The 57,671-nt window shown below is 33.1% G+C and carries 51 protein-coding genes (1 of these 51 only partly in view); 21 read left to right on the top strand and 30 right to left on the bottom strand.

Annotation, left to right across the window (positions count from 1 at the left end; genetic code table 11):
- Window positions 1–126: 126 nt before the first annotated feature.
- The 3 genes from ACUUYC_RS17020 to ACUUYC_RS17010 all read left to right on the top strand — a co-directional run bounded on the left by ACUUYC_RS17020 (window position 127) and on the right by ACUUYC_RS17010 (window position 2,494).
- A complete protein-coding gene (locus tag ACUUYC_RS17020; protein WP_474267873.1) occupies window positions 127–702 on the top strand; it encodes a phage tail protein in 576 nt (191 codons plus the stop codon).
- A 51-nt stretch (window positions 703–753) separates the two neighbouring features.
- Entirely contained in the window at window positions 754–1,329 is a 576-nt protein-coding gene (locus ACUUYC_RS17015; RefSeq protein WP_474267872.1) for a phage tail protein, read from the top strand.
- 133 nt (window positions 1,330–1,462) lie between these two features.
- Window positions 1,463–2,494: a T9SS type A sorting domain-containing protein gene (locus ACUUYC_RS17010; protein WP_474267871.1), complete on the top strand. Its 1,032-nt coding sequence runs from the start codon at window positions 1,463–1,465 to the stop codon at window positions 2,492–2,494.
- Window positions 2,495–2,927: 433 nt separating this feature from the next.
- Here ACUUYC_RS17010 and ACUUYC_RS17005 read toward each other — a convergent pair whose 3' ends face one another.
- The 3 genes from ACUUYC_RS17005 to tilS all read right to left on the bottom strand — a co-directional run bounded on the left by ACUUYC_RS17005 (window position 2,928) and on the right by tilS (window position 8,613).
- Window positions 2,928–4,760, bottom strand: a complete 1,833-nt coding sequence (locus tag ACUUYC_RS17005; RefSeq protein ID WP_474267870.1) for a DUF885 domain-containing protein — start codon at window positions 4,758–4,760, stop codon at window positions 2,928–2,930.
- Window positions 4,761–4,775: 15 nt separating this feature from the next.
- Window positions 4,776–7,214: a protein-disulfide reductase DsbD family protein gene (locus ACUUYC_RS17000; protein WP_474267869.1), complete on the bottom strand. Its 2,439-nt coding sequence runs from the start codon at window positions 7,212–7,214 to the stop codon at window positions 4,776–4,778.
- An 88-nt stretch (window positions 7,215–7,302) separates the two neighbouring features.
- The gene (tilS, locus tag ACUUYC_RS16995; RefSeq protein WP_474267868.1) at window positions 7,303–8,613 is read right to left on the bottom strand and encodes a tRNA lysidine(34) synthetase TilS; all 1,311 of its coding nucleotides are present in this window, start codon (window positions 8,611–8,613) and stop codon (window positions 7,303–7,305) included.
- 279 nt (window positions 8,614–8,892) lie between these two features.
- On the opposite strand from tilS, the gene ACUUYC_RS16990 reads away from it, so the two are divergent.
- The 5 genes from ACUUYC_RS16990 to ACUUYC_RS16970 all read left to right on the top strand — a co-directional run bounded on the left by ACUUYC_RS16990 (window position 8,893) and on the right by ACUUYC_RS16970 (window position 12,487).
- Window positions 8,893–9,249 carry a hypothetical protein gene (locus ACUUYC_RS16990; protein WP_474267867.1) on the top strand — a complete coding sequence of 119 codons (357 nt, stop codon included), beginning with the start codon at window positions 8,893–8,895 and terminating at the stop codon, window positions 9,247–9,249.
- Window positions 9,249–9,788 (top strand): ASCH domain-containing protein, encoded by a 540-nt coding sequence (locus ACUUYC_RS16985; protein WP_474267866.1) that lies wholly within the window; start codon window positions 9,249–9,251, stop codon window positions 9,786–9,788. Before ACUUYC_RS16990 ends, ACUUYC_RS16985 begins: the two co-directional genes overlap by 1 nt.
- 19 nt (window positions 9,789–9,807) lie before the next feature.
- Complete coding sequence (locus ACUUYC_RS16980; protein WP_474267865.1) at window positions 9,808–10,467, top strand: hypothetical protein; 660 nt, start codon at window positions 9,808–9,810, stop codon at window positions 10,465–10,467.
- Between the two features lie 11 nt (window positions 10,468–10,478).
- Window positions 10,479–11,183: a hypothetical protein gene (locus ACUUYC_RS16975; RefSeq protein WP_474267864.1), complete on the top strand. Its 705-nt coding sequence runs from the start codon at window positions 10,479–10,481 to the stop codon at window positions 11,181–11,183.
- A gap of 167 nt (window positions 11,184–11,350) precedes the next feature.
- Window positions 11,351–12,487: a sterol desaturase family protein gene (locus tag ACUUYC_RS16970; RefSeq protein ID WP_474267863.1), complete on the top strand. Its 1,137-nt coding sequence runs from the start codon at window positions 11,351–11,353 to the stop codon at window positions 12,485–12,487.
- Window positions 12,488–12,505: 18 nt separating this feature from the next.
- Here the strand turns inward: ACUUYC_RS16970 and pabB are convergent, their stop codons facing one another.
- Window positions 12,506–13,816, bottom strand: a complete 1,311-nt coding sequence (gene pabB, locus ACUUYC_RS16965; protein WP_474267862.1) for an aminodeoxychorismate synthase component I — start codon at window positions 13,814–13,816, stop codon at window positions 12,506–12,508.
- 275 nt (window positions 13,817–14,091) lie between these two features.
- Here pabB and ACUUYC_RS16960 point away from each other — a divergent pair, with 275 nt between their 5' ends.
- From ACUUYC_RS16960 to ACUUYC_RS16950, 3 genes are all read left to right on the top strand, one after another.
- Entirely contained in the window at window positions 14,092–14,343 is a 252-nt protein-coding gene (locus ACUUYC_RS16960; protein WP_474267861.1) for a hypothetical protein, read from the top strand.
- A gap of 187 nt (window positions 14,344–14,530) precedes the next feature.
- Complete coding sequence (locus ACUUYC_RS16955; RefSeq protein WP_474267860.1) at window positions 14,531–14,911, top strand: response regulator; 381 nt, start codon at window positions 14,531–14,533, stop codon at window positions 14,909–14,911.
- 128 nt (window positions 14,912–15,039) lie between these two features.
- Window positions 15,040–15,660 (top strand): JAB domain-containing protein, encoded by a 621-nt coding sequence (locus tag ACUUYC_RS16950; protein ID WP_474267859.1) that lies wholly within the window; start codon window positions 15,040–15,042, stop codon window positions 15,658–15,660.
- 27 nt (window positions 15,661–15,687) lie between these two features.
- Here ACUUYC_RS16950 and ACUUYC_RS16945 read toward each other — a convergent pair whose 3' ends face one another.
- The 9 genes from ACUUYC_RS16945 to ACUUYC_RS16905 form a co-directional block, all read right to left on the bottom strand.
- The gene (locus ACUUYC_RS16945; protein WP_474267858.1) at window positions 15,688–18,357 is read right to left on the bottom strand and encodes a TnsA endonuclease N-terminal domain-containing protein; all 2,670 of its coding nucleotides are present in this window, start codon (window positions 18,355–18,357) and stop codon (window positions 15,688–15,690) included.
- A gap of 3 nt (window positions 18,358–18,360) precedes the next feature.
- Window positions 18,361–20,253 carry a site-specific DNA-methyltransferase gene (locus ACUUYC_RS16940; protein ID WP_474267857.1) on the bottom strand — a complete coding sequence of 631 codons (1,893 nt, stop codon included), beginning with the start codon at window positions 20,251–20,253 and terminating at the stop codon, window positions 18,361–18,363.
- A 1-nt stretch (window position 20,254) separates the two neighbouring features.
- Window positions 20,255–22,624, bottom strand: coding sequence for an AAA domain-containing protein (locus ACUUYC_RS16935; RefSeq protein WP_474267856.1), 2,370 nt, complete (start codon window positions 22,622–22,624; stop codon window positions 20,255–20,257).
- A 3-nt stretch (window positions 22,625–22,627) separates the two neighbouring features.
- Window positions 22,628–25,552: an ATP-dependent helicase gene (locus tag ACUUYC_RS16930; RefSeq protein ID WP_474267855.1), complete on the bottom strand. Its 2,925-nt coding sequence runs from the start codon at window positions 25,550–25,552 to the stop codon at window positions 22,628–22,630.
- Between the two features lie 242 nt (window positions 25,553–25,794).
- The gene (locus ACUUYC_RS16925; protein ID WP_474267854.1) at window positions 25,795–26,052 is read right to left on the bottom strand and encodes a hypothetical protein; all 258 of its coding nucleotides are present in this window, start codon (window positions 26,050–26,052) and stop codon (window positions 25,795–25,797) included.
- A 163-nt stretch (window positions 26,053–26,215) separates the two neighbouring features.
- On the bottom strand, window positions 26,216–26,476 hold the full coding sequence (locus tag ACUUYC_RS16920) for a hypothetical protein (protein ID WP_474267853.1): 261 nt from the start codon (window positions 26,474–26,476) through the stop codon (window positions 26,216–26,218).
- A gap of 180 nt (window positions 26,477–26,656) precedes the next feature.
- Window positions 26,657–26,917, bottom strand: a complete 261-nt coding sequence (locus tag ACUUYC_RS16915; protein WP_474267852.1) for a hypothetical protein — start codon at window positions 26,915–26,917, stop codon at window positions 26,657–26,659.
- A 428-nt stretch (window positions 26,918–27,345) separates the two neighbouring features.
- A complete protein-coding gene (locus ACUUYC_RS16910; RefSeq protein ID WP_474267851.1) occupies window positions 27,346–28,119 on the bottom strand; it encodes a DUF6261 family protein in 774 nt (257 codons plus the stop codon).
- 49 nt (window positions 28,120–28,168) lie between these two features.
- Window positions 28,169–28,435 (bottom strand): hypothetical protein, encoded by a 267-nt coding sequence (locus ACUUYC_RS16905; RefSeq protein ID WP_474267850.1) that lies wholly within the window; start codon window positions 28,433–28,435, stop codon window positions 28,169–28,171.
- Window positions 28,436–28,756: 321 nt separating this feature from the next.
- On the opposite strand from ACUUYC_RS16905, the gene ACUUYC_RS16900 reads away from it, so the two are divergent.
- From ACUUYC_RS16900 to ACUUYC_RS16885, 4 genes are all read left to right on the top strand, one after another.
- Window positions 28,757–30,253 (top strand): T9SS type A sorting domain-containing protein, encoded by a 1,497-nt coding sequence (locus tag ACUUYC_RS16900; RefSeq protein ID WP_474267849.1) that lies wholly within the window; start codon window positions 28,757–28,759, stop codon window positions 30,251–30,253.
- A gap of 356 nt (window positions 30,254–30,609) precedes the next feature.
- Window positions 30,610–31,248: a hypothetical protein gene (locus tag ACUUYC_RS16895; RefSeq protein ID WP_474267848.1), complete on the top strand. Its 639-nt coding sequence runs from the start codon at window positions 30,610–30,612 to the stop codon at window positions 31,246–31,248.
- Between the two features lie 26 nt (window positions 31,249–31,274).
- Complete coding sequence (locus ACUUYC_RS16890) at window positions 31,275–31,823, top strand: hypothetical protein (RefSeq protein WP_474267847.1); 549 nt, start codon at window positions 31,275–31,277, stop codon at window positions 31,821–31,823.
- Window positions 31,824–31,842: 19 nt separating this feature from the next.
- Entirely contained in the window at window positions 31,843–32,451 is a 609-nt protein-coding gene (locus ACUUYC_RS16885) for a hypothetical protein (protein ID WP_474267846.1), read from the top strand.
- Window positions 32,452–32,515: 64 nt separating this feature from the next.
- Here ACUUYC_RS16885 and ACUUYC_RS16880 read toward each other — a convergent pair whose 3' ends face one another.
- From ACUUYC_RS16880 to ACUUYC_RS16850, 7 genes are all read right to left on the bottom strand, one after another.
- Entirely contained in the window at window positions 32,516–33,886 is a 1,371-nt protein-coding gene (locus ACUUYC_RS16880) for a S41 family peptidase (RefSeq protein WP_474267844.1), read from the bottom strand.
- 218 nt (window positions 33,887–34,104) lie between these two features.
- Complete coding sequence (locus ACUUYC_RS16875; RefSeq protein WP_474267842.1) at window positions 34,105–36,375, bottom strand: aconitate hydratase; 2,271 nt, start codon at window positions 36,373–36,375, stop codon at window positions 34,105–34,107.
- A gap of 337 nt (window positions 36,376–36,712) precedes the next feature.
- Window positions 36,713–37,591, bottom strand: coding sequence for a DUF6438 domain-containing protein (locus ACUUYC_RS16870; protein WP_474267840.1), 879 nt, complete (start codon window positions 37,589–37,591; stop codon window positions 36,713–36,715).
- Between the two features lie 197 nt (window positions 37,592–37,788).
- The gene (locus tag ACUUYC_RS16865; protein WP_474267838.1) at window positions 37,789–38,742 is read right to left on the bottom strand and encodes an AAA family ATPase; all 954 of its coding nucleotides are present in this window, start codon (window positions 38,740–38,742) and stop codon (window positions 37,789–37,791) included.
- Between the two features lie 8 nt (window positions 38,743–38,750).
- The gene (locus tag ACUUYC_RS16860; RefSeq protein WP_474267836.1) at window positions 38,751–40,169 is read right to left on the bottom strand and encodes a peptidylprolyl isomerase; all 1,419 of its coding nucleotides are present in this window, start codon (window positions 40,167–40,169) and stop codon (window positions 38,751–38,753) included.
- Window position 40,170: 1 nt separating this feature from the next.
- Window positions 40,171–41,019 carry a peptidyl-prolyl cis-trans isomerase gene (locus ACUUYC_RS16855; RefSeq protein WP_474267834.1) on the bottom strand — a complete coding sequence of 283 codons (849 nt, stop codon included), beginning with the start codon at window positions 41,017–41,019 and terminating at the stop codon, window positions 40,171–40,173.
- A gap of 6 nt (window positions 41,020–41,025) precedes the next feature.
- Window positions 41,026–43,011: a peptidylprolyl isomerase gene (locus ACUUYC_RS16850; RefSeq protein WP_474267832.1), complete on the bottom strand. Its 1,986-nt coding sequence runs from the start codon at window positions 43,009–43,011 to the stop codon at window positions 41,026–41,028.
- A gap of 276 nt (window positions 43,012–43,287) precedes the next feature.
- On the opposite strand from ACUUYC_RS16850, the gene ACUUYC_RS16845 reads away from it, so the two are divergent.
- From ACUUYC_RS16845 to ACUUYC_RS16825, 5 genes are all read left to right on the top strand, one after another.
- The gene (locus ACUUYC_RS16845) at window positions 43,288–44,031 is read left to right on the top strand and encodes a T9SS type A sorting domain-containing protein (RefSeq protein ID WP_474267830.1); all 744 of its coding nucleotides are present in this window, start codon (window positions 43,288–43,290) and stop codon (window positions 44,029–44,031) included.
- Between the two features lie 109 nt (window positions 44,032–44,140).
- Entirely contained in the window at window positions 44,141–44,374 is a 234-nt protein-coding gene (locus ACUUYC_RS16840) for a hypothetical protein (protein WP_474267828.1), read from the top strand.
- A 94-nt stretch (window positions 44,375–44,468) separates the two neighbouring features.
- Window positions 44,469–44,993: an OmpH/Skp family outer membrane protein gene (locus ACUUYC_RS16835; protein WP_474267826.1), complete on the top strand. Its 525-nt coding sequence runs from the start codon at window positions 44,469–44,471 to the stop codon at window positions 44,991–44,993.
- Between the two features lie 181 nt (window positions 44,994–45,174).
- Window positions 45,175–45,375 (top strand): hypothetical protein, encoded by a 201-nt coding sequence (locus ACUUYC_RS16830; protein ID WP_474267824.1) that lies wholly within the window; start codon window positions 45,175–45,177, stop codon window positions 45,373–45,375.
- A 60-nt stretch (window positions 45,376–45,435) separates the two neighbouring features.
- A complete protein-coding gene (locus tag ACUUYC_RS16825) occupies window positions 45,436–45,624 on the top strand; it encodes a hypothetical protein (protein WP_474267822.1) in 189 nt (62 codons plus the stop codon).
- A gap of 74 nt (window positions 45,625–45,698) precedes the next feature.
- On the opposite strand, the gene guaB is transcribed toward ACUUYC_RS16825, so the two are convergent.
- From guaB to ACUUYC_RS16810, 3 genes are all read right to left on the bottom strand, one after another.
- A complete protein-coding gene (guaB, locus tag ACUUYC_RS16820; protein ID WP_474267820.1) occupies window positions 45,699–47,174 on the bottom strand; it encodes an IMP dehydrogenase in 1,476 nt (491 codons plus the stop codon).
- 197 nt (window positions 47,175–47,371) lie between these two features.
- Entirely contained in the window at window positions 47,372–48,235 is an 864-nt protein-coding gene (locus ACUUYC_RS16815; RefSeq protein WP_474267818.1) for a hydroxymethylglutaryl-CoA lyase, read from the bottom strand.
- 39 nt (window positions 48,236–48,274) lie between these two features.
- A complete protein-coding gene (locus ACUUYC_RS16810; RefSeq protein ID WP_474267816.1) occupies window positions 48,275–48,892 on the bottom strand; it encodes a LysE family translocator in 618 nt (205 codons plus the stop codon).
- Between the two features lie 114 nt (window positions 48,893–49,006).
- On the opposite strand from ACUUYC_RS16810, the gene ACUUYC_RS16805 reads away from it, so the two are divergent.
- Entirely contained in the window at window positions 49,007–49,930 is a 924-nt protein-coding gene (locus ACUUYC_RS16805) for a spondin domain-containing protein (RefSeq protein ID WP_474267814.1), read from the top strand.
- 91 nt (window positions 49,931–50,021) lie between these two features.
- Here ACUUYC_RS16805 and ACUUYC_RS16800 read toward each other — a convergent pair whose 3' ends face one another.
- From ACUUYC_RS16800 to ACUUYC_RS16770, 7 genes are all read right to left on the bottom strand, one after another.
- Window positions 50,022–50,651, bottom strand: a complete 630-nt coding sequence (locus ACUUYC_RS16800; RefSeq protein WP_474267811.1) for a hypothetical protein — start codon at window positions 50,649–50,651, stop codon at window positions 50,022–50,024.
- Window positions 50,652–50,664: 13 nt separating this feature from the next.
- Window positions 50,665–51,354, bottom strand: a complete 690-nt coding sequence (locus ACUUYC_RS16795; RefSeq protein WP_474267809.1) for a HupE/UreJ family protein — start codon at window positions 51,352–51,354, stop codon at window positions 50,665–50,667.
- A gap of 23 nt (window positions 51,355–51,377) precedes the next feature.
- Window positions 51,378–51,881, bottom strand: a complete 504-nt coding sequence (locus tag ACUUYC_RS16790; protein ID WP_474267807.1) for a hypothetical protein — start codon at window positions 51,879–51,881, stop codon at window positions 51,378–51,380.
- Between the two features lie 165 nt (window positions 51,882–52,046).
- Window positions 52,047–53,066 carry a quinone-dependent dihydroorotate dehydrogenase gene (locus tag ACUUYC_RS16785; RefSeq protein ID WP_474267805.1) on the bottom strand — a complete coding sequence of 340 codons (1,020 nt, stop codon included), beginning with the start codon at window positions 53,064–53,066 and terminating at the stop codon, window positions 52,047–52,049.
- A 49-nt stretch (window positions 53,067–53,115) separates the two neighbouring features.
- A complete protein-coding gene (locus ACUUYC_RS16780; protein ID WP_474267802.1) occupies window positions 53,116–53,802 on the bottom strand; it encodes an ion channel in 687 nt (228 codons plus the stop codon).
- Window position 53,803: 1 nt separating this feature from the next.
- The gene (locus tag ACUUYC_RS16775; protein ID WP_474267800.1) at window positions 53,804–56,920 is read right to left on the bottom strand and encodes an efflux RND transporter permease subunit; all 3,117 of its coding nucleotides are present in this window, start codon (window positions 56,918–56,920) and stop codon (window positions 53,804–53,806) included.
- A 20-nt stretch (window positions 56,921–56,940) separates the two neighbouring features.
- Window positions 56,941–57,671: the 3' portion of an efflux RND transporter periplasmic adaptor subunit gene (locus ACUUYC_RS16770; protein ID WP_474267798.1), read on the bottom strand. Its footprint extends 352 nt past the window's final position; the window shows 731 of its 1,083 coding nt (coding positions 353–1,083); the start codon falls outside the window, past its right edge; it ends in the stop codon at window positions 56,941–56,943.

Raw genomic sequence — 57,671 nt, 5'->3', positions numbered from 1 at the left:
TCTACCTGTTTTTAATTTTAAGTGATTAGACCATTACATAAATGAAGTAATACCTATATTTTTGGATTCATAGTATTTAATAAAAAATGCTATCTTTATTCTTTTAACCTTATAAACTATATTATTATGGATCCATTTATCGGAGAAATTGTTATGTTCGGAGGAAATTTTGCACCAAGAGGTTGGGCATTATGTAACGGACAATTATTAGCTATCTCGTCAAACTCGGCGTTATTTTCTATCTTAGGAACAACGTACGGAGGAGACGGAAGAACTTCGTTTGCTTTACCTGATTTAAGAGGAAGAGCTGCTATTCACCCAGGAACAGGCCCAGGATTGTCTACTATTAAGTTAGGACAAAGAGGTGGAGCTGAGTACCACACATTAAATGTTTTAGAGATGCCAAATCACTCACATAGTGGAGCTACTTTGAAAGGCTCTATTGGTACTAATGAGGAGGATGCTGATTCTGAAGATCCTACAGGACATACATTGGCACCAATACAAGTAAGTGCATCTAGTGCAGTTACGGTGAACGCATATAATTCTTCACCTGTTGATAGTTTAATGGCGCCTAACTCTGTTTCTATTACAGGAAATACATTAGCTACAGGAGGAAATCAATCTTTCTATATTAGAAACCCATTTGAGGGAATTAACTATATCATTGCCATGCTTGGAGTATATCCATCAAGAAGCTAAACAACTTTTTAGTTAAAAAATCGAATTAATTAACATTAAAAAAATATAATTATGAATCCATTTTTAGCGCAAATAGTAATGTTTGGCGGAAATTTTGCACCAAGAGGTTGGGCATTATGTGACGGACAATTACTGCCTATAAATCAAAATCAAGCACTATTTTCTCTTTTAGGTACTACTTATGGTGGTGACGGAAGAACGACTTTTGCTTTGCCTGATTTAAGAAGTAGAAGCCCTATCCATGCAGGTCGTGGACCAGGACTTTCTGACATTAAATTAGGTCAAAGAGGTGGTATCGAAACCAAAACATTGACACTACTTGAATTACCTAATCACTTTCACAATGCTGGTACTATGAAAGGTAGTATTGGTACTAATGAAGAAGATGCTGATTCTGAAGAACCAGCAGGAAGAGTATTTGCACCAATACAAGTAAGCGCATCTAGTGCTGTTACGGTGAATGCATACAATTCTTCACCTGTTGATAGTATAATGGCACCTAACTCTGTTTCTGTCTCGGGAAACACAGGTCCATCAGGTAATAATCAACCATTCAATATAAGAAATCCATTTTTAGGGATTAACTATATCATAGCTATGCAAGGAACTTTTCCTTCAAGAAGCTAATTAAAATTCATATTCCTCTCTAAAGTTTAATTTTTAGAGGGGAATTTTAACTTAACATTAATAATTCCCTAGTGGCTTGTAAGGGTCTTTTTTAATTTACTATCTTTACAGCCATAAACTAAATTCTTAAAGTATGAAAATAAAATTACTCTCTATATTGGTTGCGATACCAATGTTTTTAATTACTACTGCTTCATTTGGTCAAGCTACAACCTTGGGTGTAGGGGACATTGTTATAATACAAAATCAAGCAGATACACCTGATGATTTTGCATTTGTTGTTCTTGTAGATGTTAATGAAGGAACTGGAATCTTTTTCACAGATTGCGGAGCAAATGCTAGTGGTTTTGCATCTCCATGTAATGAAGGAGCTGTTAAATATACGGTCCCAACTGGAGGAATAGATGCTGGAGATGTTATAAGATTTTCCGTTAGTGGTACTGACTTTGCAAATTACAGCGACGCTAGAATTACAAGTGGTAGCGGTATGGCACTAGCTGCAGCTGGAGATCAAATTATTGCTTTCCAAGATAGCTCAAATGCAGCTGGAGGAACGGATGCAGGTAACAATGCAACATTTTTATTCATCAATCAAATTGCTTCTACAGCTTTTACTGGAAGTCCAACCGATTCTAATCAAAGTGCTTTGCCACCTGGATTGAATGATACAACTCCGCCAAGATCTGCTTTAGGCTTAGGTTCTGGTGCTGGTGTGCAGGATGAGTGGGATAATTCTATGTACGTAGGAACTTATGACTTTTCTGGGTTTAACACGCCAGCTGAAGCCATTACTGCTGCTAGGTTAGCATTGACTGATCCAGCAAATTATGTAGGTGTAAATTCTATTTTTGACACAGCTTATGCCAATGGTGTAACTGCTATTCCAACGGAATTAGATTTGACAACACTATCTACTAATGAGTTTTTAAGTAATTCATTTGCCGTACATCCAAATCCATCTAATGGAAATATTACAATTCGTAATTCAGGAATTGCATTACAAAATGTAACGATTACTGATATTAGTGGACGTACAATTTCTTCTAATAATATGAATGGTGTTACTAGCAATGTTGATTTAAGTTTAAAATTAACTACAGGAATCTATTTAATGAAGTTATCATCTAACGATGCTTCTACAACAAAGAAGTTAATTATCAAGTAATTCTTGATTTTTATATAAAATTTAAAAAGCGGATACACTTGTATCCGCTTTTTTTATGTCCTACTACTACTAATAGAATAAGATCGTTAGTACTATACTAAAGAAATACATACGATTTAAAGTACTTCTCGATACTAAATTTTACAAAATTTAACTCGAAGTGACGCTTAGTTTTAATAGAGGCATCTTTCTTTCTATAGAAATTTCATAACTGAGTCGCTTCAAGCTATACGAAAACAGAAAGAATGATTGTCGCTTTTATGTTTTGCATATTAGATAACTAACTTTATTTTGAAACGAGAACTATCTCACGGAAGTGTGAAAACGAATATGAGGCTTTGGGTTTTGGGTTTTGGGAAATTTTTAATTTATAATCACAAAAAAACGAGCACTACACAGTACTCGCTTTTTCTATATTTTATGTGTGATTGAATTACTTTTTACTAGCAATCCACTCGTCTACTAAATCACTTAATACATTTAATGGAACAGCTCCATTACTCAATATAACTTCGTGAAATTCTCGAATGTCAAACTTGTCTCCTAGTATTGCTTTTGCATTTTTACGAAGCGCAATGATTTTGTTCATTCCAACTTTGTATGCAGTTGCCTGACTAGGCATTACAATATGACGTTCCACCATTTTTACAGCATCCGATTTTGCATTTGGTGTGTTTGTTACGTAATAATCGATTCCTTCCTGGCGTGTCCATTTTTTTGCATGAATTCCTGTGTCTACCACCAATCGGCATGCGCGCCACAATTCCATTGCCAAACGTCCAAAGTCTGAATATGGATTGTCATAGAAGCCCATTTCTTTCGGAATAAACTCAGAGTATAATCCCCAACCTTCAATGTATGCAGTATATCCACCAAGTTTACGAAACATAGGTACATTTTCTAATTCTTGTGCAATGGCTATTTGCATATGATGTCCTGGAATTCCTTCATGGTATGCCAATGCTTCCATTTGGTAACTTGGCATTGCTTCCATTGTATACATGTTTGCATAGTACGTTCCTGGTCGCGAACCATCTAGTGCTGGTTGTTGATAAAATGCTTTTCCTGCTGATTTTTCACGGAACGCTTCTACTGCTTTTACCTGAATATCTGCTTTTGGTTTTGTAATGAACAATTCGTCCAAACGAGATTTCATGGTATTTATCATTCCCGTAGCTTTGTCCATATACGCTTTTCTTCCTTCAGCTGTAGCTGAATAGTAGAATTGCTTATCAACTTTCATAAACTTAAAAAACTCTTGCAATGATCCTTCGAAACCTACTTGATCTTTGATTTGTTTCATTTCATTATGAATACGAGCTACTTCATCCAAACCTAATTGATGAATTTCATCAGAAGTCATGTTTGTCGTTGTAGTTCGCGCTAACGCATTGTTATAAAACTCCAATCCGTTCGGAAATTTCCATGCACCATCTTCGTCTGTAGCAACTTTTTGCTGTGCTTCTAATAGTACGATTAATGAACTAAAAGCTGGCTTTACCGAATTTACTAAAGCTTCATTCGCAGCAGTTTCTAGTGCTTCTCTATCTTTATCTTCTAGTGTTAAGGTTTCAATTTTTGATCTGAAATCATTCCAAAGCGTACTATTTTCTTTGCTACTATCAAATGGAAATCCTTTGATAATATTTTTTGCGTTACTGATTACATGATTGAATACAAATTTAGGTGGCAATATACCTGCTTCTTGACGTTCTTTCAAATTTACTTCTACTGCTGCAAATAAGTTTTTTAAACCGTTTAAACGTGATATATAAGCTTCTGCATCACTTTTATCTTTAACCTGATGCATATTAATAAGAAATGCAGGAATTTCCGCTTGCATTCCATGCATTTGATTCAATGGATAGTTATACAATCTGTATTTGTAATCTTCAATATGATTTTCTAATCGTTGTTTGTATAGTTTAAAACTTAATGCTGTAGAAGTATCTAAAGCTGTGACATCAACATTTTCTGTTAACCATTTTAAACGATCTTTTGCTTTTTGAAGGTTTTTTTCTTCTGCTTCTATTGAAATATCATCCCATTTTCCATAATCGGTTTTATCACCAATACGCGTTTGCATTTGTGGCGAATCTTTTAAGTCAAGCTCAAATTGTTCCTGAAACCAATCATTTAAACGTATGGAATGTTCTTTAACTTTGGCTTCAGCACGGGCTTTCTCAATTTTCTGTTTTTCGCCTTCACAAGCAAGAAAACCAGTCAGAATCAATAATAATAGTATGCTTTTCGTTATTTTTTTCATGTACAAGTCAGTTGGTTATTTTTCTTTTTTAAAGTTTTCAATACCATCTTGCAGCCACTTTTCATATTCTTGTGCATCTGGTGTATATCCAACTGGTTTTTGCAGCATTTCCATGTTTGGAGATAGTAATACATAGTACGGCTGTGAATTGTTATTGAAATTCAACGTTTGTAGCGTTGCCATTTTATCTCCGTAGGTTTTAATTTTTTTGATATTTCCATTTCCTTTATCAAATCGAAACTTTTGATCTTCTGGTAAAGGTTTTCGATCATCAACATAAAGTGAAATTAAAATGTATTCGTCATTTAAAATTTTGAATACATCTGGTTCACTCCATACTTGTTCTTCCATCTTTCGGCAGTTTACACATGCCCAACCTGTAAAATCTAACATGATTGGTTTGTTTTCTGCTTTTGCAGCTGCTATTCCTTCATCAATGTCTTTATAACAAGGCAATCCAAGCGGGCAATCGCCATGTTCTGTACTTTCTACGCCAGCTTGCTGATCGTATAAACTATAGAATAACGGTGGTGGAAAACCACTTAATAATTTCAAGTTTGCATATTTTGTATTTGTCAATCCTGGAATTAAATACACCACAAATGCCAATACAAGTATTCCAAATGAAATTCTGCTGAAGCTTAGTTTTTTGATTGGACTATCATGTGGAAACTTTAAAAGACCAAATAAATATGAAACTAATCCCATTCCTAAAAGCACCCAAATTCCAATAAATACTTCTCTTTTTAAGAATCCCCAATGTGATACTAAATCTGCATTTGATAAGAATTTTAATGCCAATCCAAGTTCTAAGAATCCTAAAACAACTTTTACAGAGTTTAACCAACCACCAGATCTTGGTAACGAGTTTAACCATTTTGGGAACATCGCAAATAGTGTAAATGGTAATGCTAATGCCAAACCAAATCCACTCATTCCCATGGTGAGTTTCATTGCCGGATCACCTGCGGCAAGCGTTGTACTTCCTAATAAAGCTCCTAAAATTGGTCCTGTACATGAAAATGAAACAATTACCAACACCATTGCCATTAAAAAGATTCCGACAATTCCTCCAATGTTATTTGCTTTTGAATCTAACGAATTACTCCATGAAGCTGGCAATGTTAATTCAAAATAACCAAAGAAAGAAAATGCAAATACTACAAATACAATAAAGAATATTAAATTCAATGTTGCGTTTGTAGAGACATTATTGAGTATTTCGGGATCGAGCGAGTCTAATACATGAAACGGTAAACTTAGTAAGAAGTATACCAAGAAAATAAAGAAACCGTAAAGTATAGAGTTAAATAGTCCTTTTTGAGCGGTCGATCCACTTTTAGTGAAAAATGATACTGTCAACGGAATCATTGGAAAAACACATGGTGTTAACAACGCAATTAATCCTCCTAAAAATCCTAAAAAGAAAATAGATAGATTGCTTTTTTCAGCAATTTCAGTATCATCTTTAAATTTATCTTTCCCTGTAATCTGTAGATCTAATTCTTTTGATAATAAAATATCTTTTTCCGTCAACTCTGCACTTTTTGCAGCAACTGTTGAGTTGTCTAATGCAATTGCGAAGTCTACGCCTGTTGGCGGCAAACACTTTTCATCATCGCAGACCATGTATACCACTTCTGCATTGATAATTTTTGTGTTTTTATCTTTTAGTTTTATTTTTTGTGTAAATGTTGCTTCCTTTTCATAAAAAGAAATGTTCATTTGAAATACTTTGTCAAACACATCTTTCGTTGGCGATTCTTGCACTTTTCCAACTAAATCATAGGTTGTTCCGGCGTCAGCAAAATTGAACTCTGTCGGAAACGGTCCTGAATCTCCATAATTACGTTGCGAATACAAATGCCAGTTTTTTTCCACACTTGCTTTCATAATGATTTCATACTCATCATCCGAAAGCTTTTTTACAGAAGTTGCCCATTTTACAGGTTCTAATACATTTGATTGTCCACCGAAAACATTATTACTTGATGTTTTCCCTGGTATCTGAAACGTAAACTCTTTATCACCTAAAACACATTTTTCATCATCACAGCTCTGATAAATAACTTCTGAAGTAATCGCTGTAACATCAGGATTTGTGATTTCTATTTTTTGTGTAAATGTTGCCGTGCCTTTAAAAAACGTAAGTTCCGCCTGAAATACTTTATCAAACTTTGTAATTCCTTCACTTTCTTCATTCTTTCCAACTAGTTTAAAATCGTTGGCTTGTTGAATAGAATCGTACATGAATTCCGTTGGAAACCCACTATTCTCAGTTAAATACTGTGAATATAACTTCCATTTATCTATAATTTCTGCTTTATAAATAAGCTTGTATTCTGTATCGGATACCTTTTCTATTTCCGAAGTCCATTGAACCGGATCGTCCATTTGTGCATGCACAGCAAAGCTAGAAACACATAAGAGTAATAACGTAATTAGTTTTTTCATCTGATAATAATTGTTGTTGTTTTAGTTGACAACTAAAATTCGTTCATTATAGTTTTGTTGATTTTCAACATATTTTTCATGACGCATTTCATTGCACTGTAAACTTAATAATTGTGTTGGTTGGTTGGGTTAATTTATATCGGTTATCGGAACGTTTTCCAATAATCCAAACGATTTGTCCTTCATTGCAAAGTAACCATTGATTTTCTTTATCAATCAACGAGTACTTTTCATCCTTGAAGTACTTGCTTAATTTTTTTTTGCCTTTCATCCCAAACGGATAAAAATAGTCTCCATTTTTCCACTTTCTTACGATTAACGGAAACTTTAACAACTCTTTATCAACATACAATACCGAATTTCCCGTGGTTGTAATGTTTGATACTTCTTCCAATTGTAAATTAATTGGATTGGTAATCGTTGCCGTTTCCTCCAAAATTTCAATTTCTTCAATGGCTACTTCTCCTTGTAATGGTTGCAACAATAAGTCTTCCCTGTTTTTTATTAAACGATATGTTGCCGAAGTTATTTGCTTTCCGCTTTGTCCATCTAACAAATCCATCACATCATTCCAAGCTGTAAAACCATACGAACGCAATAACTCAAACAAATATACTTTTGGATGTGCGCTTTCTTGTATCTTTTTGATGTTGATACATAACGTTCCATCCGCCGTTTCCTTTATTACGTTCTTTCGAAACTTTTCAATACTGCTATTAATCATCAATTTACTTTCCTGTAAATGTGTTTGAGTTGCCTGAAAGTTCTCTGTAAATGTTGGATGCAATTCTTTTAACAACGGTACAATATCGTGGCGTATTTTATTACGAATATATTTTGTAGCTGCATTGCTACTATCTTCTCGCCATGTTATTTGATTGCTTTCCGCATATGTTTTTAGTTCACTTCGCGTGAAAGGCAATAGCGGACGTACAATATTTCCGTTTTTCTCAGGAATTCCTGTCAAACCATCAATACCTGTTCCACGTGATAGATTGATAAGAAACGTTTCTAACGCATCATCTGTATGATGTGCTGTTAGAATATAATCGTATTGAAATGTTGTTGCTAATTCTTGAAACCATGCATATCGCAACGAACGTGCTGCCATTTGAATTGATTCTTTCTGTTCATTTGCATAAGTTTCTGTATCAAACTTCTTTGTAAAGAACTTTACATTCAATGATGTTGCTAACTCTTTCACAAACAGTTCATCTGCATCGCTTTCTTCAGCACGCAGCTGAAAATTACAATGAGCAAAGGCAATATCATACCCAAGTTTATAAAACAAATTTGCCATCACAACACTATCCAATCCGCCACTAATAGCAATAAGGAGTTTTTGCTTCTGTAAAAAAGGTATGTTTTCAGCAATATGTTTTTCTAAATTCTCTAGCAAACGAATAGGTTAAAGAGACTACAAGTCCTTGTGATACTTATTGTTCCAAAGATAATTAAATAGGTGAATTATCAATAAAAACCGCTTAAAAATGTTATCTAAATGTTACGATTACAATTGTAATTAACACTAAAATAAAAGTGCATATAGCATAGATATCAGCCATCAAAGTACTTTTCCTTATTAAAATAAAAATGAACACTATTAAATATCTTTTTCAAGATTTTGATTATCAATCGGATTATTATAGCTTTAGCAATAGTCTATAATAAAAAAAAGATGTTCGATATATTCAAGAAAAAAACATATCAAATAGATTTTTCAGAAGAAAACAAAGCGCATTTTATACGCATCCTAACTGAAATTTCTGAAATCCTACGTGACTCAGCATACACGACTCAAGGAAATTGGATAAAGCAGATTTTATCAACCATCCTGAATGAGAACCAAGAAAGATTTAAAGAAAAAGTGATTTCTGCTGAATTACTTGGCGGATCAGGTTCTGTTGTTGACGTTTCTATTCGAAATGAAGAGACGATGAAAAGGTTTACTGATTTAATGAATGCCTTTTTAGAGCTAACTATAAAATCAGGATTAAACCACAGTGCTGTAAAATCAAGAATTATAAAACAATAATGAAATACATACCAATCATATTACTTTTAATTTTAATTAGCTGCAAAAGCGAAACAAAAACAGAAGGCGAAATTGACAAAACCGTTTATGAAATTTGGAATAGTTTTACAGAAGCTAATCCTGAGTTTGCCAAAGACGAAGTTCCTGAATCTTGGTATTTTCATTCTAATGAGAAAGATGCAAATCGCTTAGCTGCATTAGTAGTAAACGGAAAAAAGAAGGCTTCTTCTGGTTTGTATGCTTGGTATAAAGAGGCAAATGCTGATTTACCAAAAATTGGAGAAAAGCATATTATCACGGATTTTGATGGAAAAGCGCAAGCTATCATTGAAATAAAAAAGATAGATACAATTCCATTCAATCAAATTTCTAAAGACTATGCAACATTAGATATGGCAACAGAAATTGAACCACTAAAAAAGTGGAAAAAAGCACATTGGGACTTTTTTGCTGGTGCCATGAAAGAAAGTGGAACCAAACCAACAGAGGAAATGTTGGTCGTTTGTGAATGGTTTGAAACAATCTGGACAAAAAAGTAATTTCAAGAAACAACATAGCATGAAAATTTACTTAAAACTAGCAACGTTGATTTTAATGGTTTTGACATTTAGTCGCTGTCAAGATGTTGAGAAAAAGGTGGTTCAAGTAAATGTAAAAGATTTTGGACTTTTTGAAAAAGAATATGATAGCATCAGTGTAGAGTTGCAATTGGATCAATTCAAAACCTATGATGCATTACTCAAACGAACTGAAGCAATTGCATGTAATGATAGTTTGCCTAAATTAACGTTGCAATACAATAACGAACTGAAAAGAATCTATTTCCGAAATCCTTGTAGAGAAAATTTTGCTTGCATCTTGATTAAACAGAAGAATGTCATTGAAATTCATAACGATACCATCAATAAGCTAGATGAGAATTTTTATCCTATGGATAGTCTGACTTCAATCTTAAAAAGAGATCTTGAAAACAACGGACAAAATCCGAGTTTATGTGACAGTCCTGAAAAGTTATTAATTTACATATCGTACGATGAAAAAGGAATAGAAAAACTACCCAATACAGTACTGCAACTTATCAAAGCATACGAAGAAGTAACGGACAGAACCGATTTGAAAATATGGTTAAATGAAAGAATTGAGGTTCCTGAAATGCCTCCACCACCTGCCGAACCTGAAGAAATTGAATTGATTGAAGATGTTGAATATAAAATATAATAATTCAAACTATGAAAAACTCATTAATAGTACTTCTAACACTTACTTTATTTAGTAGTTGTGGCGAACCTCCTAAAAAGGAAATCACACCTATAAACACTACTGAATATGCCATTTTAACAGAAGAACTATCTAATGATACTGTTATACAAAAAGACTCTTTAGCTATTGATTTTCAATTACGAAGTTTTTTGTATGCGTCTAGTAGTCCAAAAAATGCCATAGAAGCTAATGGAGAGTTTCGATCTAAGAATATTCCGAAGAAAGTAGACAGTACTTTTGCTAAGGGAAAATTATTTTTAATGATTAGTGAAAAAGAACATTCAATCGTTGGGAATAAATATTTGGGACATAAACTATATTTAGTTAATTCAACAAAAGAAGCTATCGATTTTTCTGCCCAAGACAGCAAATTATCTATTTATATTGAAGCTATGAATAAAAGAGGCACATGGAAACCAATTAGTTATAGACCAACTAGTACTTGTGGAAATAGTTACCACACCATTACGCTAGATACAAACGAATATTGGCAGTTTAGCATTCCTGTATTTACTGGAAACTTCAAAACTAAAATACGATATGCGCTTAGTTTGGATCAAGAAACAAAGTTAGTTTCCAATGAAATAGTAGCCTATATCAGTTCAGCTCAGTTTGATAAAAGTAAACAACAAGGAAGTTCTTCAGGAAACATTATGAATCCGTATTCGAACTAAAGCGAATCATACGCACGTTGCTTTTTACGATTTCAATGCTTTCCGTATGGCTTTGGCTTATATAGACAACATCTGCATCAAAACGTATGAATGATTTTGTTTTTACCTCAGATTCGCATAGTTTTAACAAAGACTACGATTTAAAAAAAATAAACTAACGAAACAATATGACCGAAAATAAAAGGCTTAAAATTGGAGAAGGTAAAATTAGCGGTTACATATCAATATTTTTAGCAATCATCTGTTTTGGAACTACTATTTGTGCATATTTCCCAGAATATTTAACAACGGCTGATTTTCGAGAATTGTACAAACCCGATTTTATTAAATGGGGATTTCTCATTGTACTTATTACTTCATTTGCATTTGCGCTGGTTGGTTTTATTTTAAGCAAAAAAACAAAACTTGGCTTCTACGCTATACTAATAATTGCAGCTTCCATATTTCTCGCATCAGGCTTACCTGAGTATCAAGAAATAGACTCAAAGCCATTCACGCTTGGTATGGATTGGCTCTTGCTTGATATTTTAATTTCTGCCGTTATATTTATTCCAATGGAATTGTTTCTACCAAAACGTGAGAAGCAAACAAAATTTCATGCAGAATGGAAAACCGATTTAGTTTACTTTATTATCAGTCATTTGCTCATTCAAGTTATTGGAATACTGGTACAATTGCCCGCAGTAACTATATTTTCAGACTTAGGTTTAAGTGGTTTTCAAGAATGGGTTCAAGGTATTTGGTTTATACCTCAACTATTTCTTGCCTTGTTTGTTTCTGATTTATTTCAGTGGACAGCACACTACTTTTTTCATAAAACTCCATACTTATGGCGTTTTCATTCCGTGCATCACTCTACGAAAGACATCGATTGGTTAGCCGGATCTAGAACGCACTTTGTTGATTTAATCGCCGTACGCGCCATTTCTTTTTTACCGTTATATGTATTTGGGTTTAGCACATCCGTTTTTACAACCTATGTAATAATTGTGTCATTCCAAGCAGTATTGGCGCATGCAAACACACGGATCAATTTTGGATTTCTTCGGTATGTATTTGTAACACCGCAATACCATCATTGGCATCATTCTGATGATCCGAAAGCATATGACAAAAATTTTGCCATTCACTTCCCATTCATAGATATGATGTTTGGTACTTATTATCCTATGGGAAAAACATGGCCTGAAAATACAGGGCTTGGAGAAGTGAAGTTTCCAAAAGGATTTCTGAGGCAGTTTGTATTTCCGTTTACCAAAAATCCTGCAAATGATAATGAAATTGACAATCCTAGTGAGCGTTGATGAAGTAAACGCACATACTTATGATTCCAACGCTTCACGCATGGCTTTGGCTTTAATCAAGCATTCTTCATATTCCTTTTCAGGAATTGACTTTGCAGTAATAGCGCCACCAACCGAATAGGAAACATACTTTTTGCTACTATTATACAAAATAGACCGAATCACTACGTTAAAATCGAAATCGTTGTTTGGTGTAAAATAACCAATAGCGCCTGAGTATATACCGCGTTTGGTTTCCTCTAGGTTTTCAATAATTTGCATTGCCGAAATTTTGGGCGCGCCTGTCATACTTCCCATCGGAAAGGTTGTTTGCAAAATTGCTACGGTGTTTTGTGTCTCAGCAACTTCAGAAGTTATGGTTGAAACCATTTGATGTACTTGGTCAAATGTGTATATTTTGCACAATTCTTCTACCTGTACACTTCCCTTTTGCGCTGTTTTGGCCAAGTCGTTCCGAACCAAATCAACAATCATTACATTCTCTGCACGTTCTTTTTCGTCATGTTGTAAATCTGTGGCAAGCTTTTGGTCTTCCACAGGATCACTCACACGCTTTGCAGTTCCTTTAATTGGTTGTGACGTAATCTTAGTACCGTTTTTCTTAATGTAACGTTCTGGCGAAGCCGATAAAATATATTTATCACTCAATCGCATATATGTTGCAAAAGGTGGTTTTGAAATAGCGTTAAGATGTGCATAGGTTGATACCGGATCAATCGTAGCGTTTTCTGCATAAAACTCTTGGCAAAAATTGGCCTCATAAATATCGCCTCTATGAATATGTGCTAAAACCTTATTTACCTTTTCATGATATTCATCTTTATGAATCCGTAGTTTTATCTTAGGACGATGCTCTTTATTAGATGTTGACTTCTGAAAAATCTCATGATCAATCTCAGTCTGTAAAATTGCTTCAACATCTTCTTGCAACTCATCATCAACGGCACGTAAATATTGTACTTCAAGTTCGTTTCCTTTCAAAAAGAATAGTTTTTTGGGTTGAAAAAAATACAATTCAGGAAACTCTAGCTCATCATGGTTTTGAGAAACTAAGTTTTCCACATCATTCTTTAAGTCATAGGATAAATACCCAAAAATCCAATCGTTCGTAATACGTTGATATTCGTCTAGTTGTTCAAAAGCATTTGTATAATCGGTTTGTAGCACCGTAAAGGCATCAACGGCAAGGATAGCATCATATTCACTGTATTTTTGGTCGTAGTCGTTAGAATCTAACCAAACGACTTCGTGGTATTGCTGACTCCATAACAACAATTGTTGCTTTATATATTGGGTACTTTCTAGGGAAAATTTTAACGTGACTCTCAAGAATTCAAGTTTAAGCTGCTAATTTCTTAATTAAAGATCGTTTTGCCAAATGTTTGTTGGGTTTTGGGTTTTGTCTTGGGTATTTGTAACGTTCACTGTAAACCGACAACTGCAAACAACTCACAACTAATAACCGACAATTTCCATAATCTACTCATTTTCAAACACTAAATTCCTGTTTTACGGTAAAACCGTAAATAGTTATTGGGTTTTATATTTATCTTATTATATCAAAAAAAAGAAACCTAGTAAAACCCTTTTAAAACTTCACAATTATGAAAAAAAAGAACCTAAAAACATTGAACCTCACAAAGTCCACAATTTCTAGTTTAACTGCAAAAACCCTTAATGGTGGAACAGACGTTATTACTATTATTATTATTCGTACCACAGATTATGCAACAGCAGGCACTTGTTCCAAATTTGCGGCATGTGATTCTGATGGAATTTGCCCAGTAGGTGTTCCAAAAACAAAATTTGTAAATGTCGATACAAAACCTGCTTCCGCTTGTATGCGTGATATGTAATCCGTGTATATAAGTGCTAATTTCTAAATCATACTAAAATTCCGTAGCAGTTCATCTTTTAATAGGATGTAATACTACGGTTTTTTTGTTTGTGTACACTGCTCATAACTCACTACTACTTCCCTACTAATTCATTAATTTGTTGTTTCTTGTTAAATACAAATACGAAACGTACAAACTTCCTTATATGAGCATAAAAAAAACGATCATTATCACAAAACATACATCATTCTTAAAACATATTAGCGAAGCCATACAAAAATATAACTTTAAGGTTTATGAAATTGACGCATTTACACAAGCTTTGTCAATACTAACAACAGAACAGATTGATTTGGTTTTAGCCGACGTTTCTTTTAGAGAACAATCAAGGAAAGTAGAGTTTTTAGAACAACTCTCTAAACACACGCCACCACAGGCTACGTTTATTTTCTTTACAGATACTGATACTGACTACTTTCTTATTGAAGAAGAAGTAGAAATTACCCAAACATACTATAGAATTCGAAAACCTGTAAGCACATTAGAATTAGAAGCTGTTATCAATAAAATACTAAGTAACAGTTGATTTGTTTGTTTACGCTAAATCTAAGTAAAACCAAAAACCCAACAACAAGAGCGTAGCGACCAACTCACCACAAAAAATCTCAATACGCATTACTACCTTCTCAATACTAATTTTCCTATATTTGAATTATGAACGTACGACTGACCGAAGCACAAAAAATACGAATCATTAACACCTACGATGTATATAGTGTGATGCAGCAAATACTACTGCGTCAAAACAAAATTCGTAGAGCGCAGGAACATTTTTGGGTTGTAGGGCTCAAAGCCGATAATACCATATTGTTTGTAGAGCTCATTGCCATTGGCGCACAAAACCGCGTAAATGTATCACCGCCCGATGTGTTCCGTATGGGAATATACAAACTTGCCGTACGTATGATAATGGTACACAACCATCCGAGTGGAAACCTCAAAGTATCCGCAGCCGACAAAGATATTACGGACCGACTCCTAAAGGTTGGAGAACTTATTAATATTGACGTCATAGACCATCTCATTATTACCGAAAGTGGTTTTACTAGCTTTAAAGAAAAAGGTATTATGGAACAACTCCGCAAAAACGGCATGTACAAAGTAGTTGCCCAAGAAAGCGAAGCCATGAAGGAACTAGAGTTACAGTTTGAAAAGGATAAGGCTGAGAAAGAAGGTCGCATGCAAGTAGCACGTCGTTTAAAAGAACTCGGTATGGATACTGACTTCATTAAAAAAGCTACTGGGTTGTATGTTCGGGATATTAAGAAGGCTTGATGAAAATATTAATCATAAATATTCTTTTTAATTAAAATTTAGAGTTTTTTTAGCCTCTGAACCTTTAACTATTTGGTATGTCATTCCACTGGCAGCAGCTAATTGAGATGCGTAATCTGCTTTTGCTTTTACTACAGCATCATCAATTTTGTTATCACCTTTAACTTCTATAATTACATATCGTTCAGAGTTATCATCTGTTTTTATTTTTACAAGAAAATCAGGATAGTAACTTCTAACAGTGTGCGATTCTGGGTCTATATATCTAATTAAAAAATCTGATTGACCATGAGTAAGCATTCCAGTAAACCAAACCTTTTCTATTTCTTCATCTTCTAATAAGGATGTAAACATGTGCGATTCTGGGAAAGAATCAAAACAGTAATTATCTAGATGGAATGATTTATCTCTGAAAGGTTGATATTGCGAATCTTCAATGTTAGCTATTAATTCAGCCTTAGCTTTCATTCGGTAGAACCCTTCTTTTGGTTCTTTGACTAATTCAATTTCCTCTTCTTCTTCCTTATTGAATGAATCTATTTCATAAAACGAATTGAATAATTTTGGTATTACCCAGTCATAAAGAATTTCATTATGCTTATTAACCAGTTTAAGGACTTTCGCAATTCCTTGTTTTGATGACTCTAACACTTTATTAATTTCTAAACAACTAATTTTATTTAGTTGGTCAACTCCTTCTGGGTGATAAAGATATCTAGCTATTTCAGCTATTAAAGTAAATTCTGAAAATTCACGACTATCATAATCGGTGAATACTGAAGAACTAAGTGTTTTAGAAACATTTTTAATATCTCTTTCAGTCCTTTTAATTACATAGTTATCTAAATTAATATTATCTAGCTCTAAATCAACTCCTTTAGTTAGTTCTTTTTCTCTTAGTTGATGAAGCTTTTTAATTCTCTTTATTTTAATTTTTACTGGTGGTGGCACTAGTTTTATATCAACGAGTTGTTTATCATCACCAGCAGAAGTAAGCTCATCAACTGATAATTTAAAGTTTTGTTCTAACTCGTTTTCTAAAGTCTTTATATTTTCATTAGACAGATAAACCATACCTGTCTGTTGTATATCTGTAATAGCTCTTAAACAGCGCATAGTAGCTTGTAACACAAATATTTTAGATTTTGGCTCTCTATGTAAAGCTACTCCAAATAAAGAACGACAGTTCCAACCTTCTTTACCTTTATTTACTAATAAAATAAATTGCTTTTCAGACTGAGGTGTATCTAGTCTTTTAAACTCTCTTAAATCATCATTCTTAGTGATTTTGTTATCACCAACATTCACTAAAATTTTGTTGATAGGAATATTAAGATCAGATAAAACCTCTTCCACTATTGGTCTTAGTTCGTTTTGAAGTTCATCTATAGAAGTTGCAAAAAAAGCAAACTTAGGAAGCAAACCTTCATAACGTTGGTCCTTATGCTTTTCCCAAAATTCAGTAATAACAGTTCTTATAAATGCTTTTGTTTGGTCCTTCACATTTTCGAAACCATGAATAGTTACTTTTTTCAAGTACTTATTGTCAATAGCATTTTTTAAACCATACGCGTAAACTACTTCTGGAAGTAATCTTTTCCCTATGTATGGCGTACCTGTGTAATTATAACATCCAACAACTCTAGAACCAGCTTGGTTTAAAGATTCAGCCAATTCATTAATAGTTACTCTTAAACTAGTAGAACTTTTCTTTAGTCCAAAGTCTTTAGCTAGGTTAGTACCAAATACATGGTGAGCTTCATCTACATAAATACCAAGTTGTTTTAGTCTGGTTAGTTTTGCAAATCGTTGGTTAGATAGAAGTTCTTTATCTGTATCTATTTCAAAACCATATAAATCTTCAAAATCTTTATTAAGTGATTTAGCTTTATACATTGCTCCACCATCATTAAACAAGCTATCGGAAGCAGATTTCTTCTTATGCTGTTTCTTCAGTATTATCTTTTGTGTATTAGAAATGATAATATTAAACTTAGAATTATCTAGCGCATTTAAAGAAACACCTGTATCATCTAGAAAATGAAATTTTAGGTGAGTATCTAACCAGTTCACATATTCTGGCGGTATCACTTTTGATTTGTCAAAAGTTTCAATTTCTTTAAGTGAATTCAGTACAGTTTTGTCTGGAGCGAATACCAGAGCATTATGACAATATCTCGAAGTTTTAGGATACTTATTAGCCAATAAAAACTCATAAAAGATAGAAGTAGCCATTAAAACTGTTTTCCCTAGCCCCATAGTTAGGGCAAAAATGTAGTTAGGATAAATTTGCTTGAAAGACTCTATTTGTTTAAATACCTCGCTAAATACTATTTTATCTTCGTTTTGAAATTCGGACGGACCAAACATGTCCAAGGTGCCAACTGAACCTTTAGTTTTTGATATACCAATATCTTTACGTTTAGAGAATTGCCCTGTTTTATTATACCAATCTTCAAATACTTCATAGAGGTACACATTTCCTAAGAACTCCTTTAAGAATATATACATTTCTAAAGCTTCAAATTGCGGCAATCTTAAATAAGAATCTGGGTTTTCTGGATTATTGAAATCTAGAAACTTCTTTGTTAGCGGTTTATATTGATTATAAACTTTCTTCTTGTTCGTATCATGAAACAGTTTTAAATACGTATAAAATGGAAAGTCTATTTCGCTTTTAGTCTTTTTCTTAGCCATATCTTAATTGTTATCAATAGTTAACTCTAAAGACTCCGATAGTAAATCTGTGATTTTTATTCTAATAGTTCCAGCATCTTCTGGAATTTCGTATTCACCAATAACCATTTCATTCTTCTCTGGTACATCCACAATTTTTGGTTCAAACACCGAACCATCATAGTTAAAATCTACCTTTACGGATTCAGTAAGTTCTTTCCAATCTTCTACATTCTCTTTCATCAAAGATAATTTTTGAAGCAGATTCATCGGATAGAATTGTTTAACTATCAATTTATTTCCTTCAATGATAACTTCAGCTTCAGAATCTCTCTTAAACTCTAGATTAGATTTGTCTCTAAGTATATCAACAACTTCAATATCTAATTTGTAAGGCACTTCTTTTTGCAATAAAGCAGCCAAATCTGGTTCATGCCCCATACATATCAGCAATAAACTTTCTACAGGTTTATTTGGTGATTTATCTGATTTCTTCTCAAAGGATTTGTAATTAAAACCAGTGATTAGCCCATTGAGATCTGCTCTTGTAGCAATACGGTTTACTGGCATAATTTTGACCATTCTTCCATCTTTTTCACCATCATAAATGGTGTTATTGGGTAGTGGTTGAATCTCTAACGCTTGTTTTAGAATCTCTTTAGCCTGCACTGGATTTCTGAATACATCATAATTATTAACATTATATACACTAAGGCCAGTGTAAAAGTCATTAATTACTTCCGTTTCGCCATCTTGATTTTTAAATTCAACTTTGGGAGGGGTACTTTCAAAATCACTTTTAATTTTATTTAATCTTTTAATTGTTGTTTCAATAGCTCCTAGATTAATATCGGCACCAATGAACCTTCTACCCATCCTCATTGCTACAGCTTGAGTTGTACCAGACCCCATAAAACAATCAAGTACTATGTCCCCAGGGTTAGTGGATAAGGATATTATTCTTTCCAAAAGTGAAATTGGTTTTTGTGTTGGATAACCAGTTTGTTCCTTCGATTGAGAATTCTCTCCAAATATGTCGGTCCATACATTATCAATTGGATACCCTTTAGCATCATCTAGATAATGTTTAATTCGGGGCGTTCCATTTGATGTGTAGTATATCTTTCCTTCTTCTATAAGCCTATTCACTGTGCTTTGAGGTGTCGCAGAACCTATTTTTTCATCTTTAAATCTTCTCCCATTTTTATCCACCTTACTAAACCGTTCTTCAATGTATTCATTTGAATATGGAATATAGAATGGATTGTAACAAAACTTGTCTTGATTTTTAGAAAAATAAATAATGTCGTCATGACTTTTCCCCAACGACGTTTTCCCTTTAAAGCCACTAGATGTCATGCTTTTCCAAATGATGTGTCCCCGAAAACACTCTTTTCCAAAGATTTCATCACAAATTAATCTGATGTAATGAGATTTTCTCCAATCACAGTGAATGTATATGCTTCCTGTTTCACTTAAGAGTTCTCTAAGTAGAACAATTCTCTCGTAAATAAATTGCAAGTATTCATCGTTAGACCATAAATCTGTATACTGCTTCTCTTCAAATGAATTTTGGTCATTTTTTATATGTTTGCCTCTTAGCGAAATTTTCTTCTTATAATCAGCTTTAGAATCAAATGGAGGATCTATATAAATCAAGTCTACTTTTCCACGATACTCTTTTAATAGATGAGACATCACTTGAAGATTATCTCCCCAGAATATTTTATTCATCCAACCGTTAACTTCTTCACCGTAGTTTTCTTTAAGTTGTGCTGGGTAGTATTGAGTAGAATTGAAAGGTCTTTTTCCTTTCCAATGAAGCATTGGATAGCCCTTAATGGGTTCAAATTTATATTCGTCAACCGTATTGAGTTTTTTTTCTGCTTGGATATCTAACTTGCCTTGTTCTTCCATTTTATATTTCTATTTCTTTCCCTATACTTAATAATTCTGTTATCAACTGATTATGTTGACTTAACCAAAATTGAGTATCAGCTACAATAATAAGTCTTTTTTTTGCTCTACTCACAGCGGTATTAATTAAATTTCTACCTATTGCGTTAGGTCTTGATGTGTTCGTAAAAAACATATCGCTCGTATCTACAACCGACAAAATTACTGTGTCCCATTCTTTACCCTGCGAGCCATGAACCGTCAGTATTTGTTGATTATCCCTTTGTTTCGGTAAATTACGCCCCAACAAATATAACTGCCCTTTTCGATAAGGAGAAAGAATTGCATACTCTTCTTCATTAGATTCTAAATGAATTACTAACTTTTTAATAGCACTTAATTCATTATCACTTTTTCTACTTCTTAATTCGTCCATCCTTTTTGGAGCATTAATATAGAAAATTTCAGTATTGTCATTATCGCTCCCAGATGTAAAATCAATATCATAAATATAATCTCCTAAAACCTTCGCTAAATTACTTCCAAATCTAAAAGTGGTACTTAGTGCATTATACTTCATTAGTTCTTTTGTTAATTGAACTTTATTTACAAAGTTTTGATACGTTTCATTTTTATTCCTTACAAATAAGCTATCAATACATGTACTTGTATAATGCCATAAATAGGCATCATAATAGTTTTGGTCTTTTTCTATGATGAAATCATTTAGTTCACAAACAGGAGGTAATTGTTTGTGATCTCCTAGAAGTGTAACAGGAACATTGTTTAAAAAAAGAGGCAGCGTTTTTATTGCATTGGCATAACCAGCTTCGTCTACAAAAATATGATCAACACTCAAGTTTACATCTATAAACCTCATTATATAGCTATCTAAAGTACAAGCTACTACCGAGACATTATCAAGCCTTTCTTGTGTAGACATTGAAGTTAAATAAGCTTTCTTTGCTTTTAGTTCATTGATAAGGTTTTCAATACCTCTAGCGTCTAAATCACTATACTCTATAGCTAGTAGTGAATCTGATTCAAATTTTGATGACCGTTCAATTAATTTCTCGAGAACATTCTTTTTAAGAACATTTATAGCTGTTAGCTGTTTATTAAAATCTTCACTATCATCAAATAAAAACGAATACGTATTTTTCACAATTAACTTATCCTCTTCTAAAGCTGTCACTATATTATATGATTCAATTTTAATTTTATCTAACTTTTCTTCTCCTTTTACTATATCAACTTGCTCGTCCTCTATAAGTGATTTTGTGTTTTTGATTGAATCATTTAAAATATTTATTCTAGAATCATAGTCTTTTTTATTCAGACCCAAAAACCTAGCGAACTTAGTTAGTGTGCTATCCCTGTCATTAATCAAATTTAAAAGCTTATTATGAAGACTACTAAGTACATTTTTTCTTTCAGATAGATTTATCTTTAAATTATCTATAATTTTTATTTGCTCACTTTTATCAAAAGAGCATACCTCTGTTTTTTTTAATTTATCTGAATAAGTATCTAAAATAGTGGAGTTCTTTGCCTTATCAATTTTACCCTGTTCAATTACAATTGATGAATGACGATTTAAAAAATCTATTCTACTATCAATTTGTTTAACTTGTTTTTCCAAACCAGTTACTTCACAAACATCTGGATACAACGAAGAAAAATTTGCACTTGGGTTACCTAATCTTATAAATTTTTTAAGTTCAATACCTTTTTCCTGTGCTATAGGTATTATTGCTTCAAGAACTTGCTCAATAGCATTATTTGTTGGTGCAACAATTGCAACTTTTTTTCCTTCTTTAATATACTGAAGCATTGCCTGAGTTAGTACCCATCTTGTTTTCCCTGTTCCTGGTGCTCCCCATACATATGAAAAGGGAGCATCAAATATCATTTTTACAGCTTCTTTTTGTTCTTGAGAAGTTCCAGGTTCAAAATTAATATTTGCGACTTTGTTAGAAATAGATGATTTATTAGAAGGCAACTCAAGTCTATCACCATTTTGTTCATACCAATCGATAATATTTTGAACCAAAAATCTAAGACTTGAAATAATCTTTATACTTCCTTTTTTCTCATTACTAATCTCAAAAGGAAATTCTTTATTCTTTTTTAATATTAAAACCCTTTTATCAGAATCATATTCAATAACTTTAAATAAGTCATCATAATCTTTTAAGGTTGGAATATGTCTAATAAGTACTACTTCTGTATCAAATAATTTAGAAGACAGTTTAAACTTATAATGAACTTTGTCTTTTGTAGTAATTGAATGAACATCAACCGAATGCAACCCCTTATCATTATCAATCAACCAATTAAGATAAACTGTTGCACTGTTTATGCTAGTATCTTGTAGTTCTGCTACTGTCATATATTAATATTGTCTGGGATTACAATAATATCTCATATCACAGTCAGAACACTGTTTTTCATTTTTGGTAATATGAGAATTGTCAAAATTTTTGTTTTCTATATTTTGTACAACCTTGTCAAAGGTCTCAATTGTTTTGTTAATTGTATGTTCATTTTTATTAAAAGTTATGTACGGACTCCCATTTTTTTCTTTAGGGTAATGCAAATGCATCTTACTTACTTTATGTCCTGTTCGTTCTTCTACTAAATGTGCATAAACTTCTAATTGCCTTCTATAACGGTCCAAAGTATTTCTAGTAATTGCTTCTGTTCCGTTTACATCTGGCTTATCACCAGATTTAAAATCAATAAGTTCTACTGTTCCTTCTTCACCTCTAATCAGGTCTATAGTACCTTTTAGTATATAACCTTCCTTTACTAAAGATACATCAACCTCAGCTTCAACTATCTTATCCCAGTCGTTCGTGTTCTTATCTCTATAGTTTAAGATTTGCTTTAGTAAAGCTATTTGTTGGGGTTTGTGTAAATATGAACGCTGTTGTTTAGATAATAAATGATAGTTGGTATTGAACCAGTTTTCTATATTTTCATTTGTTAAAGTGGCTTCTTGACCTTTTAAAACAGCCTTATGAATATCTTCTATCGTTTGATGTAAAAGCTGTCCACCTAAAACACCACCAGTTCTAACTTCTGTAAATTCTAGTTCTTTATAGAACTTATACTGTTGTGGACAATTTTCGTATAGAAGTATATGCGATGTGAACGAATATTCATGTTTAATATTAGTTGGTTTTATGGTCTCTAATTCTAACTTAGCAACATCAAATAAGTCACTTTTCCATGAAGGAACTCCTTCATATAGGTTTTTGAATAATTTGTTTGGAGAGCTGTAGCTTCCATTTTTATTTTTCTGTTCATAACAACTTAGAACCAGTAAATTTTGAGGTCTGGAAAATGCTGTATAGTACAATCTCCAAAAATCATAATTCTTAGTCAATTCTAAAGGTTCAAAAGGAGGTTTATGATAAAAATTCTCTTGTAAAATAGCATCTGTCTCTGAATATTGTGTTCTAGGACCTTGTCTGTTATTTGGCATACCAGCAACAACAATAGGGAATTCTAATCCTTTTGATTGGTGAATGGTCATAAATGAAACACATCCAGAAGGCGCGTATTCATCAAAATCCTCATACTCTTCAATACCTCCATCATATATAAACCTCAAAAACTGATTAAAAAGATTCATTAAAAGATTATCCTTATTCTCTGGCGTTATTACAGTTACATTGTATAAGTATTCATATTTATAAAGTAATTTAGTAAATAAAGCTATGTTATAAGAAGCTCTTAAATCGGTTTTATTCGCATCTAAACCTAAATCTAAATAATGAGAGAACATTGGGTATTCTAGAAGCTGATAAATTAAAGCTGCAAAACCATAGTCCGTTCCTTCCGTTAGAGTTAAATGTTGTTTGGCTCTTGTTTGAGACCATTGTAGAAGCGCCCCATGTTTTTCTGTATTTTTTCTTATTTCATTTGCAAACTTAACTTTGCAATGTTGATAATAATTCCAGATTTCAAGTTTTGCCGTATCAGACCATTTCAATGCTTCAAATAAGTTTGGGAAAATAAATACGATTGCTCCTAGTAGTAATTTAACCTCGTCACGCTCAAAGAACAGAGATGAACGAGGTGAGAATATCTGAACTCCTTTATCTTCCAAATATTCAGCTAAACCAATTACTTTAGAGTTCTTAACTGATTTGAATAAAAATGCAATTTGATTTCTATCCTTTAGAACATCTTTTTTCTCCAAGTCAATTATAAACTGGTATACTTCTTCATAGTAGTCTTCTAAAGAACCATCATTGGAAACCTTTATAACTGAAGGATTATCAATAAAGTCATCTTCTCTAGGCTTAATTATCTTATCGTACCTAAATTGCTTACCATCTTTGGTCCAGTCCATTTCAGCCATCCACTTATTATAGAAATCAATTATTTCTGGATGAGAACGGTAATTAATAGTTAATGTAAGTTGCTTGCATAACCCCTTATCAAAATTATCAGCAAACTCTAATATATTTCTAATAGTAGCACCTCTAAAACGATATAAACCTTGGTCATCGTCTCCAACAACACAAAGGTTATTATGTTTATTAGCCAATAGAAGAATAATTTTTTCTTGAATAGTATTTGTGTCTTGGTATTCATCTACCATTAAATACTTTATCTTATTCTGAATCTCTTCAAGTATATTGGGATTATTACTAAGTAGATTAAAAGCTTCTGTTTGAATAAAGGAAAAGTCTAGTGAGTTATCCTCTTCAACTTGCTTAGAGTAAATATCATAAAATTCTCCAATAGCTCTAACACCATAGTCATCTGCTTTTTTTAGGACTTCAACATCTAAATTCTCTTCTCCAACAGTATTGATATAACCAATTAACTTATCAGCTTTAATCCAATTTGAAGTTTTAAAATCACCAAGTAATAACTCAGCATCTTCAACTGCCAAATAAGATTTTATATTTCTGTAGATAAAAAAACGTTGATCGAATTGATCTAGTAGTTTATAACTCCTTTTTAGTCTTGTGAACTCCCTGTGTTCTTCTAAAAACCTTAGAAAGATTGAATGTAGCGTACCAATGTACATTTCATTCAAATTAATCTTGATATCTAGCTCCAAAAGTCGATTAGATACTCTTGTAATAAGCTCTTTTGCTGCTTTCTCTGTAAATGTAGCAACTAGAATCTCTTCTGATTTTGTTCCTTTAGATATGAGGTAAACAATTCTTTCTACTAAAGTTTTTGTCTTACCTGATCCCGGACCAGCTATTATTAATAATGGGCCTTCGGTAGTACGAATAGCTGCTTTTTTTTCATCATCTATGTCTAATAAATCAATATTATAATCTTTTAGCATCTATATAGTTTTTGTAACTAACATATTTTTAATATTTGGCTATTAATAATTCACAAGAAATACCATTAAATTCTCTGTATTGCTAAATGTAACAATTCCAAAATGAAATATCAATAACCTTTAGTACAATACTAAACTTTATTGACGAACTACTTTTACGGAAAACCGTAAATACCACAAACAAAAAAACCACCCAAACAGTTATTATACTATTTGGATGGTTTTCTAATATATACGTTTACTTATTGCGCAGGAAGACATGCATTTACCATACCACCCATACACGCATCATACGCGTATAACCAAATATCATGGCGCTGTGCATGTGTTAAATACCCTTCAGCAGAAGGATCAGAATAATGAGGAACATCTTCCATAAAATAATCTGCACTGTTAAAACAGCATACGCCATCAATTTCAGTTCTACCACCTATTACTTCTTTCTGTTCTTGCTTGTTGAGTTGCTGAATACCTTTTAAGTTTAAAATGTTTTTTAACATATTATATTGTTTATTATTAACCCTGAAAATACTATTAACAAAGAAGTAGTCAGGGCATCTACTCTTTATGAATTGTTATTATTTTTAATCGTCAATAAAACTATTGATACCATTCTATTTTCTATTGATAAAAAAGAATGCTAGCCATGTAAGTTGGCTTCACTTATGGAGCAGGATCAAGAGCAGGAACACACACAACATCCATACCTGCCATACACGCATCATAGTAAAACAACCAAATATCATGACGTTGTGAATGTGTCAAATATCCTTCATACGCAGGATCGGCATAGTGAGGCACATCTTGCATATGATAATCGGCACTGTTAAAACAGCAATAGCCGTCTGTACCACCATTTAAAGCATTCTGTTGTTGTTTGTTCAATTGTTGAACACCTTCTAATTTTAAAATGTTTTTTAACATATTATATTGTTTAAAATTAACTCTGAATACACTATTTACAAAGGAGTAGTCAGAGCGTCTACTCTTTATGAATTGTTATTTTTTTTAAAAAAATCGTCAATAAAACTATTGATACCATTCAATTCCTGTTGATTAGAAAGAATGTTAGTTATGTACTATGTAGTACATGTATTGCTTAATTTATGGAGCAGGATCAAGCGCTTGTACACACGCAATATCCAAACCTCCCATACACGCATCATAGTAAAACAACCAAATATCATGACGTTGCTCGTGTGTTAAATACTCTTCATACGACGGATCGGCATAGTTAGGCACATCTTGCATATGATAATCGGCACTCCTAAAACAGCAATAACTTTCGGTACCACCATTTACAGCTTTCTGTTGTTCTTTGTTCAATTGTTGAACACCTTCTAATTTTAAAATGTTTTTTAACATACTATATTATTTAAAATTAGCCCTGAACATATATTTCACAAAAGAGGAGTCAGAGCATCTACTCTTTTATACTATTTAGTAGTATTAAAAAATTAGTGCATAGCAAACTATTACAATAGTAATGTACTATTGCTACGAGAAGGTTTTCTAAATTATATATTGTGAAAAAAGAGCTTGCAGGCTAGTGCAGTTTCTTTGGGAGAAGGTTAAAGATAATAACTTCTTTGAAAACTTTTATATACCGTCGGTATTTTTTACTCAAAACTATATATACCCATAAAAAAACCACCCTTGTAGCTTATAAAAACTACAAGAGTGATCAGAATAAACAAATGTCAGCTTTCGTCAGTCGATCTGCAAAAAGTAACGAAAGCAATTTAAAGTAATTACCATGTCTATATATAATACTTTGTTTTAATGTTGTTGCACTATTCAGTTTCGGCATTCGAAACGGAATTATCTGTACTATCTGTAGGTGCTGTATCTTCATTGTCAGTATCTCCCGAACTCAATCGGGCATTTACCGTTACGTTATACTGCTTTGCCAACGTACCTATTTGGTTTACCAACTCTTGGTGTGTAGCATTGCTGCCTAGTGTTGCATGTGCTTCTATATGCGCTACCAATACTTTGTAACTGTTAACACCTTCCTCTCGTATTGCCGTAAAGCTCACCCCTGGTGTAGCCGACTCTTCATACACACGTGCTATATATCGGTTGTTAAACGCCTCGTTAGCCGCTTTTAGTTCGGCAATCCAATTGGTGAGTCGTGTTGTGGTAATCGCAGCAACTAAGTCGGTTTCGGTTTCCCAATCGGACAACATACTGTCAATCACAGCCGTTTCTGCTTGGTAATTCATCCGCGGAATGTTGGTACCATAGTTATTTAAATTAAACAACAAACTAAGCGCTGCCGATTGTATGCTTTCGTCATAATGGTAGCCAAAAGCTTCTAAGCTAGCTTTGATGCCCATAAACGCTCTGTCTCGTTTGGTATCCAAGTCAATAAGTTCTTGCGTAATGCCACTGCTTTGCTCCTGCTGAAACAAATTGTCCATCTGGTTGGTAAGCGCAGCTAGTGCATCACGTTGTGTGGTTAACAATAAGGTGTCAACATCTTTGTCGTTCACCATTTCTAATACATCTTTCATGTATTGTAAAAATTCGCTATTTCTGTAGCGTGAGAAAATTGGTATCTCCATAACAATCGGTTTTAATGATTTTATAATATTTTAACATTTTTACACTGTTTCATTGCATTATTCGCAATAAAAAGCCGTTTGAAACCTTCTCGCAGCAATGCAGGAGGCTTTCCAACGCGTTTGGAAGCGTCTCGCAGACCTGCAGGAAGCTTTCCGACGCGTTTGAAACGTTCTCGCAGCTGTGCAGGAAGCTTTCCGACGTGTTTGAAAACGTCTCGCAGTTGTGCAGGAAGCTTTCCGACGTGTTGGAAACGTTCTCGCAGCCCTGCAACAAGCAAACTTTTGAAAACAAACGCATGCCGCTCTGCTGTTTCATGATGTGAATTTCGAATATTTTTTTAAAAATCACACTACATAATGTATAAGTGTAGTAAGAAATGTATAAGCGTTGCATTACGTACCTCAATAATCCGTTTTAACGTGAGTTTCACGTAAAAAATACTGAATACGAACATAAAGTAAAAATAGATGTTTGTCACTTAGAGCATTATTGAAATGTTGAAGAATTAAAGGGAAAATGAAGTAATAAACGGAATAAAGAGAATGCACAATACTCAAAATTATTTTTTTGACACTACGTATTTACTGACATCTTATTATTATCTTCGTAAGATACATAAACATTAAAAATTACCAAATGAAAAAAAAATTACTACTACTACTAATATGCACTATATGTTGCATATCACTAAGCCATGCGCAATGGACACAAACAGGCGCAGATATTGATGGCGAAGCTGGGTTTGATCAATCTGGAATATCAGTAAGTCTAAGTGCTGATGGAACTATTGTTGCTATTGGAGCAAATGGTAATGATGGAAACGGTTCGGGTTCGGGTCATGTACGCGTATATCAAAATACAAATGGTACATGGACGCAAATTGGTGCAGATATAGATGGAGAAGCTAGTGGTGATTTATCAGGAGAATCAATAAGTTTAAGTGCCGATGGTCGTATTGTTGCTATTGGAGCGCATGAAAATGATGGAAACGGAACCAACTCAGGACATGTGCGTGTGTATGAAAATGTAAACGGTACTTGGACACAAGTAGGCGCTGATATTGATGGAGAATCTGCTTTTGATCAATCTGGTTGGTCCGTAAGTTTAAGTGATGATGGAACTGTTGTTGCTATTGGAGCACGCTTAAATAGTGGTAATGGCTCTAATGCTGGACATGCGCGTATTTATAAATATGAAAATGGTACGTGGACACAAATCGGTGCTGACATTGATGGAGAAGCCGCAGATGATTGGTTTGGTTGGTCCATTAGTTTAAGTGGCGATGGAAGCACGGTTGCTATTGGCGGATATCATAATGATGGAAATGGCATTGACGCTGGGCACGTACGCGTATTTAAAAATATAAATAATAATTGGTCACAAATAGGTACTGATATTGATGGAGAAACAGCAGATGATGAAGCGGGTTTTTCGGTAAGTTTGAATGTTGATGGAACTGTTGTCGCTGTTGGAGCAATTAGAAATGATAATAGTACTGGATCAAATTCTGGGCATGTACGTGTGTTTAAAAACGAGCTTGGCACTTGGAATCAGATGGGCGCTGCTATTGATGGAGAAGCAAGTGGTGATTTTTCGGGATACTCAGTAAATCTAAATAATGATGGAAGCATTGTTGCTATTGGAGCCTATGGAAATGATGGCAATGGAGACCAGTCTGGACATGTACGTGTATATAGAAATCAAACCGATGCTTGGATACAAGTAGGTGCAGATATTGACGGAGAAGATGTTAGTAATTGGTTTGGTGCTTCGGTAAGCTTGAGTGATAATGGAAGTAAGCTTGCTGTAGGTGCGTTTATAAATAATTCTATCGATTTTAATACTGGGCATACACGTGTATTTGAAAACCCAACACTTTCTGTAGAGGATGTTGCATTGCAAAACCTTACGGTATATCCAAATCCTGCAAGTGCAACCGTATTTGTACAAAGCAAAACACGTATTGAAACAATCACAGTATTTGATGGTAGAGGCACACAGATAAAAACAATAACACCAACAGAAATACAAGGCAACTACCCTATTGATGTAAGCAACTTGGCTACTGGGTTTTATTTTATGACTTTACAATCTGGTACTTCAAGCCTGACTAAAAAATTTATGAAAAACTAAATTTATATATCCTATAAAGTAGATACAGTATACGAAACTCGCATATAATTTTTTAATTGTATGCGAGTTTTTAATTAGTACTTCATTAAGTCCATATGAGATATCATTTTGCATAGATTGATAAACGAAGATTCATCTAAAAGTAAATAACAACTCCTAAGAATACGGTAAATCCCGTAGTGGTTTACGTGAATTACTCTATGTTCTCGCATATTCGTAACAACTACTTTTGAATCATCTTATAAAATCACCCAACTTAAAAGTTTAGATACGAGCATCTATACAAGTGTTTCCACCTGGGTGATTTTAGCTGGAAAACATTGGTTAGATGCTCTATTAACTAGTAAGAAATAGTAATGAAAAAAAGTATAGCAATCATCACCCTACTTATTTTAATACCGTTACAATCCTTTTCGCAAGATGTCATTCGTTCTAAAAAAGAACAAAGAACTGCAACAAAAAAGAGCCTCAAAAAAAATAACCTTCAAGAAACTTCACTTTGTGATTTCTATAAAATCATCTATAATAACTATCATAACGATTTTAAAGATCTTACAGGAAAAGAAAAGGATGAAGATAGTTTTGGAGAGCAATGGGAAGCAAATATCGCTATTCCAGCTGTTTTTACTGAATATACTATTAATACAACATATAAAATTTTTCGATTAGAAGTTTATGAAGGATTAGATTTAAAAAAAGCAAACGCAGCATTAGAAAATTTATATACTAACTGGTATGCATGTAGATTTAATAGCGGGAAAGAATTTAGATTCATAAAAGAAGAAAACCATCTAGAGAAAAAGCAACATAACCTTAAAAAAAGAACTTTCTTTTTAACAACTACAACAGATAACTTATTGATAAAATTCAATTTAGTTGGTTTTTATAAATATAATGAAAGAGCGAGTAGTATTGAAAACGTATACACAGTTTCGCTCTCATTTATTCGCATAGCTGACAAACAAAAAGCAATTGCAAAAATAGTAAAGCAATAGATACTGTAACCTTAAAAATTAAAATTATGAAAGTACAAAATTGGATGAGTTGGGAAGGCGGCGTAGATTTAGTAGCCCTGTCAAACGATAAAATGGAAATGCCAAATGTAATAGTACATTTAGCAAGAATGGTACATACACCTGTTGGGTCTGCACCTTCAGGAATGTTATTATTACCAAACGAAGATGGAACACCAAAAATTATGGGATTCATTTCTACCAATAAAGTGGTAGGTGATTATTTTGCAGCAACTATTTTTGCAGGTACTCCTTTTGAACAAGCACCAACCATCGTTGGCGAAATAACTGTAACTACAGATATGCCAAACTTTGCAGAAGTAACTGTAAAAATTGAAGGCTTTGAAGTGTATTTAAAACTCTCAAATCTTGGAGAATTGACAAGAGTAAACAGACAATCACCAAATTTACCTTTTCATGATAGCTCTTTAGAAGCCGAAGCAAAAACAGTAGAACTAACTGTAAATGGTATTGTAACACCAGTAATTGTTCCACCAATGGGAATGAGTGGCGGACCAGCAGCAGTGTATTCTGCAACAGGTTTTTATGCTAGATAATAATATAAAAACAATTAAAATGAAGTATCTAATTAAATTAATCGTCGTTACGCTATCAACTTCAATAATATCATCTTGCGTATCAACTAAAAGTTTAGCAAAAGAAGGCATTACTTTGATAGAAGGAAGTGATTTGTATTATGAAGTACAAGCAGGTGATGAAAAATGGAATTTTGATCTTAATATTAACCATTTTGGGAACTCTATTTCCTTCGATTTTGATTTAGGTAACAAATCAGGAAGTATTTCTATAGATGAAAAAGCATTGGAAGAATCAACCTATTTACACAACTACTTTGATAATGGCTATAAAAGACTTACTGAGAAAACTTCAGTTTGGGTTAGCAAAAAATTGTTTAAAGATTTAAAAGCTGGAAAACCTGTTACTATTGGTTTGGGCAATTCTGAATCGGATAGAGAACTGTTTACTTTAATAGGCAAAGAAACCTATTCGTTTGGTAATAAAGATGATGGAGTGCCTTATAATATACCAGTTTTGATAATAGCAACGAAGGACAATAAAAAAGAAATTTGGATTGCTGATGACCCAAGTAATCGATTAATTGTGATGATGAAACTTGATTTCAGAATTGATTTGATGGATTATAAACCATATAAAGGCTACTAAAGTAGTACTTAGACACAGTATACAAAACTCGCATATATTATTTTAATTGTATGCGAGTTTTCAATTATAACTTCATTAAGTGTGCTATAGCTTTTTCTAAAACAGGATCTTTATTTTCCATATAATCCAATAGCGTTCGCTTTACTTCAATATCTGGTGTAATTCCATATCCTACAAATTCTCGTCCATCTGCATACGTGTCTTTTTTAGTACAAACTCTAGCGCCTCCTTTATTTGGTAAACTAAACACCATAGGTTGTCCGGTACTTCCAAAAGTAGGTTCTCCAATTTTAATCATATGTTCCTGGTTGTCTGCATAAATTAAAAAATCTTCAGCTGCAGATGCAGTACGATGTCCTATTAATATTGCAGTTGGAATCTCTGTTCTTTTTATATCTAAATTTGCTGTAGAATATCCATTATACGGGAAATCATGATAAAATTGGTCATGATATGAATAATACGCTTGTTTTTGCCAATCGCCTTTTATGGTGTCTTTAGCCTTTGTCCATTGTCCCCAAGCTTTAAAAGAAGGAATGTGCAATCTACTTTGTGATTTAGCTCCGTAAAGAATAGTATCGTTGGTAAGGTATTTTATAATTTCTCGCCCAACACCTCCATTTCCTCCTCCGTTTTTTCTTAAATCTATAATTAGTTTTTTTGCTTTTCTAATCTCAGGAAGCTTCTCTGAGAACAAATTCATAATATCCCAAGTATCGAATGAATTTAAAGAAATGTAAACGATATCTTTTTCGATCAATTTAAACTCAAACAATTCTGTTTTTTCTTCAGGATACAGTGCTGTTTCGTCACTTTTTTGTAGCGTTAATTTTAAAGTTTTCACTTTATTATTTGGCAACTTTAATTCAAGAGTATACGTTGAACCTACATATCCTTGAAGCAAGTTTTGTACAGATAAATCATTTAAAATATGTTTTGTAGATGATGAAATATAAGGCTTTACATATTTATTTATATACTGCTGAGTATCCACACCATTCACCTTAACTATTTCCGTACCTATTGGCAATTCGTTTTTTTTACTTTTATTCACTTTCGTGATGATTGCTTTGTTCTCAATATTAGATAGAAAAATTCTGTACGCGCCAAAATCAGTTGTAAGTATGTTATCTCTAATTTCTTTTGGAAACCAAATGTTTGTATGTCCATCATTTAAGTATGCACAAAACTTCTGTAACAATCTATAATACGCATAGTCATTCTCAGTTTCTTGAACTTCAATAAGATACTTTTTAAACATTTTATCCCATTCATTCCTATCAACTTTATCTAAATAAACAAAGTTGTAATTGACTTCTTGCCAAAATTTAGATAGTCCATAAACTTTGTCTTGTTTCGTTATAGTATTAGGTATTTGACTAGTAAGTGAACTTGATGAGATAATAATAAAAAACAAAATGATAAATTGTTTCATAAAGTGACAGTTATAATTGATTGATGATTAAGATGTTTAGTACATAACGGACAAAAGGAACTGTTTAGTACACATATTGAAATACGTTCTAGGATACTGAAGTATATTCACAAAGCATTTTCTAATATGTCTATTCTTTTTTTAAATCTTTTGTAAAAATAAAAGCCCCGAACTTTCGTTCAGGGCTTTTCTATTTAGTGAAACAAGTTGCTTTTATACTAAGCGTTGTTTTCTTTTTTAATTAAGTTTAAGGCAGAACCTTCATTGTACCAGTCAATCTGACTTTGGTTATACGTATGGTTTGCTACAATAACATCTTTGCTTCCATCCGCATGAACTGCTTCAATAGTTAATGGTTTTCCTGGTGCAAATTCGTTTAAGTCTACAAAGTTGAATGTATCATCTTCTTGAATTAAATCGTAATCGCTTTCCGTTGCAAACGTTAATCCTAGCATTCCTTGCTTTTTAAGGTTTGTTTCATGGATACGTGCAAACGATTTTACAATTACCGCCGCTACACCTAAGTGTCTTGGCTCCATAGCTGCATGCTCACGAGAAGAACCTTCACCGTAGTTATGATCTCCAACTACAATTGTATATACTCCAGCTGCTTTGTATGCACGTGCCGTTTTTGGAACAGCATCATACTCACCATCTAACTGACTTTTTACAAAGTTAGTTTTCATGTTGTATGCGTTTACAGCTCCAATTAAACAGTTGTTTGAGATATTATCTAAGTGTCCACGGAAACGTAACCAAGGACCTGCCATAGAGATATGATCCGTTGTACACTTTCCATGTGCTTTGATTAATAGTTTTGCTCCATTGATTTCAGAACCTATTGGTGTAAATGGAGTTAATAACTCTAAACGCTCAGAATCAGGGTTCACATTAATTTGTACATGACTTCCATCTTCTTCTGGTGCTAAGTATCCGTTATCTTTTACATCGAATCCTTTTGGAGGTAATTCCCATCCTGTTGGTTCGTCTAACATTACTTCTTCACCATTTTCATTGATCAGCTTGTCTGTCATTGGATTGAAGTCTAAACGACCTGCAATAGCAATAGCTGCTGTAATTTCAGGAGACGCTACAAATGCGTGTGTGTTTGGATTTCCATCTGCACGCTTTGCAAAGTTTCTGTTAAACGAGTGAACGATACTGTTTTTTGGTGCGTTTTTCGGATCTGAATAACGTGCCCATTGTCCAATACATGGTCCACATGCGTTTGTAAATATTTTTGCGTCTAGTTTTTCGAATATATTAAGGATTCCATCACGCTCTGCTGTGTAACGTACCTTTTCTGATCCAGGATTGATTCCTAGTTCCGCTTTCATTTTTAAGCCTTTGTCTAATGCTTGTTGTGCAATGGAAGATGCTCTTGATAAATCTTCGTATGAAGAGTTGGTACAAGAACCAATTAATCCCCATTCTACTTGCATTGGCCAATCTTTCTCTTGTGCTCTTGCTGTCATTTCTGAACCAACAGTTGTAGATAAATCTGGCGTAAAAGGTCCATTTACTAATGGTCCAAGTTCTGATAAGTTAATTTCAATAACTTGATCAAAATATTGCTCAGGGTTTGCATATACTTCAGCATCTCCTGTTAAATATTCTTTTACTTCATTTGCAGCATCAGCAACTCCATCTCTTTCTGTAGCACGTAAATAACGTTCCATAGATTCATCGTATCCAAAAGTAGAAGTTGTTGCTCCTATTTCTGCTCCCATGTTACAAATAGTACCTTTACCAGTACAAGACATTGATACAGCTCCAGGTCCGAAGTATTCAACAATAGCTCCTGTTCCTCCTTTTGCAGAAACGATTCCTGCTACTTTTAAGATTACATCTTTTGGTGCTGTCCAACCAGAAAGTGTTCCCGTTAACTTTACACCTATTAGTTTAGGAAATTTTAATTCCCAAGGCATTCCTGCCATTACATCTACAGCATCTGCTCCACCAACTCCGATGGCTACCATTCCTAATCCACCAGCATTTACTGTATGTGAATCGGTTCCGATCATCATTCCACCTGGGAAAGCATAGTTTTCTAATACTACTTGGTGAATAATTCCTGCACCTGGCTTCCAAAATCCGATACCATATTTGTTTGATACTGACTCTAAGAAATTAAATACTTCACTACTGTTATTCATGGCAGCTTGTAAATCACTACTTGCTCCAACTTTCGCTTGGATTAGGTGATCACAGTGCACTGTTGTCGGAACTGCTACTTTAGATTTCCCTGCTTGCATAAATTGTAGTAATGCCATTTGTGCAGTTGCATCTTGACAAGCAATACGATCTGGAGCAAAGTCTACATAGTCTTTTCCTCTAACGAATGCTTTGTCTGCCGTTCCATCCCATAAATGTGAGTATAGTATTTTTTCTGAAAGTGTTAATGGTTTACCAGTAATTTCGCGCGCTTTGTCTACACGTTCCACTATTGTTGCGTAAACCTTTTTTATCATATCAATATCAAAGGCCATATCTTCGTTTTTTTAGTGTTTTGAAAGTCCTGCGAAACTACGAAATTATCTTCATTTTTAAAAATTAACAGTATACCATTATGTTATGCTAATTATTTTTATCAAATCTATGATTTTGTTGAATTAAATTTAAAATAAACTAAAAATAGCACCTCTAATTACGAATTACATAATTTGAGATGCTATTTTTTGATAATACTAAATATTTCGGAAATATTGTTGTTTTTTCTTAATCCTAAAAAGGATACGATTGTGCATTTATTTTAAAAAATTATAATTATAAATGTTTAAAATTGATGAATTCTATTGAATCATTCTAAAATTAAACAATAAGATGTTACTTTATATTATCACTTATTTTCATAATTTTTTTATAAATCACACGAAGATTATATGTACCAAAGCGTCCATAATCATAAATTTCCTTTACATCTCCGTTTTTGAAAGTAACTTTGAGATTTGCTGCTGGGTTATCTGTCACGTTTATGTAATAGCTATCCTTTAAGCTTTTAACATCAGTATATTCAATGGTGCCTAACAACTCTTCTACTTGTACAGAGCTTAGCTTAATTTTTTTTCTCCCTTTGAAATTGGTGAATCGCTTGCCAAAATACTCTAGGTTTCCATCTGAAGTTAATTTTAATTCAAAAACCGGACAACTTCCAAAACAAGGAGTTGCTTCAAAATGAATTTCTTTTATTTCGTTTTTTATTTTTTGCTCATTCTTATTAAATTGTAGAAACGCTCCAAATTTTACTTCTAATGTGTCTACTCGAAACTTAATATCACGAATCACTTCAACAGTTTTATTTTTTTCTCGATCATACACAAAATCTTTTTGATTTTTTTTGATAATAATATCTTCTGAATGCTCAGTAATATGTTCTGGTAACTGTATTTCGCGAATAAAAATAGTTTTAGTATTGATTCGTTTCATTGATATTGATGCTAAACCTTCATCTGTCCTGCCTCTATTAACATCAAGAATTTTTATTTCTTCATACTCATTTTTACCTTTGTTCAAAATATAAATTATAGTGCCTACATAATCTATGACCAAATCAGTGTGTCCGTTGTTATCTATATCTATTTTTTGAACAACTTCATTAAAATCCTCAACATCAATTTCGTCCTCTCCTTCAAAAACTGTATCAAAAGTATAGGCAGTACTTATTTCTTTTTCAAGGAATGCAGCTACTTCTTTGAATGATTTCAAGTTTTCGATGGTTTGTGAACAGGTAATTCCCGAAGTGAAAAATAGTAGTATTAACAAAATTACTTTCTTCATTTGATTGCTTTTGTTTGTAATTTACAACGAACATTAACTATTTAAAACATTCATTCATGTTTTTAAACAAAAAAAATCACAAACGTTTGTTTGTGATTTTTTATATAATTTTAAAGTATGTTATTTTAAAACAGACTTTCTATAATTTTTTCAATCGTGATTCCTTCAGCTTCTGCTTTGTAGTTTCTAATAACTCTGTGTGATAAGATTCCAATAGCAACTGCTTGTACATCTTCTATATCAGGAGAAAACTTTCCGTTGATAGCTGCGTTTGCTTTTGCCGCTAAGATTAGATTTTGTGAGGCTCTTGGTCCTGCGCCCCAATCAACATACTGTTTTACTAAGTCAGTAGCACTGTCTTCTTTCGGACGTGTTTTGGAAACCAAACGTACTGCATATTCTATTACATTATCCGCTACAGGTATTTTACGAATCAATTGCTGAATAGCAATAATATCTTTAGCATTGAATAATGGTTTTACAGAAGCTTCCACATTTGTTGTTGTCGCTTTCACGACTTGTACTTCCTCTGCAAATGTTGGATATGTAAGGTGAATGGCAAACATAAAACGGTCTAATTGTGCTTCTGGTAACGGATATGTACCTTCTTGCTCAATTGGGTTTTGCGTTGCCAATACAAAGTATGGTAAATCTAGTTTGTAATGCTGTCCTGCAACAGTTACAGCGCGCTCTTGCATAGCTTCTAGTAATGCAGCTTGCGTTTTTGGCGGTGTACGGTTGATTTCATCAGCCAGAATAATGTTTGCAAAGATTGGTCCTTTGATGAATTTGAAATTACGCGATTCATCTAAGATTTCACTTCCCAAGATGTCACTTGGCATTAAATCTGGTGTAAACTGAATTCGTTTAAAGTCTAAACCTAATGTCGTTGCAATGGTGTTTACCATTAATGTTTTTGCTAGTCCAGGAACTCCAATCAGTAATGCATGTCCACCAGAAAATATGGAGAGTAATATTTGATCTATTACACTTTCTTGACCAACAATAATTTTAGAGATTTCGTTCTTGAGTGCCTTGTGTTTTTGTACAAGGTTTTCAATAGCGGCAACATCAGACATAAGCTTTTTTATTTTTTTAACCAGTTATTTTGAAATTCACATTCACGATTATCAGAGTTTACATTTACGTATGTATCCTTGATTTTCTGTGTAATCCACTTTCCAACTTCTTTTAACTGTTTTTCTTTGAGTGCTAAACTTTTGATTTTGATGTAATCTTTAGAGTAGTCAGCAACATGTTCTTCGTAACGGTTTGTTACTTTGAGTATTTTGAATCTTTTTTGACCTGTACGTGTTTCGTCAATTAAAGGAATTGAGATTTCATTTCCTTTTAAAGGTTCTATTTGAGAATATTGTTCAGGATCCATTTTAGTCAATTCAAAATGTGTTCCTAAGGTTGCAGGATTGATCAGTTTCCCACCATTATTACGTGATTCTTTATCATCTGAAAACGAACGTGCCGCTTCATCAAAAGTAAGTTCTTCTGCTAGTATACGCTGACGAAGTGTGTCTATTTGTTTACGAGCCTCATCAAGCTTTTTATTTGTAATTTCAGGAATTAGTAGAATGTGACGTACATCTCTTTCTTGTCCACGAACTTTATCAACCTTTACAATATGCCATCCAAAGTCAGTCTTAAAAGGATCAGAAACTTCTCCTTCTTGTAGTGTATAAGACATATCTTTAAATTCTTTTGCTAACGGCATTCTTTTCGTAATAGACATAAATCCACCTTGACGACCAGAAGCTCTATCTTTAGAATATAGAATAGCTTTTGTTCCAAAACTTGCGCCACCTTCTATATCAGCTTTGATACTTTTTAGTTTATCAACTACTTTCTTTACTGCTTCTTCTGAAGGTTTTGGTGCAATCATTATTTGTGCAACTTCCAACTCTACTCCAATTATTGGACGTTGATCTACTGGAATTTTCTCAAAAAACTGACGTACTTCTTCTGGTGTAATTTCTACATCACTTACCACTTGCGATTGCATACGTTGCGTTAGTATATTTACTTTCGTAATTTCTGTTAAACGTTTGCGTAAAGATGCTTCATCTTCCATAGCATAGAATTTTAATAATTCTGCCATTCCACCAGTTTGCTGACTGAAATATTCTATAGATTGATTTACACGATCTCTAATTTCTCCGTCAGAAACTTCTAAACTATCTTGCACTGCTTGATGCGCATATAGTTTATCTTCCATTAATTTTCCAAGTAATTTACATCTTGTTAATCCTTCTGTAGAAACTCCTTGTTGTTTTAAGTCTAAAAATGTTTTATCTACATCCGATTCTAAGATGATATAATCACCAACAACTGCGGCTACACCGTCAATTTTGATACGTTTTGTAGTAGTTTTTGTAGAATCGTTTACTTTTGCTTTGGCTTTAATCATTGATGATTCAGAAACCATTTCCTCTTGTGCTTGTGCCTGCATTCCTATTCCCACAAGCAATACTAACAAGTATATACTTTTCTTCATTTTAATTGTAAATTTCAAACTGTTTTCGCTTAACTGCATCTTTTGTGATGTCTTTTTCTAATTTTCTGATAAATTCAAGCTTTCGCTTGTTAAGAATGATTTGGCGTACTGTTGGACGTACATACGCAAGTGGCGCAACGTCGTTTCTGCCTATCTTATCTTCAATTCGCACCAAATATAGTCCTATTGAATCTTCTATTTTAGAAAATTGTGATTTTTTTAAGTATTTTGCTTTGTTTTCGTTAGTTATGACAGGAATTTTATTGAATATTTGTGTCGCTTTTACCCAAATAGAATCGTTTAATGAATAGTTATTAAACTGAATTGCTAAAGAATCTAATATAACTTTATCTTCTATATCAAAACGTTCAAAACGCTCTGTGATTTCTTCTATATTAGAGTTGTCCTTATTGATATTTATATACCGTAGTTTGAGTAATTCTTCATTGAGTTTAAAGTTCTCTTTGTTGGTATCATAATATGCAGCTTCGTCAAAACCTGTAACTACAGTATCAATAGTTTTCTTTACAACAGCTTCTTTGTAAGCTTCTACATATAAACCTTTCCTATATTCTTCAACAAGTTCATCAAAAGCAGTTTGTTTTTCTTGTGGCAGATTGATTTTTGCACGCTGAATAAACAATTGTTGTGTTGCCCAACGATTGATATAACTGGTGACGATGATAGTGCTATCTTCTTTAGATGTGTTTTCGGAAAGTAATGGCGTTACATCACTTTTATATAAGTAACTCTCACCAACTCTGGCAATAGGATCACCTTCTTGTGACGGTTGAAAGTATTCACAAGAATAACACAAAAAGATACTAATAATGGCTATTAATTTTCTCAATATGTATTATTTAACGAGTTTTTTCAGTTTTCGGTATACTTTCTTGTTGATTTTAACTTTATAGTTTTCTTTTAGTGTTTTAATCCATTCTTTTTCAAGATGTACTTGATAGTCGCTTATAACTTTCCCTTTGATTTCTGAAAGTTCTTTGTAGCTCGCTGGCATTAACTCGTTTACTTTTACAATAGCGAAATCGCCTTCTCCTTCTTTTAGAATTTCTGAAACACCTTTTTTACTGTTAAAGTCTTTCGGAAGACTTCTATGTCCATCTTCAAAAGTTCCCATTGTAAAAATTACATTTACTTTGGCATCCTTGTTTACAGCGTTTTTAATATCTTCTAAAGGTTTTCCTTCAGTTAAAAGTTGTTGTACTTGCTTGGCAGCATTTTCATCTGTACAAGAAGCAATAACTGCTTCCACGCGGTTTTTCCACTTGTAGTTCTCTTTGTTTGCATTGAAATAGCTTTCTAGTCCAAGTGTATCATTCTTTGCCTTGTCCCAAATTTGCTTTTCCATTAAGTCAAATAATAACAAACCATCTCTATATTCACCATAAATAGCCGCAAATTCTTCGTTTACATTTTCAAGGTCACTTTCGTAGAATGCTAACAGTTTACCATCCATGTATTCTTTATACATCTGATTTACATATCCTTTAGGATCACTGTTTTTTTGCATCATTCTTGATTTGTTCTTCAACAAATAAGTAGCAAAGTCGTCATACGTAATCGTCATGTCTTTTATTTGAACTAGCGTTTTCTTTAAGAATTCACTATCCGTTGGTTTTTTCCATGAACGTGTAAAGAAGTTATTCCCCATTGCAACTGCATGAAAATCTTCTCGTGCCGATGGATTTTCAGTAATCGTATATAGTTTTTTAATCTTTTTTATTACAGAAGTATTGATAACACTTACTCTTTTATCTTTTTTGATACGATTTTCAAGTGCAAATTTTTCTTCTTCAAAACTTTTTTGTTCATGTTTTGAGATCAGTTTTACAATATGCCATCCAAATTCAGATTTGAACGGTTTTGAAATTTCATTGAGTTCTTTTAGGGAAAACGCAACTTGTTCAAATGCTTTTGAACGCAAACGTCCACGACCAAACTTAGGTAGTTTTCCATTGTTTACACCAGAACTTCTATCTTCTGAATATTTTTTTGCCATTGCGCCAAAATCGCTTCCAGCTATAATTTGTGAATAGATATCTTTTATTTTTTCTTCAGGATTTTCCTTGTTTTCACCATTTTCTTTATCCAATAGTAATATGTGTGCAACTGTTACTTCTCCAACATTTTCACGAACGTCCGTTACTTTTATAATGTGATATCCATATTGTGTACGGACTGGCATAGAAACATCTCCTTTTTTGGTGTTAAAAGCAGCAGATTCAAACGGATATACCATTCTGAATGCTGAGAAATAACCCAAATTTCCTTTGTTACCTTTCCTTTTTGGATTTCCTTTTGCAGAAGGATCATCTGAATGTAGTATCGCTGTTTGTCCAAAATCAGATCCTTCAATGATCGATTTGCGCAACTTCATAATTTTTTCATACGCAGCCAATGTATCCGCTGGCGAAGCATTTGGAGAAACGTTTAGTAAAATATGACTTGCTTTTACTTCCGTTTTTAAACGTTCATAAGCTTCTTTCACCAATTGTTCAGAGGTAGTATTATCTGTAAGATAGTTACGTGAAAGTTGTTTTTTATATCCTGCTAATTCTTTCTTGTAGCTTTGTTTTTCGTGTAGATTTAGATTTTTAGCTTCTTTGAGTTTCAATTTGTATTCAACAAATAAATCAAAATACTCTTCTATATCCTTTTGATCTTTTTCGTCAATGATGTCAAGGTTTTTATTATATACTCTAGAGAATTCAGAAACGTATGTTGGTTCACCTTCAATAGTAAATAATACTTTATCTTTTTTTGATTGTGCAACGCTTGTCAACGAAACCAAAAGAATAAGAAATAATTGTATGCTATTTTTCATCTGTAAATTTTTATTTTCTTAAAGTTGCCAGATGGAATTCGCCAAAAATCATCTTAGTTTTTATAAACTAATTAACATGGCTCATTTCATTGTCGCTTTTTTGAGAAAGACAAAAATAATAATTCAATGATACTTCACAAGGAATTCTAATATTGATTCTGAGAGTTTCTCAACAAAAATGGCGTGATATTTGTTAAATTTTAAGTAAAAACGTGTTTTTCGTTTTTGATTTTACTAATTTTAGATTTATTATTGCATCCGATTAAAATTGCGTTTATGAAAAAATATTACATTTTGCCTCTCTTTTTATTAATATCTATAACACTTTTTGCTCAGGAAGAAGTGTTTGAGTTTAATGGATATAATGGAGCAACAAATACATTAGTAGCCGCAACTGCTGATATTAATGATGAAGTTACTATTGAACTTGAAGATATAGACATCATAAATAATTTTTATACTGAAAATCAATCTAGTATTTATATGTATCTTGGATTGCGAACTTCTTCTGGAAGTTTTCAAGCAGTTCCGGGTATGTTTAGTGACTTAAGCTGGCAACCTATACTAAACTTATCTAACGGAGATGCTACAACTGCTCCAAATAGATATTCTATTACATTTACACCAGGTCAATTGTTTCCTACTCTTGAAAATCAAACAATTTTAGGAATTGATTTTTTATTTCAAAACCAATTTGGTGGTGGAGGAAACAATCAAACTTTAGATTTGTATATTGATTTAGTTGATGCAACTCTTAATTCTAGTACTTTAAGTATAAATGATCGTAATGATACGAAAGTGAGTACAAGATATCATAATGGTAAATTAACAGTTATTGGCGTAGATAGAAAGGCAAATATTGCAATCTACAACTTGCTAGGTCGTAAAGTGGTTGACTTAAAGAATGTTTCTATGAATGGAACGTTTAGCAAGTATTTAGATTTACCAAAAAACAACATTTATATTGTAAAAATTACTTCACCAACTTTTTCAAAGACATTTAAAATTATTGCGAAGTAATACTATATACATAACAAACTCAAAAGCGAATGAACTAATCATTCGCTTTTTTTATTTCTTTTTTCTTATTCTCTGTTAAGAATGGTAATTTTGTCAAAATTTACAATACATGGCAAAAGTAAAACTGATTTGGGACTTTAGAGGTCCGGCTGCAAAACGTACAGCAGAACATCATTGTATTCACTTGAAAGACTTTATATCACTGGAAAATATTGAAGGAGAAGCCATTAAAGTAGAAGCTTTTTCTGAGATGCATGTTTGTGCTTCTATGATTATACAACAAGATGATGTTTCTTTTATGCGCGAAAAATTAAAGCCACATAGAGGTCAATTAGTAAAATAATTATACCAAAAAACGTTAATTTTATGTGAGAACGTTTTTTTGGTATGATGTTTTCATTACATTAGCCAACTTTGAAAAATAAAATAACAATTAGATGAAAATTAAACATTTACTTTACTCGTTAGCAATTGTACTTTGTTCGTTTACAGCTTCTGCACAATCAAAAGTAGGAACAGTTAATATTAATATTCTTGTTTCTAAATTACCTGAAATTGCACAAGTAAAAACAGGAATCACGGAATATGAAAAGACTTTACAAGCAGATTTAACTGCAAAACTTGAAGCTTACAAAGTAGAAGTTGATGCTGCAAATAAAGCATTTGCTGGTATGCAACCTGAAGCAAAGAAGAAAAAGCAAGAAGAAATTTTTGCATTAGAAAATGATATTCAACAATTTAGACAAAACGCTGCTCAGTTAGTTCAACTAAAACAAGATGAATTAATGCGTCCGTTATACCAAAAAGTTGGTACAACAGTTGCCGAAATTGCCAAAGCAGAAAAATTCACGCAAGTTTTCACGTTAGACGGAAATGAGTTGGCATATGCAAGTCCTGTATATGATTTAACTTTGAAAGTTGCTGCAAAACTTGGAATTAACTTACAAGAAGATAAAAAGTAATTTTTAATACCTCAATTTTATAAAAAAGTCTTGTATCCTTTTGGGTACAAGACTTTTTTTATGCAATCTACTTATCTCAAATTGATAAATTTGAGGTAGTAACTATGTTTTCTTTGCTTCATTTTCTTCTTCAAAGTGACATGATTTAATATCTTGTTATCAAATCAAAACTATATATATCATGAAAAAAAAGAATTTGAAAGTATTAAGACTTGAAAAGACTTCAATTGCAAATTTTAAAGAAAATAGTATTAAAGGAGGAAGCTTTGGATCTATTGAATGCCCATCTTATCATCCTACAGTTTGTGATGGTGGAGGTTCTATAAGTAGTCAAGGAATTAACTGTGCAGTTAATTGTGGTACAGGAACGCTTCCAGTATAACCAAACTTTAGCTTACCATTTTAGTACCATAATTTATTTATTAATTATAAATTTTTAACCATGAAAAAAAGAAACATTAAAAACAACCTGAATTTAAAAAAGACAACGATTTCTTCATTATCAGAAAAAGCTGTTAAAGGAGGAACCGGAACTACGCTTTTCACAACTATTTTTGCTGATTTGTGTTATGGAGCTAATACAAGTTATATTTTGAAGTGCGCTGCCGCTTGTGCGCCAGACGATTATTAATAGATAATTTACATATGAAAAGAAAAGCCTGTTACGTTGATGTAACAGGCTTTTTATATGTATTTCTATATTAATTAACGTCTTGAATAATTTGGTGCTTCTTTGGTAATTGCTACATCATGCGGATGACTTTCATTGATTCCACTTGCTGTGATTCGTACAAATTTCCCACTTTCTTTTAGTGTTTCAATATCTTTTGCTCCACAATATCCCATTCCAGCGCGTAATCCTCCAATAAACTGATGAATACTTTCATCTAAGTCTCCTTTGTAAGGAACACGTCCTACAATACCTTCTGGGACTAGCTTTTTTATATCAGCTTCCACATCCTGGAAATAACGATCTTTAGAACCTTGTTTCATTGCTTCTACAGAACCCATTCCGCGATATGATTTGAATTTTCTTCCTTCGTATATAATCGTTTCTCCAGGCGATTCTTTTGTTCCTGCTAGTAGTGAACCTAACATTACAGAATCTGCTCCAGCTGCAATTGCTTTTGGAATATCACCTGTGTAACGAATTCCTCCATCTGCAATTACTGGAACGCCACTACCTTTTATAGCTGCTGAAACTTCCAATACTGCTGAGAATTGTGGGAAACCAACTCCGGCTACCACACGTGTTGTACAGATTGATCCTGGACCAATACCAACTTTTACAGCATCAGCGCCAGCTTCTACTAAGTAGCGAGCTGCATCACCTGTTGCAATGTTTCCAACAATAACATCTAAGTTAGGAAACTTAGCTTTTACATCTTTTAGTACCGTTACAACACCTTTTGTATGTCCGTGTGCAGTATCAATCACAACTGCATCAACTCCTGCTTTTACAAGTGCTTCTGCTCTATCAACAGCATCTGCTGTAACTCCTAAAGCTGCTGCTACACGTAAACGTCCGTATGAGTCTTTATTGGCAATCGGTTTCTGTGTTACTTTCGTAATATCTCTAAATGTAATAAGTCCTTTTAGAATGTAGTTATCATCTACAATTAAAAGTTTTTCAATTTTATTTTTTTGAAGAATTGCTTCCGCATCTTTTAATGAAGTTCCTTCTGAAGAAGTGATTAAGTTTTCACTTGTCATTACCTCAACTATCGGGCGTTGATTGTTGTGCTCAAAGCGCAAATCTCTATTGGTTACTATTCCCTTTAGCGTTCCATTTTCATCTACAATTGGAATTCCTCCAATACTATGTTCTTTCATGTTTGCTTTCGCATCAGAAACAACAGCAGTTAATGGTAACGTTACAGGGTCGATAATCATTCCGCTCTCGGCACGTTTCACTTTTCTAACTTTTTGCGCTTGTCGGGCAATCGTCATGTTTTTGTGCAAAACACCAATTCCACCTTCACGGGCCATTGCTATTGCCATAGAAGATTCTGTAACCGTATCCATCGCTGCCGATATAATAGGAACGTTGATCGTTATATTTTTAGTAAATTTTGTTTGAATGCTGACTTCTCTTGGAAGTACTTCTGAGAAAGCGGGAACTAATAAAACATCGTCGTATGTTAGTCCTTCACCTAAAATTTTGTTGTTGTGTGCTGTCATGGTGCAATTAAAGTATAATTGCACGCGAATATACCACTTTTTATATAATTACTACTATTACGTATACTAGATAACAATTTATTAATGTGCTGTGTTTAGTATTGAGCAGTTAGTATTTAGTAATGAGGTTTTTATCTCGCTTTGCGCGAAGTTACTTAGTATTAGATTTTAAAAAATCCTTTTACATTTTTAATTTGTTAATGATATTCATTAAAAATCTTAGAAGCTTCATTGTAAGATGATTCAAAACTCATGGCTTGCACACCTGAGTTCGCTTTAACAGCTGTAAAATACGAAACCATTTTCTCGGTTGGCATATTTCCGGTAAGCTCGTCTTTTGCCATTGGACAACCACCAAATCCTTGTATAGCACCATCAAAACGTCTGCAACCTGCTTTGTAAGCCGCATCAACTTTTTCGTGCCATAATGTTGGTGTTGTGTGTAAATGCGCTCCAAATTCAATTTCTGGGTATTTAGGAATTAAGTTTGCATATAAGTAATCGATCACATCTGGTGTTGAAGAACCGATCGTATCAGAAAGCGATAATATTTTCACGCCCATGTTAGAAAGTTTCTCTGTCCACTCGCCTACTATTTCTACATTCCAAGGATCACCATATGGATTTCCAAATCCCATAGAGAGATAGGCAACAACTTCTTTGTTGGTTTTGTCTGCAATGTTTAGAATTTCTTGCAGCGTTTCTATGGATTGTGCAATAGTTTTGTGTGTATTCCGCATTTGAAAATTCTCAGAAATGGAAAACGGATATCCTAAGTATTGAATTTCAGGATGTATACTTGCGTCATTTGCACCACGAACATTTGCAACAATTGCTAGTAATTTACTTTTTGTGGTAGATAAGTCTAGTTTGGATAAAACCTCAGCAGTATCCACCATTTGCGGAATTGCTTTTGGCGATACAAAACTTCCAAAGTCAATCGTATCAAATCCTACACGAAGTAGTGATTGAATGTATTGTACTTTTTTTTCAGTAGGAATAAACATCTTGATACCTTGCATGGCATCTCGTGGGCATTCTATTATTTTAATGTTTTCCATAGAACGTCAAAGATAATCAACGAAAACGTTTTAGGAAATTTATAACATGATAAATATTGCTATTCCAACAAATACTACAATTTGTATCCACTTCATATAGATTCCTATTTTTTTGTTGCTTTTTAGCTTGTCTGAGATAATTCCTGCTAAGACAGCTATAGAACTAAAAATGATAAAAGATACTAGCATAAATAGTAACCCTAATACATAGAACTGAATCACTTTACTCATATCTTCACTAAATAGAAATCCTGGAAATAATGCCAGAAAAAATAGTGTTACTTTCGGATTTAATACATTCATGATAAATCCTTGTTTGAATAGTTGAAATACACTTTTTTTAGGAATTGCATCATTTCCTAATTCAATATCTCCTGAACTTTTAAAAACTTTATATGCTAAATAAACGAGATATAAAGCACCAAATAGTTTTATGATAAAGAATAATCTTGGATTTTCTTTTAATATGGTTGAAGCTCCAAAAGCAACTACCGAAGTATGAATTAAACAACCTGACATTAACCCTAAAACTGTTGCTATTCCGTATTTACGACCATTTACAATACTTTGCATTAGTACGTATATATTATCAGGTCCTGGCGTTATTGCCAGTAAAGATGTGGCAGCAATAAATCCTATAAGTATTTCTATGTCCAATACTATTGTTTTTAAGTGTATAAAAATATGTTTTTTTATTTATCTATTGTATTTTTTGTAATGAAGATTACTTTTTATACGACTGAGTTAATAAAAGGAAAATTATTATCAGTTATGAAAACTATCCAATTGTTACCACGTATTTCTTTATGTCTTTTATTTTTCTATTCATTTACGGCATTTTCACAAACGCAAACAGCTAATTATACTATTACTTTTGAGGGAACTTGGAGTAATGTAACGCATCCTTCAACTGGTTTTCCGTTTAGTGCGCATTGGTCTAATTTAGTTGGTGCTACTCATAATGATAATATTACATTTGTTGGTGCAGGATTATTTGCTACTACTGGTATAGAAAATGTTGCTGAAAGTGGTATTAATGATGAATTTAATCAGGAAGTTCAAAATGCTATTACAGCTGGAAACGCTCATACTTATATTGAACAGCCTTTTGATGCCTTTTCCCCAACAAGTAGTGCTTCTAAAGATATTACTGCCGATAAAGATTTCCCATTACTTTCATTAGCTTCTATGATTGCGCCAAGTCCTGATTGGATGATTCAAGTAAATAGTTTGTCATTGATTGATACTAATGGAGATTGGATTCCTTCTATTGTATTGGATTTGTATCCATATGATGCTGGAACTGAAGATGGTGATTTGTATTCGTTTGACAATCCTGAAACAGTTCCGCAGCAACCAATTACTAGTTTACAGAATATTGCACCTTTTTCTAATGCAAAAGTTGGTACACTCACAATTTCTTTGGTTTCACTAAGTGTAGACGATTTTACAACAACAACGCCTATTCATATTAGTACAAATAGTACTTCAAAATCAATTCAAGTTTATAATACGACTCGAAAAAACATTAGTACAATTGAATTGTATGATGTATATGGAAATGTAATAAAGCGCAATACAAACCCAACAAATCAAGCAAATTATACACTTTCGTTTCCTAGCATTCAACATGGAGTGTATATTTTGAAACTTCAAACAGAAAACGGTAGTATTACTAAAAGAGTTTTATTGTAATTGGGTTGACTTTTTGATTTATGAAATCAATAGGTCTGTATTTAGTCATTTTTGGGATTGGCTCCGATACACGCTGTCTCCAGCTAGCATTTTATTTAAATAGTTCATACTGCCCATTTAGTCTAATTGTAACGACAATAGCTGAGTCGGTTTCGTTTCTAAAATACCAACCATGTTTCCCTTCAAAAGGAGCAGTTAGAGTTCCTGCCATATTGTTTGAATATGCAAGCGTGTAACTTTCATAAAATACATTTTCTGGCGGATTTTCTTCTTTTACTTCTCCATGAAAATCTATATAAACAATCCCTTTATCTGTTGTCCATTCATATTTAATACTACCATATTTTCGGCTTTTAAATTTATATTCAATTCCTTTTTTAGCCGGCACAATCACTTCTATAGAATCTTCTCTTTCTGGATACTGAATTTCTGGTGGAGGATTATCTGCTTCACTAGGCTTTGGCACATTTGAAGGAGAACCTAATTTTTCCATTTTAATTTTCTCAAAATTTAAACTAGAAGAGGTTTCATTAGTTTCTATTTGTTCATCTCCTTGATATAACTTAGAAAAACCAAACAATTTACCTGTTCCTAATGGATCCATACCATATTCCGCAGGTAGCACTGCTATTAATAGTACAATAACACCAATTATGAATGCAATGAGTAGTGATTTTAGTAATTGGACTTTAGTTAAATTAGGTTGATTATTTGTTGTCATATTATAATATATATTAAGAAATAAAGTATCCTGTTAATTGATAACCAAGCAACAAAAAGCCAGCTGCCATTAAAAGTATGTTAGTGATTTTAGAGAATTTGATATAACTACTATACCGTCGCCAAAATGAAATAATTAGGAGTATAAGTCCTAATGCTAAAAATTGACCAATTTCTACACCTAAGTTAAAGCCCAATAAATTAGTAAAAAGCCCTTCTTTATCAAATTCAAATCCTTGTAATTTCGTTGCAAGTCCAAAGCCATGAAATAATCCAAAAATTAGAACGGCTATTTTAGTATTGGGTTGTTTTCCAAATATTTTTTTGAGTCCTCCTAAATTGTCAAAACCTTTATAGACAATAGAAAGTCCAATTATAGCATCGATTAAATAGGCATTTACATTTATATCTGCCATAACACCAAATAAAAGTGTAACGCTATGTCCGATAGTAAAAAAGCTTACATAGGTGATAATTTCTTTGGTTCGATATAAAAAAAAGATAACTCCCACCAAAAAAAGTAAATGGTCGTATCCTGTGATCATGTGTTTTGCGCCTATATATAAAAAAGGTCCAAAAGCTATCCCTTTGTTTGATGTTAAGAATGATTGTGTCTCCTCATCTACTCCATGTGCATAGGCTGAAACAGAAATAAGGCAACATAGTATTAGGAGTATAGGAGTTGATATTTTTACTAATTTCATATCGTTTTAATTAGTGTGTATGTTTATTCGTATTGATATGGTTCATTATCATACGCCAATTCTTTTATATTATTCAAAACACGTTTCATATATATTTTCCAAAATGTTTTTACAAATAACCAGTTAAACGGGTAAAGTAATCTATTTTTTGAATGTAATGAATAGCTATATTCTACAAGTATTTTATTACTATCCAATTCTGTAGTTTTCCATTCTCCAATAAATTTGTAAAATCCCAAGACCCAAAATTGGAAATCATCAACTTGAATTTTCCAATATTTATTTTCATTTCTTTCAATAATATAGTCTACAGAAGAGAATCCTCCTTTTTGAGTTAGTGATTTTGCAGTAAAAACTTTTTTACTTGAACCTAGTTTTCCCCAATTTTCATCATTTGTTGTGTGAGTTACTTTAGGCATAATTCCAAATCCTGTATGAATTTTTGAAATATCACAAAGCATTGGTGTTTTAAATGCTCTCTCCAATGTACATTCGTAAATTGTCGATACTTTAGCTTTTAAAATCATACTATATATTCCTTTTTGAGAGGTTTCACTTAACCTTACAGCTAATGTAAGTACATACCGAATTCAGTATATTTCTCTTATAATCAAATCTAAAATTTGTTTATCTAGGATTGATTTTTAAAGCTAATAGAATTCTAACTAAGATCAAAATCATCTAATAGAAATCTACATTTTCTCCAGAATTCGCTTGTTGATATCTTTAATCAATTTTGGACCTTGATAGATGAATCCTGTATAGAGTTGTACTAAGTCTGCGCCAGCATCCAATTTTTCTAATGCATCTTCCGCAGAGTGAATTCCTCCTACTCCAATGATTGGAAACGCTTTGTTGCTTTTTTCTGCTAAGAATCGAATGACTTCCGTAGATCTATTTGTTAATGGTTTTCCACTTAATCCGCCCATTTCTCCTTTGTCTGGCGATTGCAAACCTTCACGTGAAATTGTTGTATTAGTAGCAATAACGCCAGCAATTTTTGTTTCAGCTACAATTTCTATAATGTCTTCTAATTGTTCGTTAGTTAAATCGGGAGCAATTTTTAATAGAATTGGTTTTGGAGCATCTTTTGCATTGTTCATTGTTTGCAAGGTTGTCAATAACTTTGTCAACGGTTCTTTGTCTTGCAACGCACGTAGATTTGGCGTATTTGGTGAACTTACATTTACAACAAAGTAGTCTACATGTGGAAATAAGGCTTCAAAACATATTTTGTAATCTTCTACTGCTTCTTCATTTGGTGTAATTTTATTCTTCCCGATGTTTCCTCCAATTAATACACCTTTGTTTTTCTTTAAACGTGTCACAGCTTCATGAACACCACCATTATTGAATCCCATACGATTGATGATTGCTTCATCTTGCTTTAAGCGAAATAATCGTTTTTTAGGATTTCCAACTTGTGGTTTTGGTGTTAGAGTTCCTATTTCTATAAATCCAAAACCAAAGTTTGAGAGTTCATTATAGAGTTTGGCATCTTTATCAAATCCGGCAGCTAATCCGACAGGGTTTTTAAACGTTAAGCCAAAAATAGTACGTTCTAAACGTTTATCATTTACACTATATATTCCTCTAAATATATTTTTTACAAAAGGAATTTTAGAAAGTGTTCGAACTAATGAAAAGGTAAAATGGTGTACTTTTTCAGGGTCAAATAGAAAAAGAATAGGCTTTACGAGGAATTGGTACATGTTGTTTTGTTTGTGCAAAAATAGCCTATTTTTTAAAAGCTAAAATGTTTTATTTACTATTTTTAACTACTGCCTGATTTATATACTTTGCAACAACAACTGTTGTAATAATCGCTATATAAAATTGCCCTACTAAACCTACTAATATTGCAGCTTTTTGGGCTATTGGTGTTACAGGAACTATTTCTCCATACCCTATAGTTAATAGCGTAATGTATGCATAATACATGATGCCGTCAACGCGTAATCCAAAATCGCTGTTTTCCAAAAGAATACCTTCAAATGAATTTGGATTCACTAATTCTATTGACATAAACATAAAAAATGCCAAGAACCCTAAGGAAATATAACCGCTCATTAATCCCATGATAACAGTTTTATCTACCTTTTTTTCTCTCCATACTTGTTTTATAATTTGCCATGCCACGATGATATGAAAAATAAAATATATAGACATTCTTGCTAAAATATAGTTTCCGTTTTCTGATTTAGTAACCATACTACTTCCAAAAACAATGCTAGATATTAGAAATAAGGAAATTAGAAACCACATTAATTTCCTGCTTTTAGAAACTAGTAAAATTCCAGAAACTATGTTTAATAAGAATAAAATAGGTAATAAAATATACTCGTATAAATCATGCGGGAAAAACAATGATCCAAATAAAATAAATAACTGTGTTACAAGAAATATTTCAAACCTGTGTCTGTATAAGTATGCAATTATTGATTTCATTTTAGTCTTCTAATAGTTTTTCATTGAATTCATAACTCTTGTAGTTCACTCTAAACAAAGCGCTATATAGTGCTGGAATAAATAACAAGGTAATTACAGTTCCGAATAATAGTCCAACCATAATACTTACAGCCATTCCTTCCCACATTTCTCCTCCACTTAGGTATAATGGAATTAGTCCTAATACCGTTGTGAAAGTAGCAAGTAAGATAGGACGAAAACGTTGCAAACAAGCAGTTATTACAGCATCTTGCTCAGAACGACCTAAGTCGTTTTGCTCTATTTCCATACGGTCAATTAATACGATTGCATTGTTAATTACGATTCCTGCTAATGAAATGACTCCTAAGAAAGGCATGAATCCAAATGGTTCACCAAAGATTAATAACCCAATAACTACACCAATAACAGCTAAAGGAATTGTTAATACAACCATACTCATTTTTCTAAACGAATTGAATTGTATGATCAATAACATCACGATGATGAATGCTGATAAGGGCAAGTATGCAATTACAGAGCCCATACTTTCAGCTGAACTTTTTGCATCGCCTCCAAATTCATATGCGTATCCTTGTGGCCAAGTTTTTAATTGCTCATCTAACCATGGTGTAATTGCTGCTGTAATTGCGGAAGCATTTCCTCCTTCACGTAATTCACTAGTAACATTGACTGTTTTTCTTAAGTCTAATCGTTTTATTTTAGAGTATTGCCATTGGGGAACTATTGTAGCTACTTGCAACAAAGGCACACTTTTCCCAGAGTTTTGCGCATATATATTTAACGTTTCAAGTGATGCTAATGATTGTTGTTGACTTGCATTGCTACGCATTAAGATAGGAATTGATTTGTCCTCTTCTCGGTATTCTCCTGTTTGAAATCCATCTAAAACAGTTTGTAAAGAAGTGGCGATATCCTGACTAGAAATTCCGGCTGTTTGCGCTCTGTTTTGATCTATCTGAATTAAGAACTTTTTACTTTTTGGTCCCCAATCATCTTTTATATTTTTTGTTCCTGAAATTTGAAATAGTTTTATTTTTACACTTTCAGATATTTTTGCCAATTCATCAGGACTTGCTCCCGAAACTTTTATTTCTATTGGCGTTCCTCCTCCACCAGCAGCAAGCGAACCAACCTTAATATCAGCGTTAGGGAAGTTTTCAAAGCCAAATGCATCCAATTTACCAATCATTTCATTATTATCGTTAAAAGAAGATGTATTTACTAAGATGTGCGCATAACTTGAGTTTGCTTCATCTTGCGAATATCCTAAATCATAGGATTCTGGTCCTTGTCCAATGTAGGACGACCAATCAACAATTCCTGTAGCTCTAGAATCATTTGTCTGTAATGAATCCGTCATATATTGCTCTAGTTTTTTCACTACAGCTGTGGTTGCTTCTATTTTTGTACCAGAAGGTAAATTAATATCTATAGTTACCATATTTCGATCACTGTCTGGAAAGAACAGAAATGGAATTTTAGTAAATCCATATAAGGAAATAAAGAATACAAGAAAAATACCTGCAATTACTTTGTACTTATGTGCTAATGCTGTTAGTATTAAATTCTTATAATATCCTTTTAGCTTGTTTATAATTTTATCTATAAAACTGAGTTTCTTTTCTCCTTTTGGTACTACTTTTAAGAATAGGTAACAGAACATTGTGATTACTGTTAACGCAATCACCCAAGAAGACATTAATGCAATCGTAATTACCACAAAGATAGGTCCTACAATGTCTCCCATAGATGTTGGCGACATATAAAAAGCTAAGAATGCTGCCGATGTGGTTAATGTAGAAATTAATAACGGCATCCACAATTCTGAAAAGGCATCAATTGCAGCAGCTTTTTTCTCAACACCTTGCTCAATCTTTACCATAATGGTTTCTGCCACCACAATAGCATTATCAACCAACATTCCCAATGCCATGATTAATGCTGCTAATGTTACCTGATTTAATCCCATTTTCATGATTCCCATGATCATTAATGTCATAATGACTACAATAGGAATTAAACTTGCTATTATGAATCCAGTTCTTAGTCCTAAAAAGATTAGCATTACTATAAGAACTATTGCTATAGATTGCATTAGGTTACTTATAAAATTTTGAACTTTATTATCTATATACGTGTCTAATGAAGATACACGCGTAAGCTCCAATCCTACTGGCAATCGCCCTTTCCATTGATTTAAAACTTTATCAACTTCTTCTCCAAGCTTGATAACATTAGAGTTTTTCTTTAGATTTACATGTAAGGAAACTGCATCTTTACCATTTAATCTTACTTTCTGAGTTGGTGGATCTATATAGCCTTTACGAATAGTTGTTATGTCTCCAAGCTTGACCAATTGTGAACCACTTGCTCCAACTGGAATTAGCATTTCTCGAATTTCAGCAACCGAATTAAAATTTCCTGTTGGTTCTAAAATTACGCGTTCTTCCCCTGTATTTACTTGTCCTCCTGAACTTAAGATGTTTGTAGAGGCAATCATTTGTTGCAGTTTAGAAGCTGACAAACCGTATTCTTTTAATCGTGCATTATCAAATTCTACAAATACACGTTCTTCTTGAATACCTCCTAAAACTACTTTTGCTGCGTCTGGAAGCTTTATTAAGTCGTCTTTAATATCATCTGCATATTCTTTCATTTCCGCATAGGAATATCCATCAGAAGTAATTCCAACTACAATTCCATATACATCACCAATTCCATCATCTTGCAAATCGGGATTTACACCTTCTGGCAATCCTTGAACTGAATTTATTTTTCTACGTAAACGATCCCAAACAGCTTGCAGTTTTGTTTCTGCAACCTCATCTTTTAACGTTATTGTCACTATGGATAATCCGGTTCTAGACGTACTTGTAACTTCTTTTAGTTCTGGAAGTTCTTGTGCTAATTTTTCAATTTTATCAGAAACCAATTGTTCTACACGTTCAGGGCTTGCTCCTGGAAATACAGATACTACAGAAGCTACACGTATAGTAAACGGTGGCATACTATCTCTTGATAGTCCAGAATACATTACAACTCCCATAAGGATGATAGTAATCAACACCATTAACGTAATTCTGTTCTTTTCTATGGAAAATTTTGCTAAATTCATATGACTATTGTGTTGATAGATTATTGTAATTTAACTTCTTGACCATTCAATAAAGTTTGCAATCCGGCAGTTGCGATTTTTTGTCCAACTGTTAATCCAGATTTTACTTCAAATCCTTCTGGAGTCAATGTTCCAATAGTTATTTTATGCTTTTTCACTTTCGCATTCTCTCCTTCACCTTCTATTAAGAATACAAAACGTCCATTACTATCTTCTCCAACAGCATACGCTGGAACCACTAGTGTTTTATTGTCCATTTTTCGATCACCAAAGTCAAAGGTAACATTGGCTGTCATTCCACTTTTTATTTTATCAGAAAGATTGTTCAGTGTTACACGTACTGGATATGTTGCAGTATTTGCATCTACAGCGGGAGAAACTTCAGTTACTTTGGCTTGAAATTTTTCATTTGATAGTGAAGAAAAATCTACAGCTACATTCATTCCATTTTTAACACCATTAATAACGCTTTCAGGAATCCCTAATGTGATTTCCATTTCTTTCCCTGAGTTTAGCGTAGCTATTAACTGTCCAGTAGTTACATTTTCATCTATTTCAGCATCTACAGTGGCTATCGTACCATTTTCAGGAGCATATAAATAACCATAGTTTACTTGTTCTTGTTGAATAGCCAAACCTCTTTTAGAAGATTTGTAGCTTTCAAACGCCGTTTTGTATGAGTTTTTAGCAGCTTCAAAATCACTAAGAGATGAGCTTCCTTTTTCATATAATGCACGCACTCTATTTAAAC

The organism is Kordia sp. E, from assembly GCF_056033805.1.
This window is presented reverse-complemented; position numbering and strand designations above follow the sequence as displayed.

Excerpts from the sequence above, each read along its gene's own strand:
- ACUUYC_RS17020 (WP_474267873.1), top strand. The coding sequence starts at position 127 with ATGGATCCATTTATCGGAGAAATTGTTATGTTCGGAGGAAATTTTGCA.
- ACUUYC_RS17015 (WP_474267872.1), top strand. The coding sequence starts at position 754 with ATGAATCCATTTTTAGCGCAAATAGTAATGTTTGGCGGAAATTTTGCA.
- ACUUYC_RS17010 (WP_474267871.1), top strand. The coding sequence starts at position 1,463 with ATGAAAATAAAATTACTCTCTATATTGGTTGCGATACCAATGTTTTTA.
- ACUUYC_RS17005 (WP_474267870.1), bottom strand. The coding sequence starts at position 4,760 with ATGAAAAAAATAACGAAAAGCATACTATTATTATTGATTCTGACTGGT.
- ACUUYC_RS17000 (WP_474267869.1), bottom strand. The coding sequence starts at position 7,214 with ATGAAAAAACTAATTACGTTATTACTCTTATGTGTTTCTAGCTTTGCT.
- ACUUYC_RS16990 (WP_474267867.1), top strand. The coding sequence starts at position 8,893 with ATGTTCGATATATTCAAGAAAAAAACATATCAAATAGATTTTTCAGAA.
- ACUUYC_RS16985 (WP_474267866.1), top strand. The coding sequence starts at position 9,249 with ATGAAATACATACCAATCATATTACTTTTAATTTTAATTAGCTGCAAA.
- ACUUYC_RS16980 (WP_474267865.1), top strand. The coding sequence starts at position 9,808 with ATGAAAATTTACTTAAAACTAGCAACGTTGATTTTAATGGTTTTGACA.
- ACUUYC_RS16975 (WP_474267864.1), top strand. The coding sequence starts at position 10,479 with ATGAAAAACTCATTAATAGTACTTCTAACACTTACTTTATTTAGTAGT.
- ACUUYC_RS16970 (WP_474267863.1), top strand. The coding sequence starts at position 11,351 with ATGACCGAAAATAAAAGGCTTAAAATTGGAGAAGGTAAAATTAGCGGT.
- ACUUYC_RS16960 (WP_474267861.1), top strand. The coding sequence starts at position 14,092 with ATGAAAAAAAAGAACCTAAAAACATTGAACCTCACAAAGTCCACAATT.
- ACUUYC_RS16955 (WP_474267860.1), top strand. The coding sequence starts at position 14,531 with ATGAGCATAAAAAAAACGATCATTATCACAAAACATACATCATTCTTA.
- ACUUYC_RS16950 (WP_474267859.1), top strand. The coding sequence starts at position 15,040 with ATGAACGTACGACTGACCGAAGCACAAAAAATACGAATCATTAACACC.
- ACUUYC_RS16945 (WP_474267858.1), bottom strand. The coding sequence starts at position 18,357 with ATGGCTAAGAAAAAGACTAAAAGCGAAATAGACTTTCCATTTTATACG.
- ACUUYC_RS16940 (WP_474267857.1), bottom strand. The coding sequence starts at position 20,253 with ATGGAAGAACAAGGCAAGTTAGATATCCAAGCAGAAAAAAAACTCAAT.
- ACUUYC_RS16935 (WP_474267856.1), bottom strand. The coding sequence starts at position 22,624 with ATGACAGTAGCAGAACTACAAGATACTAGCATAAACAGTGCAACAGTT.
- ACUUYC_RS16930 (WP_474267855.1), bottom strand. The coding sequence starts at position 25,552 with ATGCTAAAAGATTATAATATTGATTTATTAGACATAGATGATGAAAAA.
- ACUUYC_RS16925 (WP_474267854.1), bottom strand. The coding sequence starts at position 26,052 with ATGTTAAAAAACATTTTAAACTTAAAAGGTATTCAGCAACTCAACAAG.
- ACUUYC_RS16920 (WP_474267853.1), bottom strand. The coding sequence starts at position 26,476 with ATGTTAAAAAACATTTTAAAATTAGAAGGTGTTCAACAATTGAACAAA.
- ACUUYC_RS16915 (WP_474267852.1), bottom strand. The coding sequence starts at position 26,917 with ATGTTAAAAAACATTTTAAAATTAGAAGGTGTTCAACAATTGAACAAA.
- ACUUYC_RS16910 (WP_474267851.1), bottom strand. The coding sequence starts at position 28,119 with ATGGAGATACCAATTTTCTCACGCTACAGAAATAGCGAATTTTTACAA.
- ACUUYC_RS16905 (WP_474267850.1), bottom strand. The coding sequence starts at position 28,435 with ATGAAACAGCAGAGCGGCATGCGTTTGTTTTCAAAAGTTTGCTTGTTG.
- ACUUYC_RS16900 (WP_474267849.1), top strand. The coding sequence starts at position 28,757 with ATGAAAAAAAAATTACTACTACTACTAATATGCACTATATGTTGCATA.
- ACUUYC_RS16895 (WP_474267848.1), top strand. The coding sequence starts at position 30,610 with ATGAAAAAAAGTATAGCAATCATCACCCTACTTATTTTAATACCGTTA.
- ACUUYC_RS16890 (WP_474267847.1), top strand. The coding sequence starts at position 31,275 with ATGAAAGTACAAAATTGGATGAGTTGGGAAGGCGGCGTAGATTTAGTA.
- ACUUYC_RS16885 (WP_474267846.1), top strand. The coding sequence starts at position 31,843 with ATGAAGTATCTAATTAAATTAATCGTCGTTACGCTATCAACTTCAATA.
- ACUUYC_RS16880 (WP_474267844.1), bottom strand. The coding sequence starts at position 33,886 with ATGAAACAATTTATCATTTTGTTTTTTATTATTATCTCATCAAGTTCA.
- ACUUYC_RS16875 (WP_474267842.1), bottom strand. The coding sequence starts at position 36,375 with ATGGCCTTTGATATTGATATGATAAAAAAGGTTTACGCAACAATAGTG.
- ACUUYC_RS16865 (WP_474267838.1), bottom strand. The coding sequence starts at position 38,742 with ATGTCTGATGTTGCCGCTATTGAAAACCTTGTACAAAAACACAAGGCA.
- ACUUYC_RS16860 (WP_474267836.1), bottom strand. The coding sequence starts at position 40,169 with ATGAAGAAAAGTATATACTTGTTAGTATTGCTTGTGGGAATAGGAATG.
- ACUUYC_RS16850 (WP_474267832.1), bottom strand. The coding sequence starts at position 43,011 with ATGAAAAATAGCATACAATTATTTCTTATTCTTTTGGTTTCGTTGACA.
- ACUUYC_RS16845 (WP_474267830.1), top strand. The coding sequence starts at position 43,288 with ATGAAAAAATATTACATTTTGCCTCTCTTTTTATTAATATCTATAACA.
- ACUUYC_RS16840 (WP_474267828.1), top strand. The coding sequence starts at position 44,141 with ATGGCAAAAGTAAAACTGATTTGGGACTTTAGAGGTCCGGCTGCAAAA.
- ACUUYC_RS16835 (WP_474267826.1), top strand. The coding sequence starts at position 44,469 with ATGAAAATTAAACATTTACTTTACTCGTTAGCAATTGTACTTTGTTCG.
- ACUUYC_RS16830 (WP_474267824.1), top strand. The coding sequence starts at position 45,175 with ATGAAAAAAAAGAATTTGAAAGTATTAAGACTTGAAAAGACTTCAATT.
- ACUUYC_RS16825 (WP_474267822.1), top strand. The coding sequence starts at position 45,436 with ATGAAAAAAAGAAACATTAAAAACAACCTGAATTTAAAAAAGACAACG.
- guaB (WP_474267820.1), bottom strand. The coding sequence starts at position 47,174 with ATGACAGCACACAACAACAAAATTTTAGGTGAAGGACTAACATACGAC.
- ACUUYC_RS16815 (WP_474267818.1), bottom strand. The coding sequence starts at position 48,235 with ATGGAAAACATTAAAATAATAGAATGCCCACGAGATGCCATGCAAGGT.
- ACUUYC_RS16805 (WP_474267814.1), top strand. The coding sequence starts at position 49,007 with ATGAAAACTATCCAATTGTTACCACGTATTTCTTTATGTCTTTTATTT.
- ACUUYC_RS16800 (WP_474267811.1), bottom strand. The coding sequence starts at position 50,651 with ATGACAACAAATAATCAACCTAATTTAACTAAAGTCCAATTACTAAAA.
- ACUUYC_RS16795 (WP_474267809.1), bottom strand. The coding sequence starts at position 51,354 with ATGAAATTAGTAAAAATATCAACTCCTATACTCCTAATACTATGTTGC.
- ACUUYC_RS16790 (WP_474267807.1), bottom strand. The coding sequence starts at position 51,881 with ATGATTTTAAAAGCTAAAGTATCGACAATTTACGAATGTACATTGGAG.
- ACUUYC_RS16785 (WP_474267805.1), bottom strand. The coding sequence starts at position 53,066 with ATGTACCAATTCCTCGTAAAGCCTATTCTTTTTCTATTTGACCCTGAA.
- ACUUYC_RS16780 (WP_474267802.1), bottom strand. The coding sequence starts at position 53,802 with ATGAAATCAATAATTGCATACTTATACAGACACAGGTTTGAAATATTT.
- ACUUYC_RS16775 (WP_474267800.1), bottom strand. The coding sequence starts at position 56,920 with ATGAATTTAGCAAAATTTTCCATAGAAAAGAACAGAATTACGTTAATG.